Below are 54,520 nucleotides of genomic sequence, written 5' to 3'. Positions count from 1 at the left end.
AGCCAGGGAAGTGCCAAGCACGCCCTGCGGATGCCAGTCTAGGTCGAACAGCTTGAGATAGTCCGCGCCCAGCTCGTCGCGGATATGGGTCATCAGCGGTTCGGTGCGCAGGGCCGCGGCGAAGCTGTAGGCCATGTAACCGGCGACGCTGAGCGTATCGGCTGCGGTGAACGGGCGTGGCTCGATACCCAGCAGGTCGAACTCTAGTGGCCGTGGGCGGTTGGCCTGGTACTGGTTGACCCCTTCCAGATAGTGATTCAGCGCCTGGGTGGACGGGCTGTTGGGATCCAGCCGAGCGGCATAGGCGTCGGCATGACGGCCGATTTCCAAAGTGCGGAACAGACGGTCAGTGGGCACCAGCTTTTCGCCGAGCACTTCGGCCAGTTCACCGCGCGCCAGACGCCGCAGCAGCTCCATCTGGAACAGACGATCCTGGGCGTGCACGAAACCCAGAGCGCGGTACATGTCCGCCTCGCTCTCGGCGCGGATGTGCGGCACGCCGCGTTCGTCGTAGTCGACCGTGACCGGCGCCTGCAGGGCGGCGAGCACCAACTCGCCATCGCGCTGCGGTTGCTTGTCGTGCAGGTACCAGGTCAGGCCGCCTGCTGCGGCGGCAACCAGCAGGGCAAGGGCGGTCAGGGAGCGTTTCATCCGGCGATCCTTATTGTTGTGGGGCAAGCGTGCGAGCATTTTGCGCGGGCGTCCTGGCGTCGGCATTGACCATATGCCTCGATGCTGAAAGTCTATGGTCAAAGATCGCTGGAATCCCCATGCCCGATAACGCCTTCGTCGCCCTCACGCATTCTTCGACCTTGCGCCGCCTGCTCTACGAGGCGTTGGCCGCGTTGGGGTTCGACCCGACCGACACCTACCGCCGCGCCTACGCCGGCGTGGCGCTGGCGGCACCGCTGCTGGAGGCGCGAGAGGAGCACGACAACGCGCCGCGCTTCTGGCAGGCGCTGGAGGGTATCAGCGGGGATGTCGACATCGGCCTGCACCTGGGTGAGGTGATGCAGCCACGGCCGATGGACGTGGTCAGCTACCTGCTGTTGGCGGCGCGTGATCTGCGCCAGGGCCTGCAGGCTTTCGTGCGCTTCCAGCACATCCTCTCAGGCGGTTTTGCCGCACGGCTGGAGGAGCAGGGCGATGAAGCGCGGCTGGTGATCGACCTCAACTACCGCGAGGTTGGCTCGTTGCGTCAGCAGATGGAATGTCTGGCCGTGCTGCTGAGCAAGATGCTGGCGTCCGCAGGCGGCGAGCTGCCGCTGTTGGGAGTGGAGTTTCGCCATCGTGCGCCGCGCAAACTTGCCGAGCATCGTCGCCTGCTCGGTGTCGAGCCGCGTTTCTCGCGGCCTCACGACGTGCTGATCCTGCCGCGGGCGCTGCTCTCGCGGCCCTCGCGCAGTGCCAGTCCGCGGCTGTTCGAGGTGCTCAGTGAGGAAGCCGAGAAGCAGTTGGCCGGTTTGGTGGAAAACCAGTTGCTGGTGCGGGTGCGCTATTGGCTGGAGGTCAACCTGGGCACTGCTACCTGTAGCCTCGAGGCCTGTGCGCTCGCTCTGGGCAGCAATCGCAGCGCCTTGCAGCGCTCATTGAGCGAGCAGGGCAGTAGCTTCCGTGCATTGCACGATGAAGTGCGGCGTTTACGCGCCTTGCGCCTGCTGGATCAGGGACTGGGCGTACGAGAAGTGGCGCGGGCCTGCGGCTTTGCCGAACTGTCGCCGTTCTATCGAGCGTTTCGCCGCTGGCAGGGCGGCACGCCGCGCGGTCTGGTGTCGCGTCACGGATCGACTGGCGAGTGAAGAGCGTTTGTAGAGTGGGTTACGCCGCGTCAAGCAGGGCTAATCGGCCGGTAAACGCGGCAGGCGGTTAACCCAACCTACGTTGCTCGGGCCTCGTCAGTTGCTGGTCGGCGCGGCCCATTCGCAGAAGCAGCCCACCGCCAGGGTATTGCTGGCATTCACCTTGCGCCCAGCCGAGAGCGCTTCGAGTATGGGTTCGATGAAGCTGTTGCTCGAGTTGCAGACCAGGCCTTCGCTATAGGGGCCGAAGTAGGCCAGCTGGCCCTGTTTGTCCCAGATCGCCACGGCAGGACTGGCCGGCAGGTTGGCGCTGCCGGGCAGCTCGTCGATGGGCTGTAGCGCGGCCAGTTCGGCGGGCAGACGGCCCTGGCTGCCGGGCTTCTGGACGACGTGAAATTGCACGCCTTGTGGCGTGTAGTGTTCGATCAGCTCGGCCAGGTGCTGCTGGTTGCCGACATTGCATGGGCAGGCCGGGTCCCAGAAATGCACCAGGCGGATCGCACCGGGGCCGCTCAGCTCGGCGGGCAATTGCAGTTCGGCGCCGGAGAACACCGCCGCGCGTTCATCGAAGGTGCGCAGATAACGCGTTTCGAACCAGCGGTAGGCCAGCACCATGCCGGCCAGCCAGACCAGGGCGAGCAGAGTGATGAGCAGGTTCTTGCGTGACAGGCGGGGCATGGCGCGGGCCGGGGGTAAAAAGGGCGTGTAGCTTGCCACGATGCGTCGGGCAGCTGAATATCGCAGCATTCGAGACGATGGCGCCGGTATCGACCGCGCGCCTCGCGCAACTTATGGAAAGCCCTATGTCAGAGCCGTTTCAGCCCGATCAATTGCGCCCCCTGCTGCGACCCTTGGCCGCAGCGCGTCTGGACTTGCCGGCGCTGCAGGCGTACCGCAGCTTCTACGGTTTTGACCTGGCTGCGCGTTTTGCCGGGTTGGACAACCGCCTCGGCAGCTTCAATGCCGCCGGCTACCAGATCGCCGTGCAGCTGTGGGCGCCAGCCGAGCCGCGCGGCACGCTGCTGCTGTTGCACGGCTATTACGACCATATGGGCTTGTATCGGCATGTGGTCGACTGGGCGCTGAGCATGAACTTCGCCGTGCTCGCCTGCGACCTGCCGGGGCACGGACTGTCCAGCGGCGCGCGCGCCAGCATCGGTGACTTTGCCGAATATCAGCAGGTGCTGGGCGGCTTGTTCGAGCAGGCCAGCGAGCTGGGGCTGCCGCAGCCCTGGCACCTGTGCGGGCAGAGCACCGGCGGGGCGATCTTGCTGGATTATCTGCTCGCGGACGGCAAGCGGCCGGAGCTGGGGCAGAGCATTCTCCTGGCGCCGCTGGTGCGACCGCGTGCCTGGGGCTGGTCGAAACTCAGCTATCGGGTGCTCAGCCGGTTCGTTCGGGAAATTCCACGGCGCTTCAGCGATAACTCCAGCGATGCCACCTTCATCGATTTCGTACACAACCTCGACCCCCTGCAGCCACGCAGTTTGCCCACGGCCTGGGTTGGAGCGTTGGCCAAGTGGGTGCCACATATCGAGGCGGCCGGGCGCAGCGCGCACAGCCCGTTGATCATTCAGGGTGAGGCGGACATGACGGTGGACTGGCGCTACAACCTTGAGGTGCTGCAGAGCAAGTTCAATCAGCCGCAGATCTTGCGCCTGACAGAGGCACGTCACCATCTGGCCAATGAGAACGAGGGGCTGCGCCAGCAGTACTTCGATTTCCTGCGCGAGCGCCTGGCTTAGATGCCCTGCGGCGCTGGCGCAAGCTCGTTGGTACTCATGCCCACGGCGAGGCCGGCCCGCAGCGCCTGCAGGGCCGCCTGGTAATAGGCTTTGCCCGCATCCGACTGGGCGAATTCGACGAACTGCTCCAGCTCGGGGTCGCTCAATTCGCGGTAGACATGCAGCAGGGTGTTGTCGAGGTCCTGTTCGATCTGCGTCATCAGGCGTTCGCGCTGGCCATTGAGCAGCCCCTGGGCCTGGCCGCCACCAAGCAGGCCGGGAAGCATCTGGCTGAGGCTGTCGGCCGCCACGCCGGCCAGCGCCAGGCTGACTTCGGCGCCGGCTTCCTTGGCTGGCAGTGCCTGCGCCAGATGGCGAATCAGCAGGCGTCGGGTGGCATCCGCGTCGGTGCGCGGCAGGCCATTCTCGTACTTGGCCAACTGGTCGCGACGCGTGGCCAGCGTTTCGGCGGCGACGATCTTGCGCCCCAGTTCGGATTCGAAGAAGGCCAGCGCCGGCTGCGGGTCGGCCAGTTCCATGCCCAGGCTGTGCTGCGCGCGTTGGTCGATGGCGGCAGCGGCGAAGCGACGATTGCTGTTATCCACCAGGGCCTGGAACACCGCCGGTGGCAGGGTGCTGCGGTAGCGCTGCTGAGCGGCATCGAGTGCCTGGTTGAAATGTTCGCGCTGTTGCGGCCAACCGGCAGCCTGATACAGGCGCAGGTGGTCGTCTGCCAGGGCCGGCAAGGTCAGGCCAATCAGCAACAGGGCAAACAGAACGCGCATCGAGAACTCCTTGGCAAACTTTCCTGGCCGGCCGCAGGGTGCTGCGGCCCGCTATTTTCGGTGGCTGAAAGGGGCTTGTCGAGCTATGTCTAGCGGCTAGCCGGCGCTGTACAATCGCCGCCATGACCGAACCCCGCCCGCAAGACCTCTTCTCCGGCCTTATCGACGACCTTGCCAGCCAGGGCTGGTCGCAACGGGCGCTGTTCGCCCCAGAAGTTCTGACCCGCGAACTGGCCGCCGAGTGCCGCACACGTGCGCGCAATGGCGAACTCAATGCCGCCAGCGTTGGTCGTGGGGGTGCGCAGCAGATACAGGAAGGGATTCGCGGTGATCGCATTCAATGGCTGGAGCCTGGTCAGAACCAGGCCTGTGACCAGTACCTGCAACTGATGGATGGCCTGCGGCAGGCCCTGAACCAGGAGCTGTTTCTGGGACTGGAGGACTACGAGTGCCATTTCGCCTGCTACGAGCCAGGGGCATTCTACCGACGCCATCTCGACCGCTTTCGCGATGACGATCGCCGCGCGGTGTCGGCGGTGCTCTATCTGAACGACAGCTGGCAGGCCGAGCAGGGTGGTGCATTGCGCCTGTATCTCAATGACGGCCGCGAGCATGACGTGTTGCCCCTGGCGGGCACGCTGGCACTGTTTCTGTCCGGGGACATGCCTCACGAAGTGCTGCCGGCCACCCGCGAACGGCTGTCGTTGACCGGCTGGTTTCGGCGTCGAGGTGACGCGCTACTCTGAGTCCTGCGCGCGGTCATGGAGAGAGCTGATGCATAAGATACTGGTCAGCCGCTGCCTGCTCGGGCATCGGGTGCGTTATGACGGTGGTGCTCACGGTCCCTTCGATCAGCTTCAGCAGTGGCTGGACGAGGGGCGGGTGGTGGCGCTGTGCCCGGAGGTGGCGGGCGGCCTGCCGACGCCACGTGCGCCTGCGGAGATAAGCGGTGGTCAGGGCAGTGCGGTGCTGGACGGGCGACTACCGGTGCTGACGATCGAGGGCGAAGACGTCACCGCCGCGTTCGTCGATGGCGCCGAACAGGCGCTGGTGCTGGTACGTGAGCACGGTATCCAGATCGCCCTGCTCAAGGCGCGCAGCCCTTCGTGCGGCAATCTGGAAAACTACGACGGCAGCTTCAGTGGTGTGCGGGTGTCGGGCGAGGGCGTGACAGCAGCCCTGCTGAAGCGAGCTGGGGTGAAGGTGTACAACGAAATGCAGTTGGACGAAGCGGCCGCCGAGTTGGCGCGGTTGGAGCGGGATTGAGGTAGCCCGGATGCAATCCGGGGCACGGTGGTGCGCGCGGCGCACCCTACGGAATGAGAAAGGGAGGCCGAAGCCTCCCTTTGTTCATTTCTGCATGCCGCCGACGCGCAGCAGCTCCGGCTTAGAACAGAACGCGGCTGCGGATCGTGCCATTGACGTGCTGCAGTTTCTCCAGAGCTAGGTCGGAGTACTCGGCGTCGACGTCGATCACCACGTAGCCGACCTTGTCGTTGGTCTGCAGGAACTGGCCGGAGATGTTGATGCCGTTGTCGGCGAACACCTTGTTGATCTCGCTCATCACGCCCGGCACGTTCTCGTGGATATGCAGCAGGCGGTGCTTGCCCGGGTGCGCCGGTAGGGCCACTTCCGGGAAGTTGACCGAGGACACCGAGGTACCGTTGTCGCTGTACTTGACCAGCTTCTCGGCCACTTCCAGGCCGATATTGGCCTGAGCTTCGGCGGTGGAACCACCGATGTGCGGGGTCAGGATCACGCGATCCAGGCCACGCAGCGGGCTCTCGAACTCTTCGTCGTTGGACTTGGGCTCGACCGGGAACACGTCGATGGCCGCGCCGATCAGGTGTTCGTCCTTGATCGCATTGGCCAGGTGGTCCAGCTCGACCACGGTGCCGCGTGCGGCGTTGATCAGGATGCCGCCCTTCTTCATTGCACGGATTTCCTTCTCGCCGATCATCCACTGGGTGGATGGCAGCTCAGGCACGTGCAGGGAGACGATGTCGCACAGACCCAGCAGATCGTACAGGTCGCCGATCTGCGTGGCGTTACCCAGCGGCAGCTTGGTCACAGTGTCGTAGAAGAACACTTGCATGCCGAGGGCCTCGGCCAGTACCGAGAGCTGGGTGCCGATGGAGCCGTAGCCGACGATACCCAGCTTCTTGCCGCGGATCTCGAAGGAGTTGGCCGCCGACTTGATCCAGCCGCCGCGGTGGCAGGAGGCGTTTTTCTCGGGAATGCCGCGCAGCAGCAGGATGGCCTGGGCCAGTACCAGCTCGGCCACCGAGCGTGTGTTGGAGTAGGGCGCGTTGAATACGGCGATACCGCGCTCGCGGGCGGCGTCCAGGTCGACCTGGTTGGTACCGATGCAGAAGCAACCGACGGCGACCAGCTTCTTCGCACAGTCGAAGACCTCGGCGGTCAGCTGGGTGCGCGAGCGAATACCAATGAAGTGCGCATCGGCGATCTTTTCTTTCAGCTCTTCGCCTGACAGCGCGCCCTTGAGGTACTCGATGTTGCTGTAGCCGGCGGCCTTCAGAGTGTCCACGGCATTCTGGTGGACGCCTTCGAGAAGAAGGAACTTGATCTTGCTCTTGTCGAGAGAGGTCTTGCTCATCGGAGTACCTGTTGTCCCAGGGATGTTTTCAGGGAAGGGCTGAGAAGCTCAGCCAGCGCCCGTAGATCACCGCATAGCTCGATTCACGGGGTGCGTATGCTAGCATGTTCGCCTTTTTCAATGCTCGGTTGCGACCTGAATGGTTCTCAGGGCGACCATGAATCCTTTGAGAGTTCAGTAGATGACCACCCCTGCCCAGATCGAAGAGCTGAAGACCCTGGTTGAACCCGGCAAGGTATCGACCGACGCCGATTCCCTGGAAACCTACGGCAAGGATTGGACCAAGCAGTTCGCTCCGGCACCTTCGGCCATCGTCTTCCCCAAGACCACCGAGCAGGTGCAGGCCATCGTGCGCTGGGCCAATCAGCACAAGATCGCCCTGGTGCCGTCGGGCGGCCGCACGGGTCTGTCCGCCGCTGCTGTGGCCGCCAATGGCGAGGTGGTGGTGTCGTTCGACTACATGAACCGCATCGTCGAGTTCAACGAGTACGACCGCACCGTCGTCTGCCAGCCGGGCGTGGTAACCAAGCAGCTGCAACTGTTCGCTGAAGAGAAGGGCCTTTATTACCCGGTGGATTTCGCCTCAAGCGGTTCCAGCCAGATTGGTGGCAACATCGGCACCAATGCCGGTGGAATCAAGGTGATTCGCTACGGCATGACCCGTAACTGGGTCGCCGGCCTGAAAGTGGTCACCGGCACCGGCGAACTGCTTGAGCTGAACCGCGACCTGATCAAGAACGCCACCGGCTACGACCTGCGCCAGCTGTTCATCGGCGCCGAAGGCACGCTGGGCTTCGTCGTCGAGGCCACCATGCGCCTGGAGCGTGCGCCGAAGAACCTCACCGCGATGGTGCTCGGCACGCCGGATTTCGATTCGATCATGCCGGTGCTGCACGCCTTCCAGGGCAAGCTCGACCTGACCGCCTTCGAGTTCTTCTCCGACCGCTGCCTGGAGAAAATCCTCGGCCGTGGTGACGTGCCGGCGCCGTTCGAGAGCCGCACGCCGTTCTATGCCCTGCTGGAGTTCGAGGCGCTGAACGAGGATGTGGCCAACGAAGCGTTGGCGACCTTCGAGCACTGCGTCGAGCAGGGCTGGGTGCTCGACGGCGTGATGAGCCAGAGTGAGCAGCAACTGCAGAACCTGTGGAAGCTGCGCGAGTACATCTCCGAGACCATCAGCCACTGGGTTCCCTACAAGAACGACATCTCTGTAACCGTCGGCCAGGTACCGGCCTTCCTCAAGGACATCGACGATATCGTTTCGGCCAACTATCCAGATTTCGACGTGCTCTGGTACGGCCATATCGGTGACGGCAACCTGCACCTGAACATCCTCAAGCCCGAAGCGCTGGCCAAGGAAGACTTCTTCGCCAAGTGCGCGGTGGTCAACAAGTGGGTGTTCGAGATCGTCGAGAAATACAACGGCTCGATCAGCGCCGAACACGGTGTTGGCATGACCAAGCGCGATTACCTGCAATACAGCCGCTCGGCGGCCGAGATTGCGTATATGAAGGCGATCAAGGCGGTGTTCGATCCCAACGGGATCATGAACCCCGGCAAGATCTTCGCCTGATCGCAGACGCCCGCCTGATAGCGGGCGTTTTCGTATCCGGCCCCGCGTCGGTTAAGGTACGGCACCGGCCACAAGCCGCCATGCCCACAATATAAACAACACAGGAGTCGGTGATGAGCTATCAGCACCAGTACGTCGACGGAACCACCGTCCACTTTCCCCTTGGCAAGGTCGTGTGCATCGGCCGTAACTACGCCGAGCACGCCAAGGAACTGAACAACCCGGTGCCCAGCGAACCCTTGCTGTTCATCAAACCGGGCTCCTGTGTGGTGCCGCTCGATGGCGGTTTCGCCATTCCCGATGATCGCGGTTCCGTGCATTACGAGGCGGAGATCGCGGTACTGATCGGCAAGCCGCTGTCGAAGAAGCCGGATGCCGAGGAGGTGCGAGACGCCATCAGCGGCTTCGCCTCCGCGCTGGATCTGACCCTGCGCGATGTGCAGGCCAAGCTCAAGGAGAAGGGCTATCCCTGGGAAATCGCCAAGAGCTTCGACGGTGCCTGCGTGCTGGCGCCTTTCGTGCCGGGTGATGCCATCGAAGACCTGGCCGATATCGGCATTCGCCTGGTGATCAACGGGGAAACCCGCCAGGACGGCAATAGCCGCGACATGCTCAACCCCATCGTGTCGATGATCCAGCACATGGCCGGGCACTTTGCCCTGCAGCCGGGCGACGTCATCCTCACCGGTACGCCGGTCGGCGTGGGTGCGCTGAACAAGGGCGACGAGCTGGTTTTGGAGCTGGTCGGTCACAGTCGCTTCACCAGCCGCGTGCTATAAGAGGCGCTCAGCGCCTGAACGCTGAAGTCGTCCGCCGTCCACCTCTCTGGCCGGCGGAACTCCTCTCGACAACGGATGTCGGATTGCCATCATGCAGCCGAGCCGTAGCCGATGTCCGCTCTCCTTCGTAAGATTCGCCGCCCCCGCTACTGGCTTTCAGGCCTGGCAGTCGTCGCCTTGGGTGCACTGGCGCAGACCCAGCACTGGGATGATCGCGCCCAGTTATGGCTGCAGGAACGCTCGACGCCATTGGTTGATCGCCTGGCCAGTGTCTGGTTACCCGGTTACCGCGCGGTGATCCAGGCCAAGGCGCTGGCCGGCCTGGAAAAGGACGAGACCTCGGGGCTGACCTATAACCCGCAGACCGGCACCTTGTTCACCGTAACCGGCAAGAATCCTCTGCTGGTGGAGCTGTCGCGTGAGGGTGAAGTCCTACGGCGCATCGAGCTCAAGGGTTTCGCTGACCCTGAGGGCGTGGAGATGATGGACAACGGTCGGATGGCCATCGTCGATGAGCGGCGTCGTCAGCTCACCACGTTCACCCTGGGTGACGATGATCTCGAATTGAATGCGGCCGATTTTCCCGGCTTCGACCTGGGTTTCGCCGAGTCAGGCAACAAGGGTTTCGAAGGGCTGGGCTGGGACTCACGTAGCCACAGCCTGCTGCTTGGCAAGGAGCGCAGTCCGCTGGGGTTGTTCAGCATGCCGTTCCCGGGAGCTGACGATGACGTTGGGGTCTTGCACCCGTTGGCATCCGTTAACCTCGGGCTACGCGACATTTCCTCGTTGAGCGTCGATGAGCGTACGGGCCACGTGCTGGTGCTCTCCGATGAGTCGCGCATGTTGCTGGAGATCGACCGCTCTGGTCAGCCGGTCAGCTTCCTCAGCCTCAATGCGGGCTTCAATGGTCTGGAGCAAGGCATCAAGCAGGCCGAGGGGGTGGCTATGGATGAAGAGGGCAACATCTATATCGTCGCCGAGCCCAACCTGTTCTATGTCTTCAGTAAACCGGCGCCGGATGCCGGATGAGCGCCCGTGACGGATTCAGTTTCGCTTAAGCGTCGATTCAGTCTGGCTTCAGCTAGCGACACTAATCTGACCCCGTCACTTACGAACAACGAGGTTCACACCATGAAACGTACCGCTCTCGCTCTGATGGTTCTGCCGCTGCTCAGCACCGCTGCTTTCGCCACCGGTTACACCGGCCCTGGCGCCACCCCGCAGGTCACCACCGTGGCTGCTGCGCTGGAAGCTGCTGACGACACCCATGTTGTTCTCGAGGGTCAGATCGTCAAGCGTCTGCAAGATGAGCTCTACGAGTTCAAGGACGCCACCGGCACCATCCAGGTTGAAATCGACGACGAAGACTGGCCGGGCCAGAAGGTCTCGGAAACCGCCAAGGTGCGCCTGACCGGTGAAGTCGACAAGGACTTCAACAGCCGCGAAATCGATGTCGATCGCGTCGAGCTGATCAACTGATCGCGATATCCCGCCCGCCCGCCACGTTAAGCCCGTGGCGGGCTTTTCCGTGGTAGTCAGAGAAACTCATCATGCGTCGTCTGCTCTCCATCAATCCCTGGCTTTATCTGCTTTTGTTCGTGCTGTTGATTGGAGCCGTGCTGGGCCAGCAGTATCGATTGTTCGAGCGAGCCTGGTTCTCCGTGCAAGAGTGGCAGCACAGTGCGCAGTGGCGCGAGCACTCATTGTGGCTGGGCGACTATCGCGTGGTGATCGAGGCCAAGCCTATTGTCGATATCAGTGATGTCTCGGCACTGACTTACGATCCAGATCGACGCAGCCTGTTCAGTGTCACCAATAAGCCGGCCAAGGTGATCGAGATGAGCCTGGACGGTGAGCTCAAGCGCACTATCGACCTTGAGGGTTTTGGTGATCCTGAGGCTATCGAGTACGTGGCGCCCGGTGTCTACGTGATCGCCGACGAGCGCGAGCAGCGCCTGGTCAAGGTGCGTATCGACGATAACAGTCGTGTACTGAATGCCGCCGACTTCCAGCAGCTATCTCTGGGTATCGGCCTCAATGGCAACAAGGGCTTCGAGGGGTTGGCCTACGATGCGAAGAATCAGCGTCTGCTGGTGGCCAAGGAGCGCGATCCGGTACGTATCTTCGAGGTGCTTGGTTTCCCCCATGTCGATGAGAGCAAGCCGTTGGCGCTGCAGGTCAATACCGACCCGAAGCGTGATGCCCGCTTGTTCGTGCGCGATCTTTCCAGCCTTGATTTCGATGCGGCGACGGGCCACATGCTGGCGCTGTCGGATGAATCTCGCCTGGTGATCGAACTAAACGCCGACGGCAAGCCTGTCAGCACCCTGTCGCTGCTGCGTGGGCAACATGGCCTGCAGCGCAGTGTGCCGCAGGCCGAGGGCGTGGCAACGGACGACGATGGCAACCTGTACCTGATCAGCGAGCCGAATCTGTTCTACGTGTTCAGGAAGCAGGGCGACTAATTCGTCTGGTCGTCGGTCGGCGCGCCCGGTGCATTGTTTTGCACCGACTCGATGCCATTCTTGCAACTGGCGGTACTGGCGTACATCTGACTTTGCCCGACCACTTGGCCGTTGGTGGCCATGAGTAGGAAGTAGTGTTTGTCGTTGCTCGAGGTTTTGCTCTCGAAGGCGCCGTCGCGTTGTGAGTTCTTCTTCACCGACTCGATGCCGTTGAGCGCTGAATCCTTGGCCTTGTACATCTCACTGCTGAGGATGACCTGGCCATTGCTCGCCAGCAGGTTGAAGTGGAACTGGCCGTCTTTGGCCTTCTTCAATTCGAATTTTCCAGCCATTTTCGTTTCTCCCTGAGCGTCCGGTGAGATACCGGAGCGGTGCTCAGCAAGCGTAGTTCATCAATGCGAGTGGCTCTTGCCGACATGGGTATGGCCGTCGTCCGGCAGCGGTTGCACGCCGCCGCTGACGTTGAGCTGGCGCAGGATGCCGCAGTCTTCCGCCTCCTTGGGGCCGTTGCAGCGGTCGCGCAACTCGGTGAGTTGGCCGCGTAGCGCCTGCAGGCTGTCGATTCGCGCCTGAACATGTTCGATATGCTCGTCCACCAGGCTGTTGATGCCGGCGCAGCTCTCATGCGGCAGGTCGCGCAGGGCCAGCAGCCGCTGGATCTCTTCCAGGGTCATGTCCAGCGTCCGACAGTTGCGGATGAACACCAGACGCTCCAGGTGCGGGGCGCCATACAGGCGGTAGTTGCCTTCGCTGCGTGCGGGCGCCGGGAGTAATCCTTCGCGCTCGTAATAGCGCACGGTTTCCACCTGGCAGCCGGCCTTTTTTGCCAATTCTCCGATTTTCATGGGTTCGCCTCCGCGAGTGCTTGACCCTATAGTGACTACAGGGTGTGTACTCGGCAACAGATACCTGACGGAGACTTGCCATGAGCCGTTGCTGCGACCACTCGCACGAACAGCCGCCTGCCCACCACGAACATGCCCACGGCCACGCCGGGTATGATCACGATGCTCATCAGCAGTCCGTTGACGAGCCGCTGAGTGGCCCGCTGAACACCCGCATTCGTATCGAGCAGATGGACTGTCCCACGGAAGAACGCCTGATCCGTGATGCACTGGGTCGGCTACCGGGCGTGGCGGGCCTGCAATTCAACCTGCTGCAGCGCGTGCTTACCGTCAGTCACGACGAGGGGGCGCTGGCCCAGGTTCTGCCTGCCATCGAGGCTCTGGGCTTCACGCCGCAGTTGCAGGATGAGAACACCGCTCAGCAGCCGGTCGCCGCTCCCGTGCAAAAGCCCTGGTGGCCGCTGGCGTTGGCCGGGGTGGTGGCGACCGCTTCCGAGGTCGTGCATTTTGCCGAGCTCGGTCCGGACTGGCTGGTGGCACTGCTGGCGGTGGCCGCCATCCTGGTGTGCGGGCTGAACACCTACAAGAAGGGCTGGATCGCCCTGAAGAATCGCAACCTCAACATCAATGCGCTGATGAGCATCGCCGTGACCGGCGCCGTGCTGATCGGCCAGTGGCCGGAAGCAGCGATGGTGATGGTGCTGTTCACCCTGGCCGAACTGATCGAGGCGCGTTCGCTGGACCGGGCGCGCAATGCGATTCGTGGGCTGATGGATCTAGCGCCACCTCGCGCGACGGTAAAGCAGGCCGATGGTGCCTGGCAGGAAGTTGACGTGCAGTCCATCGGCCTGGGCGCGTTGGTGCGTGTACGCCCCGGTGAACGCATCAGTCTCGATGGCGAGGTAGTTGGCGGCTCGTCGACGGTCAACCAGGCACCGATCACCGGGGAAAGCCTGCCGGTAGAGAAGGGTGTGGGCGATCCGGTGTTCGCGGGCACCATCAACGAGGCCGGCTCGCTGGAGTTCCGCGTAACGGCGGTGGCACGCGACACCACCCTGGCGCGCATCATCCATGCGGTCGAAGAGGCGCAGGGTTCGCGCGCACCGACCCAGCGCTTCGTCGATCAGTTCTCGCGCATCTATACCCCGGCGGTGTTCGCCTTCGCCCTGGCGGTTGCCGTGCTGCCACCGTTGCTGATGGGCGGTGCCTGGCTCGACTGGGTCTATCGTGCCCTGGTGCTGCTGGTGGTGGCGTGCCCCTGCGCGCTGGTGATCTCCACGCCGGTGACCATCGTCAGCGGCCTGGCAGCCGCCGCGCGCAAGGGCATCCTGATCAAGGGCGGCGTGTACCTGGAGAATGGTCGGCATCTGGCGCTGCTGGCGTTGGACAAGACCGGCACTTTGACTCACGGCAAGCCGGTGCAAACCGACAGCCTCCATCTGCTGGAAGTGGATGAGCCGCTGCACGCCGCCTGGGCAGCGAGCCTGGCCGCGCGCTCCGACCATCCGGTTTCCCGGGCATTGGCTCAGCACGCCGCAGAGCAAGGGCAGGCGCTGCATGAGGTCGAGGACTTCGAGGCGCTGCCAGGGCGCGGTACCAAGGGCGTGGTCCATGGCACGCTGCTTTATATAGGCAACCATCGCCTGGTCGAAGACCTCGGGCTCTGCTCTGTGCAGCTGGAAGAGCGTCTGGAGGCGCTGGAGCGTCAGGGCAAGAGCGTGGTGGTGTTGTGCGACGAACAGCGCGCGCTGATGCTTTTCGCCGTCGCTGACACGGTGCGTCAGACCAGCCGCGAGGCGGTCGCCGAACTGCACGAACTGGGCGTACGCACCTGCATGCTCACCGGTGACAACGCCCATACCGCGGCGGCCATCGCTGAACAGGTGGGTGTCGACGAGGCGCGTGGTGACCTGCTGCCTGCGGACAAACTGGCCTGGGTCGAGGCGCGCCAGGCGCAGGGCAAGGTGGTGAGCATGGTTGGCGATGGCATCAACGATGCGCCGGCGCTGGCCAAGGCCGAGATCGGTTTCGCCATGGGCGCCGCCGGGACCGATACCGCCATCGAGACCGCCGACGTGGCATTGATGGACGACGATCTGCGCAAGATTCCGGCCTTCGTGCGCCTGTCGCGGCAGACCCACGCCATCCTGCTGCAGAACATCGTCCTGGCGCTGGGGATCAAGGCTGTTTTCCTGGCCATGACGCTGACCGGTGAAGCGACCATGTGGATGGCCGTGTTCGCCGACATGGGCGTGAGTCTGATGGTGGTGTTCAACGGCCTGCGCTTGTTGCGCAAATGAAGGGGGCGCTATGAACATGGGACTGCAAGTCGCCATCGACGAGGCTTTCGCTAAGGCGCAACACGAACTTCGGGCTCGCCACAGTGCTGCGGCACTGGTCTGGCTGGAACGTGCACACATCCTCACTCAGCGGCGCCCGTGGCTGCACGCGCGTTCGCACTGGCTGATGCTGCAGGCAGGCTGGCAACAAGGGGATATGCGTGAGGTGCTGGGGCAAATGCCGCGCATCCTAGCGGCGCTGTTGTTCTCGCGCATCTGGGTGCCCATCGGCAACACCGGGCGGGCGCGGGTCAGTGCGTTTCAACCCATGCCGATGAGTGAGGAGCTGCGCCGCCTGTTGGAGTAGGCGGCGCATTGGCAGGCTCCATAGCCCGAATGCGATCCGGGCTACGATTGACGCGACTGCTGGCGTCTCAGCGCTTGAGCGTCTTCACGCCTTCGGCGGTGCCGAGCAGCAGCAGATCGGCCGGGCGGGCGGCGAACAGGCCATTGGTGACCACGCCGACGATGGCGTTGATATCCGCTTCCAGCTTGACCGGGTCGGTGATCGACAGGTTGTGCACGTCGAGGATGACGTTGCCGTTATCGGTCAGCACGCCTTCGCGGTATACCGGGTCGCCGCCCAGCTTCACCAGCTCGCGCGCCACATGGCTGCGGGCCATGGGAATGACTTCGACCGGCAGCGGGAAGTTGCCCAGCACCGGCACCAGCTTGCTGGCGTCGGCGATGCAGATGAAGGTCTTGGCCACGGCGGCGACGATCTTCTCGCGGGTCAGCGCTGCGCCGCCGCCCTTGATCAGGTGCAGGCGCTCGTCGCTCTCGTCGGCGCCGTCGACATAGAACTCCAGTTCGGCGGTGCTGTTGAGATCGTAGACCGGGATGCCATGGCCCTTCAGGCGTGCGGCGGTGGCTTCGGAGCTGGCAACGGCGCCATCGAAGTCCATCTTGTGCTTGGCCAGCGCGTCGATGAAGAAGTTGGCGGTGGAGCCGGTGCCGACGCCGACGATGCTCTTGCTGTCGAGGCGCGGGAGAATGTGGTCGACGGCGGCCTGGGCCACGGCCTGTTTCAACTGATCCTGGTTCATCGCGGGGGAATGCCTGGGAAGGTAGAGAGTTAAGCCGCGAATTATAGCCGCAAGTGGTGTGCTGACGGGGTAGAACCCGCGCCTTTCGTATGGTCGTCCGGCGCGGCGCTGGGGTAGACTCGGCAGTCCTCTCAAAGCCCGAACGCCTGCGAAATCGCCATGCTCGAACAGTACGTGAAGAAGATCCTCACCTCGCGCGTTTATGACGTCGCGGTGGAAACCCCGTTGCAACCCGCCCGTCAGCTCAGTGAGCGGCTGGGTAGCCAGATTTTGCTCAAGCGCGAAGATCTGCAGCCGGTGTACTCGTTCAAGATTCGCGGTGCCTACAACAAGCTGGCGCAACTGTCCCCGGAAGAGCTGGCGCGTGGCGTGGTCACCGCCTCGGCTGGCAATCATGCGCAGGGCCTGGCCCTGGCGGCCAAGCACCTGGGCGTGAAAGCGACCATCGTCATGCCGCGCACCACGCCGGAGCTGAAGGTGCAGGGCGTGCGCTCGCGCGGTGGCAAGGTGGTGCTGCACGGCGACGCCTTCCCCGAGGCGCTGGCGCATTCGCTGAAACTGGTGGAAGAGAAGGGCTACACCTATATCCACCCGTACGACGATCCGCTGGTGATCGCCGGGCAGGGCACCGTGGCCATGGAAGTGCTGCGCCAGCATCAGGGCCATATCGACGCCATCTTCGTCCCGGTCGGCGGCGGCGGACTGATCGCCGGCATCGCTGCGTACGTGAAATACCTGCGCCCGGAAATCAAGGTGATCGGCGTCGAGCCGGATGACTCCAACTGCCTGCAGCAGGCGATGGCGGCTGGCGAGCGCGTGGTGCTGCCGACGGTCGGGTTGTTCGCCGATGGCGTGGCAGTGGCGCAGATCGGCCAGCACACCTTCGATATCTGCAAACATCACGTCGATGAGGTGATCACCGTCAGCACCGACGAGATCTGTGCGGCGATCAAGGACATCTACGACGATACTCGCTCGATCACCGAGCCGGCCGGTGCGCTGGCCGTGGCCGGAATCAAGAAGTACGTCGAGCGCCAGGGTGCCAACGGCGAAGTGCTGGTGGGCATCGATTCCGGCGCCAATGTCAACTTCGACCGCCTGCGTCATGTGGCCGAGCGCGCCGAGCTTGGCGAGAAGCGCGAGGCGATCATCGCCGTGACCATTCCCGAGCAGCCGGGCAGTTTCAAGGCCTTCTGCGAGGCGGTTGGCAAGCGCCAGATCACCGAGTTCAACTATCGCTATCACACTGATCGCGAAGCGCACATCTTCGTCGGTGTGCAGACCCATCCGGAGAATGACCCGCGCCAGGCGCTGGTCGAAGGCCTGCGTGCGCAGGGCTTCCCGGTGCTGGACCTGACCGATAACGAACTGGCCAAGCTGCATATCCGCCACATGGTCGGTGGTCATGCTGCTGGCGTCGGTGACGAGATGGTGCTGCGCTTCGAATTCCCCGAGCGGCCGGGTGCACTGTTCAACTTCCTGCAGAAGCTGGGCGGGCGCTGGAACATCTCGATGTTCCACTACCGCAACCACGGCGCTGCCGATGGCCGCGTGCTGGCCGCGCTGCAGGTGCCAGCGGACGAACGCCATCTGGTGCCAGCGGCGCTGGACGCCATCGGGTATCCCTACTGGGATGAAAGCGAGAATCCGGCCTACAAGCTGTTTCTCGGCTGAGCACGGGTAGGGCGGGTGTAACCCGCCGCCGCGTTCTCGCGGGTTGCCCCCGCCCTACTTAATCGCCGAATAGAAGGAAACCACGATGGAACACTACCTGCTGGTTCGCATCCTCCACAGCGCCCCGGGCGTGTTGCTGCTGCTCGGCCTGATCGCCCATGGCGTCATGCTGTTCAAGGCGCAGCGCGGTGGCGATTCCGCCGTGCTGGCGCGCAAGCTGCGGGTGACTCTGCTGTTCAGCTTTCCGGCGTTCGCCGTGCTGGCGCTGAGCCTGCCGGTCACTGGCTACTGGCTGGTGGACACCGCCGGCTGGCCGCTGGGGCAGACCTGGCTGCTGCTGGGCAGCATTCTCTATGCGCTGATGATGCTGCTCGGTTTGCTGCTGGCCGGTCGCCTGGCGGTCTGGCGCGCGCTGGGTGATGCGCCAGCGCCAACAGCGTTGAAGCGTCTGTGCCTGATCTATGCCGGGCTGATTCTGGTATTGCTGATCGCCATCATGGCGTTGATGGGCGCCAAGCCGGCTTGAGCAGGTCGGCGGGCTGCTCGCTTCGCTCGCGAGACCGCCCTACGTTTTACCGGCTGCGTCTGCTTTTCGCCTGTAGGAGCGGCAGGGCGGCATTGCGCTTCAGCCGCGATTGCAGCTATGAAAGATTTCGCGGCTGAAGCCGCTCCTACAACTGCGTGTTCAGCCCGGTAGGGTGTCGCGGGGCCGCCCAGGCTGTGCGCACCGGCGGCTGACGATGGAGCTTGCGGTGCGCACGGCGCACCCTACGTTTGGCTGTGACGCTTAGCGCAGCGAGATCACCGGCCAGCCGCGTTCGGTGGCGGTGGCGCGCAGCACGTCGTCCGGGTCGACTGCCACGGGGTTGGCCACCGCTTCGAGCAGCGGCAGGTCATTGCGTGAGTCGCTATAGAAGTAGGCCCCGTCGAGGTTGTACCCCGTCTCTGCCAGCCACTCGTTCAGCCGCGTCACCTTGCCGCCCTGGTAGCACGGCGTACCGGTGATGTGCCCGGTATAGCGGCCGTCCTGCATGCCGCATTCGGTAGCGATCAGCGTGTCCACGCTCAGGCGTTCGGCGATGGGTGCGGTGACGAAACGGTTGGTGGCAGTGATGATCACCAGCTTGTCACCTGCGGCGCGGTGCTCGGCCAGCAGTGCCTCGCCCTTGGCCAGAATGATCGGCTCGATCACCTCGGCCATGAACTCGCGGTGCCACTGCGCCAGTTGCGCCATGTCGTGGCGGCCAAGAATGGCCTGACTGAAATTCTGATAGGCCACCACGTCCAGTTTGCCGGCACAGTAATCGGCATAAAAGGCATCGTTGCGCGCGAGGTACTCGGCTGCGTCGACCAGGCCGCGCTGGCAGACGAATTCGCCCCAGCTGTGGTCGCTGTCGCCAGCCAGCAGGGTGTTGTCGAGATCGAAAAGGGCCAAGCGCACGGTTCGTTACCTGTTCTATGGAAAGGGGAGGCGCGCCAGAATAGCCGCTTTGCCGGGGCTTTCAAACTGCACCTAAACCCGCGTTGCTGCTGTCGCCGGCTTTGTGGAACAATGCCGGAACTTGCGTGTACGAGGTTGCTTGCCGTGATCGATTCTGATGGTTTCCGCCCGAATGTCGGCATCATCCTGACCAATGATTTCGGCCAGGTGCTCTGGGCCAGGCGTATCAACCAGGATGCGTGGCAGTTTCCCCAGGGCGGCATTAATGATCGTGAATCGCCGGAAGAGGCGCTTTACCGTGAACTGAATGAAGAGGTCGGGCTCGAAGAGCAGGATGTGAATATCCTCGCCTGCACCCGAGGCTGGTTGCGTTATCGTTTGCCGCAGCGTCTGGTGCGCACGCACAGCCAGCCGCTGTGCATCGGACAGAAGCAGAAGTGGTTTCTGCTGCGTCTGACTGGAGCTGAAGACCGCGTACGCATGGACCTGACCGGCAAGCCCGAATTCGATGGTTGGCGCTGGGTCAGTTACTGGTACCCGCTGGGTCAGGTGGTCACATTCAAACGCGAGGTCTACCGCCGCGCGCTCAAGGAACTCGCCCCGCGCCTGATAGTGCGCGACTGATACGGACCCCAATCGAGCATGCTCAATACGCTGCGCAAGATCGTCCAGGAAGTAAACGCCGCCAAGGATCTCAAGGCGGCGCTGTCGATCATTGTGCAGCGGGTCAAGGAAGCGATGGGCAGCCAGGTCTGCTCGGTCTACCTGCTCGATGCGGAAACCAACCGTTTCGTATTGATGGCCACCAACGGCCTCAACAAGCGCTCCATCGGCAAGGTCAGCATGGCCCCCAGCGAGGGCCTGGTCGGCCTGGTCGGTAGCCGCGAAGAACCGCTGAACCTCGAAGACGCCGCCAGCCATCCCCGTTACCGCTATTTCGCCGAGACTGGCGAGGAGCGCTACGCCTCCTTCCTCGGCGCGCCGATCATCCACCATCGCCGGGTGATGGGCGTTCTGGTCGTGCAGCAGAAGGAGCGCCGCCAGTTCGACGAGGGCGAGGAAGCCTTCCTGGTCACCATGAGCGCGCAGCTCGCTGGCGTTATCGCCCATGCCGAGGCGACTGGCTCGATCCGCGGCTTGGGTCGCCAGGGCAAGGGCGTGCAGGAGGCCAAGTTCGTCGGCGTGCCGGGCGCACCGGGGGCAGCGGTCGGTACCGCTGTCGTGGTGCTGCCCCCGGCCGATCTCAATGTAGTTCCAGACCGCAGCGTTGATGACATCACGGCGGAGCTGGAGCTGTTCGACAAGGCGCTCGGCTGGGTACGCGAGGACATGCAGGAGCTGTCCGAGAAACTCGCCACTCAGCTGCGCAAGGAAGAGCGCGCGCTGTTCGACGTCTACCTGATGATGCTCGAGGATGCTGCGCTGGGTAACGAGGTGCGCAAGGTCATCCGTACCGGGCAGTGGGCGCAGGGCGCCTTGCGCCAGGTGGTGCTCGACCACGTCAATCGCTTCGAACTGATGGACGATGCTTACCTGCGTGAGCGCGCGAGCGATGTGCGTGACCTCGGTCGGCGCCTGCTTGCTTATCTGCAGGAAGAACGCAAAACCACGCTGGTCTACCCGGATAACACCATCCTGGTCAGCGAGGAGCTGTCGCCGGCGATGCTCGGCGAAGTGCCGGAAGGCAAACTGGTCGGTCTGATCTCGGTGACCGGTTCGGGCAACTCCCACGTGGCGATTTTCGCCCGCGCCATGGGTATTCCCACGGTGATGGGCGTGGTCGATCTGCCGTACTCGAAGATCGACGGGATCAAGCTGATCGTCGATGGCTACCATGGCGAGGTCTTCACCAACCCCAGCGAGCTGCTGAGCAAGCAGTACGCTGAGGTTGTCGAGGAGGAACGCCAGCTCACCGAAGGGCTCGATGCCCTGCGTGCGTTGCCGTGTGAGACGCTCGACGGCCATCGCATGCCGCTGTGGGTCAACACCGGTCTGCTCGCCGATGTGGCGCGCGCCCAGCAACGCGGCGCCGAGGGCGTCGGCCTGTACCGTACCGAAGTGCCGTTCATGATCAATGAGCGCTTCCCCAGCGAGAAGGAACAACTCGCCACCTATCGTGAGCAGTTGCAGGCCTTCCATCCGCTGCCGGTGACCATGCGCACCCTGGATATCGGTGGCGACAAGTCGCTGTCCTACTTCCCGATCAAGGAAGAGAACCCCTTCCTTGGCTGGCGCGGCATCCGCGTGACCCTCGATCACCCGGAAATCTTCCTGGTACAGACCCGCGCCATGCTCAAGGCCAGTGAGGGGCTGAACAATCTGCGCATCCTGCTGCCGATGATTTCCGGCACGCAGGAGCTGGAGGAGGCGCTGCACCTGATTCACCGTGCCTGGGGCGAGGTACGTGACGAGGGCACCGATGTGCCGTTGCCGCCTATCGGCGTGATGATCGAGATCCCGGCAGCCGTTTACCAGACCCGCGAACTGGCGCGCCAGGTGGACTTCCTTTCGGTCGGCTCCAACGACCTGACCCAATATCTGCTGGCCGTAGACCGCAACAACCCGCGTGTAGCCGATCTCTACGACTTCCTCCATCCGGCGGTGCTGCAGGCGTTGCAGAAGGTGGTCAACGACGCGCACATCGAAGGCAAGCCGGTGAGCATCTGCGGCGAGATGGCGGGTGATCCGGCGGCGGCCGTGTTGCTGCTGGCGATGGGCTTCGATTCGCTGTCGATGAACGCCACCAACCTGCCCAAGGTGAAATGGCTGCTGCGCCAGGTGACCCAGAGCAAGGCCAAGGAGCTGCTCGGCCAGGTGATGACCATGGACAACCCGCACCTGATCTACAGCACCCTGCATCTGGCGTTGCGCAATCTGGGCCTGGGTCGGGTGATCAATCCAGCGTCCAATATCCAGGCCTGATCGCTTGTACGAGCGAGCTCTGCTCGCGAAGCTTTTGTGCCCCAGGATTCGCGAGCAGAGCTCGCTCCCACCGCGCGGCTTACCCGCTTAAGGCGACCTCGCCTAGCGCGGCGCCATGCGGGCCGAAACTGCGCTCGATGATGCTCCAGCCGCCATTGCGCTCAAGGCTCAGCACCGTGCTGGCGCGGGTGCCATAGGCGGCGCTGGCGATGAAGACGCTCGACAGCAGCCGCTCCGTCGCCAACCCCACTCCCGTATCCGGAAGCAGCTGATCGTCCGGCTGGTTACTGTCGCTCAGCAGCCCCAATAGCGCTTCATCCCCGCTCTCGACTTGATCGCTCAAGGCATTCTTGGCACGCAGCAGCTTCGGCCAGGGCGTGTCGAGGGTGGCGTTGGACAGGCCATAAATGCCGCTCTGCAGTTGCCGGGGCCGGCCTTCCGCAGAGTTGAAGTGCCAGAGCTGTTGGCGGTCGCCAATCAGCAGGTTGAACCCGGCATGGGCTGCCGAGTCACGCATGATTCTGTCGAGATAGGCCGGTGCCGACTCCTGGCCCAGCAGGTAGTCAGCCGTCAGCGCGCCGCGTGAGCGCGGCCCGGCTTTCTGCCTGGGGTCGCGGATGTTGGTCAGCGCCGCGAAGCGACCTTGCGCGGTAACGCCGAGCCAGGTGCCGCCGGCCTGCAGGTCGCGGCCAGCGAATACGCCAGGGGAGTCCTGCCATTCACCCAGTGCGGCGCTGGGGCGCTCGTAGAATTCATCGCGATTGGCTGCAAGGCGCAGCACCGTCTGGTTTTCGGGCTGCCAGGCAAAGACGATCAGGCACATGCGGATTCCTCCGGTGGCGGAGTCTGGCAGGCTAGCGAGCTCAGCCAGGGGCGGCAACCGTTCCGTCGACCCGTATGCCGTTGAGTGGGCATTTCCGCTACCATGCCGCTTTGTTTTTGGGGGTGTCGATGGAACTGCTGCTCTACCTGGTGCTGGGTTCGGCCGCCGGTGTGCTGGCTGGCCTGTTCGGCGTGGGTGGCGGCCTGATCATCGTGCCGGTGCTGGTGTTGAGCTTCACCTCCCAGGGAATGGCAACGGAAATCCTCACCCATCTGGCAGTGGGCACGTCCCTGGCGACCATCGTCTTCACCTCGATCAATTCGTTGCTCGAGCATCATCGCAATGGCGCGGTGCGTTGGCCGCTGTTTCGTTGGCTGGCTGCCGGTATCCTGCTCGGTGCTGCGCTGGGAGCTGTGACAGCGGCGTTGATCCAGGGGCCTTTGTTGCAGAAGATCATCGGTACGTTCGCCATCGTCGTGGCAGTGCAGATGGCGCTGGACCTGAAACCCAAGGCCAGCCGCGATGTCCCAGGCAAGCCGGCGCTGACGGTGGCCGGCGGAGTGATTGGCTGGGCCTCGGCAATTTTCGGGATCGGTGGTGGTTCGTTGACCGTGCCCTTTCTGGTCTGGCGCAGCGTGCCGATCCAGCAGGCGGTGGCAACCTCGGCGGCTTGTGGATTGCCGATCGCCATCGCCGGTGCGCTGAGTTTCATGTTCACTGGCTGGGGGAATGCGCATCTGCCGCCATGGAGCGTCGGTTTCGTCTACCTCCCGGCGTTGCTGGGTATTGCCGTGACCAGCATGTTCTTTGCCCGTTTTGGTGCGCGCCTGGCCCATCGCCTGTCGCCACTGTTGCTCAAGCGTCTGTTCGCCCTGCTGCTGTTTAGTGTGGGTCTGAGTTTTTTCATCTAAGGAGTCCTGGATGCTGCCTTATCCGCAGATCGACCCGGTGGCCATTGCCCTCGGCCCCCTGAAAATCCATTGGTACGGCCTGATGTACCTGGTCGGCATCGGTGGTGCCTGGCTACTGGCATCGCGCCGGTTGGAGCGTTTCGATGCGACCTGGACCAAGGACAAGCTGTCCGACCTGGTGTTCTGGGTGGCCATGGGGGTGATTCTCGGTGGGCGTCTGGGCTACGTATTTTTCTATGATTTTGCGGCCTATATCGCCGAACCGGCGAAGATCCTGCGAGTTTGGGAGGGCGGTATGTCCTTCCATGGCGGCCTGATCGGGGTGATGCTGGCGACCTGGTGGTTCGGCAAGCGCAACGGCAAGAGCTTCTTCGAGCTGATGGACTTCATCGCACCGCTGGTGCCGATCGGTCTGGGTGCTGGGCGCATCGGTAACTTCATCAACGCCGAGTTGTGGGGCAAGGCCAGCGACGTGCCGTGGGCGATGATCTTCCCTACCGACCCGCAGCAGTTGGCGCGTCATCCGTCGCAGCTGTATCAATTCGCCCTGGAAGGCGTGGCGCTGTTCACCATCCTTTGGTTCTACTCGCGCAAACCGCGCCCGACCATGGCCGTTTCCGGCATGTTCGCCGCCTGCTACGGGGTGTTCCGCTTCATCGTCGAGTTCGTCCGCGTGCCCGATGCTCAGCTCGGCTACCTGGCCTGGGGCTGGCTGACCATGGGTCAGATTCTCTGCCTGCCAATGATCCTCGGCGGTATCGGCCTGATTGTCTACGCCTACAAGCGCCAGCCCGTACAAGGAGCCGTCTGATGAAACAGTACCTCGACCTGATGCGCCACGTGCGTGAGCACGGCACCTTCAAGGAAGACCGTACCGGTACCGGCACCTACAGCGTGTTCGGCTACCAGATGCGCTTCGACCTGGCAGATGGCTTCCCCATCGTCACCACCAAGAAGTGCCACCTGCGCTCGATCATCCACGAGCTGCTGTGGTTCCTGCAGGGTGACACCAACATCAAGTACCTCAAAGACAACGGCGTCAGCATCTGGGATGAGTGGGCCGACGAGAATGGCAACCTTGGCCCCGTCTACGGTTACCAGTGGCGCAGCTGGCCGGCGCCTAACGGCGAGTCCATCGATCAGATCGCCAAGCTGATCGAGATGATCAAGAAGAACCCGGACTCGCGGCGCCTGATCGTCTCGGCATGGAACCCCGCGCTGGTCGAGCAGATGGCGCTGCCACCGTGTCACGCGCTGTTCCAGTTCTATGTCGCCGACGGCAAGCTCAGCTGCCAGCTCTATCAGCGTTCGGCAGACATCTTCCTCGGCGTGCCTTTCAACATCGCCAGCTATGCGCTGCTGACGCTGATGGTGGCGCAGGTCTGCGGCTTGCAACCGGGCGAATTCATCTGGACCGGCGGCGACTGCCACCTGTACGCCAACCATATCGAACAGACCGACCTGCAGCTGACCCGCCAGCCGCTGCCGCTACCGACAATGAAGCTCAATCCCGAGGTGAAGGACCTGTTGGCCTTCAAATTCGAGGACTTCGAACTGGTGGGTTACGAAGCGCACCCGCATATCAAGGCGCCGGTTGCGGTCTGAGATGGTGTGGGTGGGTGCTGGTGGGCTAAAGCCCACCCTACCGGCTAGGATGTAGGGTGGGCTTCAGCCCACCGACTCACCATGCCGCCGGCCCCGCCACTGACACCCAACAGGTAAAGGATTGCCCATGTCCAACTACCGCCGCGAACGGATTCCGGCTGCCACCTACTTCTTCACGGTCACCCTCGCGGATCGTCGATCCAGTTTGCTGACGGACGAAATCGCGTTGCTGCGCCAGGTCTACGTCGACGCCAGCAAACGTATGCCTTTGAAGACCGTCGCCATCTGCGTTCTACCTGATCATCTGCATGCCATATGGGAACTGCCTGAGGATGACCACGACTATTCCCTGCGTTGGGCATCGATCAAAAGCCAGTTTTCCCGGGGGCTACCCGCCAGGCCTAGCGTCAGCGCCAGCAAATACAGAAAGCGTGAGAAAGGCATCTGGCAAAGACGCTTCTGGGAGCACCGTATCCGTGATGAGGATGATCTTGCACGGCATGTCGATTACATCCATTTCAACCCGGTCAAGCATGGTTTGGTGAGTCAGGTTGGCGATTGGCCTTATTCGAGCTTCCATCGTTATGTCGGGCGCGGGCTCCTGTCTGCAGGTTGGGGTGGGCGGGATAATGGTGATGGCGAGTTTGGGGAGTAGCGGGGCGCCGATGTGGTGGGCTGAAGCCCACCCTACAAGCAACTATCGCCTTCCACGTAGGGTGGGCTTCAGTCCACCGTTAGCCCACCGGTTGCATGGAAAGGTCGCTGCGCAGGCGCTCTACCTGTTCGGCGCGTTCGGCCTCTTCCAGGCGCGCGCCTGGATTCAGTGACGACCATTGCGGGTGAGCGCGCGCCACGTTCAGCGGAGTGGGCAGCTTGCCCTGGCGCCACAGGGCTTCTTGCGGAGCGTTTAGGCTGATGGCGTCCATCGCGGCGTGTCCGCGCACGTCCAGTGCGGCCAGCAGTTGCTGCTGACGCAGGGCGAGCAGGCGCAGCACGGCGTCGTCGACGGTCAGTTCGCGCTGGCCCTTGAGTTTTCCCTTCAGTCTTTCTCCGTAGTTGCGCAGGGTCTGCGCGCTGCCGCCGATCACTGCGCCCAATGCGGCAGCTGCGCCCATGGTGAGGCCGCCGACCAGCAGGTCGACGCCGACGCCCGTGGCGGCGCCGGCTGCCATGCCGCCACCGACCTTGATGCCGAGCTGCTTCAGCGTTTCCGGATTGAACAGATCGTCGCCCCAGCGGCCGTCGAGCAGCGGCAGGTCAGCCGCTTTGGCGTCACTGCTGCGGAAAGCGTACAGGCGTAGCAGGGCCTCGACGCAACGCTGCTCGCGCTGGCGAATGGCCGTGCGCAGCTCGCTGATGGCGCCCTGTTCCAGCACGGGTTGGGCGGCGACGCTGCGGCGGCAGGCGGCGCAGTCGATCAGCAGCTCAGCGATCAGACGGTTGCCGGCCTGGCGCCGGGCCTGGCGCTGGGCTTCGTGATCCTCGATCAGTCGTTGCAGCTGCGGGCGCGAACGCTCCAGTAGCAGGGCCAGGCTTTCGTACAGACGTCGTTCGCCGTCTGCAGGTGGTGCCACGCTGTCGAACGCCACCAGGGCATGCAGGCCGAGGCGGGCCAGGGCTTCGCGCCACTCGCCTTCGCGGTGGCTGTCACTGGCAACGAAGTTGAGTACCGGCAGCAGCGGCCGGCCGCACATGGTCAGTACCGCCAGCTCGTCGCGGTACTTGGCCAGCACTGGCTCGCGCACGTCGATCACGTAGAGGCCGGCATCGGAGGCCTGCAACTGGCGCAGTACCTTGGCTTCCTGTTCGTAGCGCTGGCGCGCCTCGCTGCCTTCGAGAAAACGCGCCAGACGTGCCGGGCCGTCCAGCCGCTCACCAGGGCGGTCGAGACGCTCCAGGTAGTCGAGCAGGGCGATGGCGTCTTCCAGGCCTGGGGTGTCGTACAGCTCCAGCAGCGCCTGGCCATCCACCGACAGGCGCGCACCTTCGACATGGCGGGTGGTGCTGGCGCGGGGCGAGACTTCGCCGAAGTCGATGTCGCGGGTCAGGGTGCGCAACAGCGAGGTCTTGCCGACGTTGGTGTGGCCGACCAGGGCCAGTTTCAGTGGCTCAGTCATGTCCGCTCTCCAGCCAGTTCAGCGGCGCCGTATCGCCATGCTGCAGCTCCAGGCTGGCGATCGCCTGATGCCAGTCCGTCAGGCGGGCGCTGTCCAGGCTCTCACCGGGTGTCGGCGGCAGCAGCCAGATGCGCGTGGCCGAGGCCGAGCGCGCCAGTTCGCCGATCAGCGCCAAGGTGCCACGATCCGGTGAGCGGCGCGGGTCGCAGGCGATGGCCAGGCGTTCGGGCGGGAAGCGGGTCAGCTGTTCGAGTAACTGACGGCGCTGTTCGCGGCTGTCGATCACGCCTGCATCGGCCACGCCCTTGGGCAGTGACGCAGGCGGCCAGGGGCGGCGCTCGTCCAGTTCGATGCCGAGCAGCAGCGCGCCGCTGCCAGGTTGCGCGCTGGCGCCGCCTTGCGGTTGGTGCAGGGCGGCGGGCGCCAGGTCACAGATGCCCAGGCGTTCGCTGTCCGGCTGCAAGCGCTGGCGCAGCAGGCCATAGCCGGGCAGGTCGAGATCCAGGCGCAGCGCGCCTTTGCCGGACTGCCAGCGCCACAGGCACAGCAGCGCCAGCAGCAGGCGTGGCAGCAGGCCGTAGACCAGCACCACGCCGACCAGCCAGCCGGCCCAGCTCTGCCGGGCCGCTTCACTGGCGATGGCGGCATCGCCGCTGGCGCGAATGACGTCGATGTCTGGCAGGCTGAAGCCGAGCAGCGCGGGCAGGGTGCCGATGGCCTGGGTCAGGGCGATGAAGGTGTCGCCACCAAGAATGGTGGTTTCCCAGACGAAGCCGTAGCGGCGCGTGGCGAGCAGCAACAGCAGGGTGACCAATGCCGCGAGCATGGCCAGCGTCCAAAGCCCATTGACCATCAGGCCCAGGCCCCAGCGGGTCAGGCGCTGGCGTTGCAGCATCAGCAGCAGGGCCGGGGCCAACTGCGCGGCGCTGGCGTCGCGTGCCAGTTTTTCACTGAGCCATAGCCACAGGCGACCGAGCGCGCCGGGGTGGTCGCGGGTCAGCAGCAGGCCTAGCAGCCAGCCGAGCAGCATCAGCAGGTTGAGCCCAAGCAGGCTGCCCAGTGCCCAGAACACATTGACGGGTTGGCGCCCGTCACCCAACGCGGCCAGGGCCAGGCCGAAGCCGCTGAGCAGGGCCAGCAGCGCCAGTAGCCCACCGGCCAGGCGTGCGCCTTGCAGCCAGTGCAGCAACGCCTGCCACTGACCATCACGGCGGGCCAGGTGCAGGGCGCGATGCTGGATACGCTCGGCCAGTTCAACCTGTTCGGCACGGGCCAGGCGATTGGCCTCACTGTCTTCGAGCGGGCCGGCATGCTCCTCGCGCAGGCGAATGGTCTCGCTGAGCCAGAGGCGTTGGAAGGGGGTAGGGGAGGAGGCGTCTGTCACGCGGCGTCTCGTCATTCGGATCAGGGGTTGAGAATAACCCCTGATCCGTCTCGGTGCGAATCAGCGCTGCTCGCGCAAACGCACGGCGATATCCGGTTGGTCGATGAACAGGCCATCGATGCCGGTGGCGAGGAAGGCGCGCAGCTCGGCCTCGATGTCGCCACGTTCGCTCGGGTCGCTGCCACTGCGCAGGCTGGTGGGCAGGAAGGCGTTCTCCGCGCGGAAGGTATAGGGGTGCACCTTCAGTCCGGCGGCATGGGCGTCAAGTACCAGGCTGGTTGGTGCGCCCAGGTTGCCGGCGCCATCGCGTGGGATGACCATGCCTTTCTCCGGGCCGATGCCGTCGGCGTAGCTCGCGATGGTTTGCAGGCCTTCTGGCGTGATCATTTGCTGGTAGCCAAGGTCGCTGCCAAGCACCCGCTGATCGTAGGGTTGGCCTTCTACCCACAGCAGTTGCACCAGGCGGATCGGCGTTAGCGTGCTCAGCGTCTTGAGGTTTGCCACTTCGAAGGACTGGATGAAAACGGGCGCGTCGGCGCTGTCGTAGCCGTTGCGTTCGAGCACTGCCAGCAGCGGTTTCTCCATGGCCAGGTCGAGTCGCTGGAAGTGGGTGGGGTGCTTGGTTTCCGGGTACAAACCCAGGGTTCGTTGCTGAAGGGCTTCCAGACGTTTCACCAGATCGATGATCTCCTGCAGTGTGGGAATCTCAAACTGGCCATCAAAGCGGGTATTGCCCGGTCGCTGTTGCGGGATACGTTCGATCGCGCGCAGGGTTTTCAGCTCGGCCAGGGTGAAGTCCTCGCTGAACCAGCCTTCCAGGCTGCGCCCGTCGACGCTCTGGTTGCGTTTGCGGTCAGCGAATTCGGGGCGCTGCGCCACGTCGGTAGTCAGCCCCAGTTCGTTGTCGTGGCGGGCGACCAACTGGCCATCGCGCGTCATCACCAGGTCGGGCTCGATGTAGTCGGCGCCTTGCAAGGCTGCCAGCGCGTAGGCCGCCAGTGTGTGCTCGGGCGCGTAACCGCTGGCGCCCCGGTGGGCGATCACCAGGGGAGCCTTGGTTTCCCAGTTCTGGGTTTGCCTGGCGCTGGGTTGCTGCTGGGCCCAATCGATGGCGGCCTGGACTTTATCCGGAGCCGGGCTGGCGAAGACCGCCAGTGGCAGCAGAGTGACGCCCAATACCCAGGCAGAAAGTGATTTCGACATGATGCTGGCTCCTTGCTCGTAGAATCAGCCCTTAGCCTGCTACGGCGAATGTGACGATACGACGACAGCGCTGCTGCAGCCACTGATGGGCTGCGAGGCCGCTGAGGGCTCTGTTATGCTCGCGGCCATGAAAACGACTCTACCTCTTTCTCTGATCGCCGCGCTCGCGCACAACCGCGTGATTGGCCGCGACAACCAACTGCCCTGGCACCTGCCGGCGGATCTCAAGCACTTCAAAGCGATGACGCTCGGCAAGCCGATCATCATGGGGCGCAAGACCTGGGATTCGCTCGGGCGCCCGCTGCCGGGCCGGCTCAATATCGTGGTCAGCCGCCAGGCCGGCCTCACCTTGGAAGGTGCCGAGGTATTTGCGACGCTGGACGCGGCCATCGAACGAGCCGACGCCTGGGCGCGTGAAGAGAATGCCGAGGAACTGATGCTGATCGGCGGCGCGCAGCTCTATGAGCTGGGCCTGGCCCAGGCTGATCGCCTCTACCTGACACGTGTCGGCCTCGATCCCGAAGGTGATGCCTTCTTCCCCGAGGTCGACGAGGCCATATGGCGCATGACCTCCAGCGTCGAGCACCCGGCTTCGGCCGAGACACCGTCTTACGCCTTCGAAGTGTGGGAGCGCCGCGGCGCATAATCCTGCCTGGCGTTCCGGCCATTTCTGCCGCCAGATTCTCCTGCGCGGCGGGACGGCCACTGCCTTGCCTCTGCCGTAATTTTCTTTCGTGCATCCTGATGCAGGTTCTGTCATGACTGAGCAATCGCCCGTCGACGAGCGCCCGAGCGCCGTCGCTGCACTCTTCGTACGCCATCCACTCTGGGAAGATGCGCTGGCCCTGCTGTTCGGCACCGCTCTGGTGGCGCTGGGTATCGCCTTCTACACGCATGCCGGCCTGCTCACCGGTGGCACTGTCGGCATCGCCTTTCTGGCCAACTACCAGGCCGGCTGGTCGTTCGGTCTGGTGTTCTGCCTGGTCAATCTGCCGTTCTACCTGCTCGGTATCTGGCGCATGGGCTGGGCTTTCACCTTGCGTACGGGCTGCGCGGTGATGCTGGTTTCGCTACTGGCCGAGCTGACGCCGCACTGGGTCGCCTTCGCTCATCTAAGCGCCGTGTATGCCGCGCTGTTCGGCGGCGCTGCGATGGGGCTGGGTTTGCTCATGCTGTTCCGCCACCGCGCCAGCCTGGGCGGGGTTAACATTCTCGCGCTGTATATGCAGGAGCGCTTCGGTTTCCGCGCGGGCGCCGTGCAGATGGCCATCGACGCGAGCATCGTGCTGGCGGCGATTTTCGTGGTGTCGCCAGACAAGGTGCTGCTCTCGGTGCTGGGGGCGGTAGTGCTCAATCTGGTGCTGGCGATCAATCACCGGGCGGACCGCTACGTCGGCGTCAGTTGAACCCGGCAACGAACGTGGGGCTGCTTCGCTGGAGGCAGCCCCTCGTTGGTTTTCGCGGAGGCGAAAATCAGCTCACTTCGGTGAACTGGATGATCTCGACCCAGTAACCGTCCGGGTCCTTGATGAAGGCGATATCGCGCATGCGGCCGTCGGTCAGGCGTTTCTGGAAGTCCACGCCGAGGTCTTCGAAGCGCAGGCAGGCGGCCTTGATGTCCGGCACCGACACGCACAGGTGACCGAAGCCGCGTGGGTCGCTGTTGCCGCTGTGGTAGGAGAATTCCGGGTCTTTCTCGGTGCCGTAGTTGTAGGTCAGCTCCAGCACGCCGGGGATCGACTTGCGCCACTGATGGCGGGCAGCCGGGTCGGCTGGGATCTGCGACTTGTCATTGATCAGCGCGAGGAAGTACAGGCTGAACTCGGCGTCGGGGAAGTCCTTCTTCTCCAGCAGGGTGAAGCCCAGCACGCGGGTGTAGAAATCCAGGGATTTTTGCAGATCCTTCACGCGGATCATTGTGTGGTTGTAGACGAAGTCGGCGGTAGCGACGTCAGGCTTGGCGGTCACGCCAGCAATGGCGTTGAGCTCGTCGAGGGTCATGGGGTTCTCCATCAGGCGGGAAAAGGCTGTATCTACCTAGATGGACGCGGTGGCCACGTTTTTCAAGGTCGTAGGGTGGACAACGCTGTTTTTGTCCACCATGGGTTGGTAGGCGGTGGACGGGTGAAGCGTTGTCCACCCTGCGATGGTCATCAGACCTGCAGCGTGATCAGCTCGGCCCGTGCCCGCCCATCCTCGATATGCAGGATGCCCACGCTGATGGGCAGCTTGAAGCGTCGCTGCCCGGCGCTGCCAGGGTTTAGGTAGAGCACGCCGTTGCGGGTTTCCTGCAGGGGTTTGTGCGAGTGCCCGGCGATTACTACATCGATTCCAAGCGCTCTGGGGTCGATGTTCAGTTGCTTCAGGTCGTGCAGGACATAGAGCGTGGTGTCTGCGAAGCGCAGCGTCAGCGTCTCGGGAATGTCATCGGCCCAAGCCTCCTGGTCGTTATTGCCGCGCACCACCGACAGCGGCGCGATGCGTTCCAGTTCGGCCAGGATGTGCGGCCCGCCGATATCGCCGGCATGGATCAGGTGATCGACGCCTTGCAGCGCTACCAGCGCTTCGGGGCGCAGCAGGTTGTGGGTGTCGGCGATCAGACCAATGCGCATGATGGGTTCCTGAACATTGAAGTAGGCGCCAGCTTGCTGGCGATCAGCGTCAGGTGCAAACCCTCCGACAACAAAAAGCCCGGCAAACCAGGCCGGGCTTTTCGCTGCAGCAACGCTGACGAATCAGTCGTCGAGCATCGCCTTGTTGCGCACCGCACCCTTGTCGGCGCTGGTGGCGAGCAGGGCGTAGGCCTTGAGTGCCGTGGTCACCTTACGGGTGCGCGGTGCGGCCGGCTTCCAGCCTTTCTTGTCCTGATCGGCGCGGCGGGCGGCCAGCTCTTCATCGCTGACCAGCAGGTTGATGCTGCGGTTGGGGATGTCGATCAGTACCTTGTCACCGTCCTGCACCAGGCCGATGGCGCCGCCTGCTGCAGCTTCCGGCGAGGCGTGGCCGATGGACAGGCCGCTGGTGCCGCCGGAAAAACGACCGTCGGTGAGCAGGGCGCAGGCCTTGCCCAGGCCCTTGGACTTCAGGTAGCTGGTCGGATAGAGCATTTCCTGCATGCCCGGGCCGCCTTTCGGGCCTTCGTAGCGGATGATGACGATGTCACCTTCCTTCACTTCGTCGGCAAGGATGCCTTTGACCGCGCTGTCCTGGCTCTCGAAGACCTTGGCGTTGCCTTCGAAGACGTGGATGGACTCATCGACACCGGCGGTCTTCACCACGCAGCCGTCGAGGGCGATATTGCCGTAGAGCACGGCCAGGCCGCCTTCTTTGGAGTAGGCGTGCTCGACGCTGCGGATGCAGCCGTTCTCGCGGTCGTCGTCGAGGGTCTCCCAACGGGTCGACTGGCTGAACGCGGTCTGGGTCGGGATGCCGGCAGGGCCTGCCTTGAAGAAGTGATGCACCGCTTCATCGTTGGTCTGGGTGATATCCCATTGGGCGATGGCTTCGGCCATGTTCGGCGTGTGCACGGTGTGTGCGTCGGTGTGCAGCAGGCCGCCACGGGCCAGTTCGCCGAGGATGGAGAAGATGCCGCCAGCGCGGTGTACGTCTTCCATGTGGTACTTCTGGATGTTCGGCGCGACCTTGCACAGCTGCGGCACCTTGCGCGACAGGCGATCGATGTCGCGCAGGTCGAAGGCGATCTCGGCTTCCTGGGCTGCAGCCAGCAGGTGCAGGATGGTGTTGGTCGAGCCGCCCATGGCGATGTCCAGGGTCATGGCGTTTTCGAATGCCTTGAAGTTGGCAACGTTGCGCGGCAATACCGACTCGTCGCCTTCGCCGTAGTAGCGTTGGCAGAGTTCGACGGCCAGGCGACCGGCACGCAGGAACAGTTGTTCACGGTCGCTGTGGGTGGCCAGGGTCGAACCGTTGCCAGGCAGCGCCAGGCCCAGGGCTTCGACCAGGCAGTTCATCGAGTTGGCGGTGAACATGCCGGAGCAGCTGCCGCAAGTCGGGCAGGCGCTGCGCTCGTACTCCGCGACCTTTTCGTCGGAGGCGCTGGAGTCGGCGGCGATCACCATGGCGTCGACCAGGTCCAGGCCGTGGCTGGCCAGTTTGGTCTTGCCGGCTTCCATCGGCCCGCCGGAAACGAACACCACCGGGATATTCAGGCGCAGGGCAGCCATCAGCATGCCGGGGGTGATCTTGTCGCAGTTGCTGATACAGACGATGGCGTCGGCGCAGTGGGCGTTGACCATGTACTCCACGGAGTCGGCGATGATCTCGCGGCTCGGCAGCGAATAGAGCATGCCGTCGTGGCCCATGGCGATGCCGTCATCGACGGCGATGGTGTTGAATTCCTTGGCCACGCCGCCGTGCTTCTCGATCTCGCGGGCGACCAGCTGACCCAGGTCCTTCAGGTGCACGTGGCCTGGCACGAACTGGGTGAAGGAGTTGGCGATGGCGATGATCGGTTTCTTGAAGTCTTCGTCCTTCATCCCGGTGGCGCGCCACAGGGCGCGGGCGCCGGCCATGTTGCGGCCGTGGGTGGAGGTCTTCGAGCGGTAATCGGGCATGACGGTATTCCTGCGACTAATTCGGTTGTGTGTGCGGTGAGCATCGTCGAGCGGCAGATCGCCGCGGTGTCAGGGGGCTGCATGACGAAACGGGATCACCGTTCGTACGGCCGGGGCTCACGGGCCCGCCGGAGGATTTCTGGCGAGGAATGCGCTGATTCTACGCCCGCCGAGGCGGGCGGGGAAAGGCTGCCGGTCAGGCACGCTCGGCGCGCAGGATCTGCGCGGGAATTTGCTCCAGCGCAATCTCGCGCCCGACCGCGCCAAGTTTCTTGGCTTCCTTGGGCATGCCGTAGACCACGCAGCTGGCTTCGTCCTGGCCGAAGGTCTGCGCACCAGCCTCGAACATCTCGCGCAGGCCACGAGCACCGTCGTCGCCCATGCCGGTCATGATGATGCCGGTGGCGTTGGCCCCGGCAGCGCGGGCGGTGGAGCGAAACAGCACGTCCACCGAGGGTTTGTGGCGGCTCACGGGCGGGCCGTCGACCACTTCGACCAAGTACTGCGCGCCGCTGCGCTTGAGCAGCATATGGCGACCACCGGGAGCGATCAGGGCGCGGCCGGGGATAACCCGGTCACCATGACGCGCTTCCAGTACCTCGATCTGGCACAGGCCGTTGAGGCGCTCGGCGAAGGCGGCGGTAAAACGCTCCGGCATGTGCTGGACGATGACGATGCCAGGGCAGACGCGTGGCAGAGCGGTGAGGATGTACTCCAGCGCCTGGGTGCCGCCGGTGGAGGTGCCGATGGCCACCACGCGCTCGGTGGTGCGGGCCATGGCCGGTTGTCCGGCCGGGATCACGGCATCTGCGCCCAGTTTGGGCTGCACCGGTGTTTTGCTCTTGGCCAGTTGGCGCATGTTGGCGCGTGCGGCCGCTTTCACAGCGCCGAGCAGATCATCGCTGGCATTGACCAGAAATTTGCTCAGGTTGACCTGGGGCTTGGTGACGATGCTGACCGCGCCAGCGGCGAGGGCCTGCATGGTGGTGCTGGCGCCTTTCTCGGTGAGGGTCGAGCAGATCACCACCGGCGTCGGGCGCTCGGCCATGAGTTTCTTGAGGAAGGTGATGCCATCCATGCGCGGCATTTCCACGTCGAGGACGATCACATCGGGCCACTCGCGCTCCATCTTGCTCAGGGCGAACAGCGGGTCGGCAGCGGTGCCCAGCACTTCGATGGCTGGGTCGGCGGCAAGTACAGATGCCAGGACCTGGCGCACGACGGCAGAGTCGTCGACGATCATGACTTTGATGGGTTTCATGCGGGTTGTACTCCAGTGGGACATCCACTGTCAGCGACTAGGGGGGATTGCTTCAGGGCCAATTGGCCACTCCAGATATCGAAGATCAGGTGTCGGTGCCCCGTGCCCCCTACGTGTTCGCCATGACTGACAAGGCCGTGCCTGGCGATCAGTTCGTGTGCCATATCGATGTTTTGCTGGCCGACGTGGCGCGTGGCTCGCGCGCCGAGGTGGGGGAACATGTTGCCACCTCCGAAAATACGCAGGTGATACTCACCGGCCCGGGTGCCCCGAGCTTTGATGGCTTCCAGGAGCAGGAGCATGGCCTCATCGCCATAGCGGCCATCGAGCTTTAGAGAGTGCATGCCACGGGTTGGCAGCATGTAGTGGCACATGCCGCCCAATCGATGGCGCGGATGCCAGAACACCAGCGAGACGCAAGAGCCGAGTAGCGTGCGGATGCGCGTGCCGACGCCTGCGAAGTGCAGATCGCCGGGTTGCAGATAGACGTCACGTGGTGCAGCGGGCCTAGGCATCGGGTTTGCGGTAGATCGACGGTTTCACGACCTTGAGCGTCTCATCGATGCCGTTGAGGCTTTCCGAATGGCTGATCAGAAAGTAACCGCCTGGGCGCAGGCGACTCAGCAGGCGCTTCACGACCTGACGCTTGGTTTCACCATCGAAGTAGATCATGACGTTACGCAGGAAAATCACATCGAACTGACCGATTTCCGGCAATGAGTTGTTCAGGTTGATCTGCTCGAAGCGCACGCGGCGACGCAGTGCCGGGTCGATGAGCAGATTGCCCTCGTTGGCGCCTACACCGCGAAAACAGTGGCTGACCAGCATCCGGCGCGGGATATCTTCGCTGTCCTGCACACGATAGACCCCGGCCCGAGCACGATCCAGCACCCGCTGGCTGATATCCGACGCAAGGATCTCCCAGGGTTTGTCGCCGAGTACGTCGGCCAGCAGCAGTGCAATGCTGTAGGGCTCCTCGCCGCTGGAGCAGGCGCCACTCCAGATGCGCAGGGGCCGTCCGCTGGGAATCAGTCCGGGCTGGCCCAGACGCTCACGCAGGAAGTCGAAATGCTTGGGTTCGCGAAAGAAGTAGGTTTCGTTGGTGGTCAGCAGATCGACACAAGTCTGCAGCTCTGCCGGGCTCTGGCTCAGGCGGCGGAAGTACTCGCCGTAGCTGTCGAGTTCGAACTCGCGCAGGCGTTTGCTCAGCCGCCCGGCGACCAGCGGTTTCTTTGCATCGGAAAGGCTGATACCGGCGATCTCGTAGATCAACTGGCGAAACTTGGAAAACTCCAGGTCACTCAGGGCGATGGCGGTGTTGCTGCTCATGGGTTGTCCTGCATCGTCCCGCGGTGAGCGCTGGCTTGCTCCAGCAGCGCTATTTCATCATCCGATAGCACCCGGCCGACATCGAGCAGCACGACAAGCCGATCATCCAGCTTGCCCATGCCGCGAATGAAGTCAGCGCGGATGTGATTACCGAAGCTAGGCGCGGGTTCGATCTGTCCGCTACCCAGCTCCAGCACTTCGTTGACCGCGTCGACCACCATGCCGATGACGCGTAGCCCGTCATTCGAGGCGATTTCCAGTATGACGATGCAGGTGCGTGGCCCAATCACCGTGGCACTACCGCCGAAGCGCAGGCCGAGATCGATGACCGGCACGACGGCCCCGCGCAGGTTGATGACGCCGAGGATGCTCGGCGGCATCATCGGTACGCTGGTCAGCCTGCCGTACTCGATGATCTCGCGTACGGCATGGATATCGACGGCGAACAGCTCCTGAGCCAGGGTGAACGTCAGGTACTGGCCGGCGGCGTTGCTGATTGCGGCAGCCATTGGCTACTCCTGGAAGCGCACGTAACCGGCCGGAAGACCACCTGCCATGGGCATCGCGGCGTCATCGTCGATGTGTTGTGCACGCGACGAATGGCTCGGGCGCTGCTGCTGAACCTGGCGTTGCTGGCTGCGCCCGGTGCCCATGCTGTTGAGCTTGAAGAAGTCCATCAGCTGTTGCAGTTGCTCTGCCTGGCCGCTCATTTCCTCTGCAGTGGCTGCAAGCTCTTCGGAGGAAGAGGCGTTCTGCTGGGTGATCTCGTTGAGCTGGTTCATCGCCGTGCTGATCTGGCCGACGCCGGAGCTCTGCTCCTCGGAGGCCGCAGAAATTTCCTGCACCAGATCGGAAGTCTTGGCGATGGACGGTACGATCTCGTCGAGCAGGGTGCCAGCGCGTTCGGCCAGTTGCACACTGGACTTGGCCACTTCGCCGATTTCCTGCGCGGCCACCTGGCTGCGCTCGGCCAGCTTGCGAACTTCGGCAGCGACCACGGCGAAGCCTTTGCCGTGCTCGCCCGCACGTGCAGCTTCGATGGCGGCGTTGAGCGCGAGCAGGTTGGTTTGGTAGGCGATGTCGTCGACGATACCGATCTTGTCGGCGATGGTTTTCATGGCGCGCACGGTTTCCTTGACCGCCTGGCCACCTTCACCGGCTTCGCCGCTGGCCTTGCTGGCCATGCCGTCGGTGATGCGCGCGTTCTCGGTATTCTGTGCGATGGACGCCGACATCTGCTCCATCGAAGCGCTGGTTTCCTCGACCGAGGCAGCCTGTTCGGAAGCGGCCTGACTCATACTCTGAGCCGTGGCGGAAATCTCCTCGGAGGCGCTGGTCAGCGAATCGGCGGAGCTACGCACTTCGGTGATGATCTGGGCCAGGCGCTGCGACATGCTCTTGATGGCGGCGAGCATGCTGGTGGTATCGCCGGCGCGGGTATTGACCTCTACTCGGAGGTCGCCTTCGGCGATGCGGGTTACCACTTCAGCCGCGTAGCCCGGCTCACCACCCAGTTGGCGCAGCAGGCTGTGAGTAATCAGCCACGCGAGCAAAATGGAGATCAACACCGCAACGCCACCAATGACCGTCAGCTGCATGCGCGACTCTTCATAGAGCTCCGTTGCTTCGACTGCGCTCTTGTCCATCAGGCCGCTCTGGAAGTCCACCATGGCCAGCGAGGCTGCCAGCAGTTCGTTGTTGGCCGGCACCACCTGGTCGTAGAGATAGGCCAGCGCGCGGTCGGTGTCGTCAACGAAGGTGAACAGCTCTTCATAGCGCTGGCCTACCAACACGCGAGCAGCATTGATGCGTGCCAGCAGGTCACGACCTTGCGGCGTATTCACAGTTTTCTGCAGCTCTTCGAAGGCGCTGGCCCGACGCTCACGGCTGACGGTGATCGCTTCCATGTTCTTTGCATCGATCGCCGGATCATCACGAATGATCAGGTCGCGCACCAGTCGGGCCTGGTTGAGGGTCTCTTCCTTGATGGTGTTGGACTGGACGATCTTGGGGTAGCGATCAGACACGATGAAGTCGTTGGCCGCATTGATCGCGCTCATGCGCATGATCCCGAGCACGGTCGCCAGCACCAGCAGGGCTACGACCGAGCCAAAGCCCAGGCCAAGCTTGGTCGCCACTCTCATATTCTTGAACATGGTTACTCTCTCCGTATTACCTAGCCGGGCGCTCAAGCGCTTGTCGTGCGTGCGTGGTGCTGCCGGAAGCCGCGATTTCGGCAACCGCCAGGGTGTTTTCGATGGTCAGCAAAACGATGAATTCGTCACCCTGGCGAACCATGCCGTGGATGAAGTCGGCGCGAACGGGGTTGCCGAAGGTTGGTGCAGGACGCACTTGGTTGGCGGCCACTTCGAGGACTTCGCTGACGGCGTCAACGATGATCCCCAGCACGTGGGCGTCCGCGTCGTCCGTGATCTCGACGATGATGATGCAGGTGCGTTTGTCTATACGGCTGGCGCCCTGGCCGAAACGCAGGCTCAGGTCGATGACCGGTACCACGGCTCCGCGCAGATTGATGACGCCATGAATGCAGGTGGCAGCCATGGGCACGCGTGTCAGTTGCGGGTACTCGATGATTTCGCGCACGCACAGACCATCCAGCGCGTAGCGGCGTTCGTTGAGCTCGAACGTCAGGTACTGCTGCGGCAGGCTCTGCTCTTGCGCAGATGTACTGCTCACCAGCGGATGTTGCTCGAGGCTGGCTGGGCTGCTGGGAAGGCTCATGGTGATAGGGCTCTGTCGTTGGGTTCAGGCTTCGATGGCAGCGGGTGCGGCGTTGGCCGCCGGGTGGGCGAGGTCGGTCAAAAGGCTGGGTATGTCGAGGATCAGCGCGACGGCGCCACTGCCCAGGATGGTGAAGCCACCAATGCCCCGGCAGGTGCCAAACAGCTTGCCCAGCGGCTTGATCACGGTCTGGAATTCGCCCATCAGGTGGTCGACGACCAATCCGGCGCGCTGGCCTGCGTAGCTGACGACCACCACGTTTTCGCGCCTTGGCGGTTGGCCTTCCTCATCGAACAGCTCGCGCATGCGGATGAATGGCAATACCTCTCCGCGTAGCGAGATGTGGCCGCGGTCATTGCATGCGCCAGGCTCGAGCTCGATGCATTCCTCGACCAGATCCAGCGGGATCACGTAACCCGCCGGGCCTACACCGACCAGGAAACCGTCGATGATGGCCAGGGTCAGCGGCAGGCGGATGCGTACGCAGGTGCCTTCACCCAGGCGGCTGTCCAGTTCGATGTTGCCGCGCAGGGCGGAAATGTTGCGCTTGACCACATCCATGCCGACGCCGCGCCCCGAGAGATTGCTGACCTGGTCTGCGGTGGAGAAGCCGGGTTCGAAGATAAGGTTGAATGTTTCCTTTTCGGTCAGCACCTGCCCGTCGCTGATCAGCCCGCGCTCACGGGCCTTGGCGAGGATCCGCTGAGGGTCAAGACCACCACCGTCGTCCGTCACTTCCAGCACGATGCTGCCTGCGTCGTGGTAGGCGTTCAGGTGCACGTTGCCTTGCGCTTGCTTGCCTCGTGCCTGGCGCACTGCCAAGGGTTCGATGCCATGATCCATGGCATTGCGCACCAGGTGAGTAAGCGGGTCGGTGATACGCTCGACCACGGTCTTGTCCAGCTCGGTTTCGCCACCGCTGATGGAAAGCGTGATGTCCTTGCCGATCTCGCGTGAAACGTCGCGTACCACACGCTGGAAGCGGTTGAAGGTGGCGCCGATCTGCACCATGCGCAGGGTCAATGCCGAGTCGCGCACTTCTTCCACGAGGCGCGAAAGTTGTTCGGTGGACTCCAGCATTTCGGCATGACCACATTGCTGGGCGGTCATGCGTGCACCGGCACCTGCGATGATCAGTTCGCCGACCAGGTTGATCAGTTGGTCGAGCTTGCCGGCGTCAACGCGGATCAGGTTGTTCTCGCTGTTACGGCTTTCCTTGACCTGCTGCTGCTTCTGCAGTGCCGCTGCGATCACCGGCGGCTGCACCAGGCTTTCTTCCATCAACACCTGGCCGATAGGGCGAGTTTCAGCTTCTTGCTGTCCCTGAACCTGGGCGTGGAGTACATCCTGCAGTTCGGCGGCGGTGAGGGTGCCGCAACGCATGAGGATTTCACCCAGGCGCATGTCTTCTTCGGGAAGGGCGCGGATCAGTTCGAGGTATTCGTTGGACTTGCTGTGCGGGGGCAGAATGCGGATCAGGCTGTCTTCACGGACGAACTCGAAGGCGCCCTCGATGGTGGCCTTGTCGGCGTCGCTGGCGAAGGCAACTTCGAAACTGAGATAGCACGTCTCTGGGTCCATCTCAGCGGCTGGCGGTACGCGATCGAGCAACGGCACGATGTTGACGATGCGGCCAAAGGTGTTGAGATAGCGCAGCAAGGACAGCGGGTCCATGCCATTGCGCAGGGTGTCGGGGCCGAAACGCAGTGACAGGTGCCAGTGGTCGGCGCTGAGGCCGTCCTGGGTGCTGCGCTCAATCCGCTCATGGTTGACAGGCAGTCCGCCGGGATTTCTGGGTGGCGCCATATAGGCGCTCAGGCGCTCCCCGAGCAGGCGGTTCTGCTCCAGGCTGTCGGCATCCAGTTGTTCGAGATCGTGGCCTTCGTCTAGGTGGGTGATGAGTTTGCCGAGGTGATCGCCAACCTGCAGGAACAGTGCGGTAAGGGTTTCATCGAAGTGCAGCTCGCCGTTGCGGATACGGTCGAGCACGCTTTCGGCGATATGGGTGAAGTCGACGATCAGATCGAGGCCGAACAGCCCGGCCGAACCCTTGATCGTGTGGGCGGCACGAAAGATCGCATTGATGGTGTCGGCGTCTTCGGGAGCACTCTCCAGCAGGAGCAATGCTTCCTCCATCAGTTCGAGCAGTTCTCGGCTTTCAGCGATGAAGATCTTGAGTACTTCGTCCATATCCATACTGCGTCACTCGTCGCTGGGTTTGATCAGAATGGGATCGCCGAAGAAGGAGGCGAGCCCGCTGAGTTCGAACGCCTCGATCACTGCCAGGCTGTGGTGGCTAAGGCGCAGCTGACAGCCTTGGCGGCTGGCTTCTTGCTTGGTCAGAACCAGTAGCTGGATACCTGCACAGTCGAGTTCGTCGAGGGCCGAGAGATCCAGTTCGACTTCAGCGCCGGGCGCCAGGGCGCGCAGCAGCAGCTCCATGTGTTCGCTGACGCTGTAGATGGTCAGCCCGCCTTCCAGCGGGAGGATGCGATACAGATTCTCGCCCGACGCTTCTGTCATGGCGTTGGCCTCAAGGCAGGATCAGCTTGGAGACGGCATTGAGCATCTGCGCCGGCTGGAAAGGCTTGACCACCCAGGCCTTGGCACCGGCTGCGCGGCCTTCGTCTTTCTTCGCTTCGCCGGCTTCGGTGGTGAGCATGATCACCGGGGTGAACTTGTAGGCGGGCAGTTGCTTGACGTTCTTGAGGAAGGTGATGCCGTCCATGTTCGGCATATTCACGTCGCTGATGATCAGGTGTACCTTGCGCCCGTCCAGCTTACCCAGTGCGTCCTTGCCGTCGCAGCCTTCGATCACGTCGTAGCCAGCGCCCTTGAGCGTGATGCTGACGACCTGTCGGATGGAGGCGGAGTCGTCGACGATGAGTACGGTCTTGCCCATGGGGAACCTCAGAAGAAAGTGATTTCGGAATCGTTACGCTTGGCGGGTGCTGCGCCCCGGTGAATGTCATGCTGCTCGGGCATGGTGTAGGTCTGGGACAGCTCATCCAGCCAGCGCGGGATGTCCAGGGGAGCAGGTTGATTGCCGAGGCGGCGGTGTTCGTTGCGCGAGAGGATCTGTTCGAGCAGCTTGTCGATGTCACCGCTGACATGCCCGAGCATCTGGCTGATGCGATCCTGGAATTGCAGTGAGACCAATACTTCGGCGATGTCCTGGGCGACGATTTCGCTCTGGCTGCGCATCGCTTCGTTGTGGCTGACGATACCGCTGGCGCTGTGGTGAAAACGGGTGATTACGCCTTTGATGACGTCGCTGGCATTGTTCAGGGTGACGGCGTCGGTCTTGGCGTATTCGCGGGAGATGTTCAGCGTCTTGTGAATCGCGCTGTTGACGATGGTTACCGTTTCTCCGATGCGCTGCCCCGTGCTACCGGACATGGTGGACAGCTTGCGTACTTCGTCGGCGACCACGGCAAAGCCTCGGCCGCTCTCGCCCGCACGTGCGGCCTCGATAGCGGCGTTGAGTGCCAGGAGGTTGGTCTGTTTGGCGATATCGGCGACGTCCTGCGCCATGTCCTGCAACTGGTCGGTGAAGCTCGACAGCTCCATGACTTCCTTGAGCAGCGACTCCTTGCTGGCCAGCGCTTCGCGCAGGGCCATGATGATCATGTCCAGCTCGTGCTGGCTGGTGGACAGCAGTGCGACCAGACGATTGCCAGCCTCGCGTTCGGGGCCGTTGCCCAGGCTCTGCTGAATGCGTACAGCGAGGTTGGCGAAGCGCTCGCTCAGTGCGCTGATGGCTTCTTCGGTATGGTTGCGAGCGGAGTGAATCTGTTGCGACCAGAGTGGCAGCGTCTGTTCGCAAAGCTCTTCTATATCGTGAGATACAGGTTGCTCGTCACTGCTCTGGACTGCAACGGGCTGCTGCGATGGGCCGAGCCGTTTCTGCTGGAACAGCAGGGCACCACCAGTCACCAGCAGGCCAGCCAGCGCGACAAGGGTATTCAGCCAGCCAAGGCCGACCAGAACGACCGCCACGGTGCCTGCCAGCAGCGTTAGCGATGGGATAACCAGGGGGAGGTTCTGCTCGCGCACGTCTTGGCTCCGCGACTGCTGGGGTCAGGTGATCGCGGAACAGTTGCCAGGCTAGAAGGGGGAGGTTCCTGCAGGGTGCCTGTCATCGTTCCGTCGACATCTGGAGGATGCATTAGGCACTTGGGTGGGGGCATCGGAATGCGCTGGATTTGCGCGTGGATTTGTCCCGCTTTGGGCTAGGGAAATCCTCAGTCAGACTCGGAAATGCTGAGTCTGCTGGCGAACTTGATCATGTCGGCGTTGTTGGAAAAGCCCATCTTCTCCATCAGATTTATCTTATGGGTACTGACGGTCTTGTTGCTGATCATCAGTTGTTCGGCGATCTGATTGACGCTAAGGCCATCTGCCAGTAGTCGCATGATCTGGAACTCTCGATTGGTCAAGCTGTCGAGGCCGCACGGTGGGTTCTGCTTGAGGCTGTTGAGGGCTATCTGTTCGAGCAGCTCGGGGTCGATGTAGCGCGCGCCAGTGCTGACTTTTTTCACGGCCGCGATCAGCGTCTCGGGCGACTGGGTTTTGGTCATGTAGCCGGTGGCACCCGAGCGCAGCACGCGCATGGCGACATGGGGGTCGTTGTGCATGCTGAGCACCAGAATCGGCAGTTGCGGATGCTGATGGACGACGCGTGATATCAACGCCTCACCACTGAGGCCGGGCATGCTGATATCCAGCAGGAGAAGATCGATATCCTTCATTCTCAGGCGCTCCAATGCCTGTAGACCGTTGGCCGCCTCGCCGGCTATGCAGATGTCCTTGTCCAGTTCGAGTAGCCGTTTCAGGCCTTCTCGCATCATCGTGTGATCGTCGACGATCATCAGGTTGATCATAGGCTTTCCTTCATCGATTGATTTTCACGGGGAATATTGCCTGGACGATGGTGCCCTGGCCGGGGTGGCTGAAAATGATCACGGGGCCACCCAGTTGCCTGCCGCGCTCGCGCATGCCGGACAGTCCGGTGGAGTCGGGCAGTATGTCGCTGAGGATGAAGCCCTGTCCGTCATCGAATATCTCCAGCACGTAGTCATTCTCGCGCCGCTCCAGGCTCACTTCTGCCCGGGTGGCATTGGCATGGCGCAGGATGTTGGTCAGCGACTCCTGGACTATTCGATATAGGTGAGCGGCGCGTCCCGGCTCCAGGTCCAGGTTCTGCTTGGGCAAGTTGTAGCGGCAGTCGACCTCGGAGAGCTGGCGGAATTCATCGATCAAGCCTTCGAGGGTGCTGCTCAGGTTGTGCTGCAGTTTCTTGATGGGTGCCCCATTGCTGATTTCACGGATGACTTCGATGGCACCGAGGGAAATGGCAGTCAGGCGTTCGATGTGGCCGAGCAGATCAGGGCGATCCTGGCCGAGATGGATGCGCAACACGCCCAGCCCTTGTTGCAATGCAGTTAGTTGCTGCCCTAGCTCGTCGTGCAGCTCGCGCGCGATACGTTTGCGCTCCTGGGTGCGGGCGAGAGTGCAGAGCTTGGCCAGTTGCGGCTGGCAGCTCGAGCAGACGGCTTCGGTATCTGGTGTTTGCTGTTTGCGAGGAAGGGGGGCGTAGCGCGAGAGCGTCGTTGTTATGTTCACCTTAGCTCTATCTCTTCTTGGCGCGGGGCGGGCAATCCACCGCTGGGCTGGCACAGAGTTGGACGTTCTTCTTGCCTGGCGTACGGGTCGCAGGTGAGGAGGGACGCCCAACATCGATAGAAGAAGTGACGGAAGCTGAGGGCTTCACTCGCCGGAGGCGGGTGAGATGAGATGTGCGTTCCCCTGTTTCCAGTCACTTGGACGAGAGGCCGGTACCGTTCAGAGGCAGTCGGTGCAGCTCAGCGGTTTAGCTGCGCCTGTGTTTATCCGTCTCCATATATGGGGCAGCGGCCGGTTGTGGCGGGGGAGGGGGCGGAGCGAGTGCATCGGCCACCAGGTGGCTGATGCCTTCGTGGGAGGGCGTGATCATGGTACGAGCTCTGCTTGTCTGATGACCTAGCATATCGCCCGTGTAGCGTGTGAGGACAGCAAGAAATTAGCCTGACGCTGGAATACTGGCGTGGTCGACGATCCTATGTCGCCCATGGGTATGTATCAGGGTTTTCATTGGGCAGCGGTGATCGGTTGGTGTGCCTTAATGCGGTATTTCGATCCCGCGCATGCGCTCCGCGCGGCGGCGCAACAGTTCGATGGTCACCAGCAAGGCGATGGACACCAGAATCAGTAGGGTGGCGATGGCCAGGATGCTCGGGTTGATCTGCTCGCGCAGGCCCGAGAACATCTGCCGTGGAATGGTGCGTTGTTGTGGGCCGGCCATGAACAGGATCACCACCACTTCGTCGAACGAGGTGATGAAGGCGAACAGCGCGCCGGAAATCACCCCTGGGCGGATCAGCGGCATGATCACATCGAAGAACACGCGAATCGGCGTAGCGCCGAGGTTCAGCGCTGCGCGTGCCAGGCTGTAGTCGAAGCCGGTCAGTGTGGCGGTGACGGTGATGATGACGAAGGGCGTGCCCAGCGCCGCATGCGCCAGGATCACCCCGAGGTAGCCACCGGCCAGGCCAAGGTTGGAGTAGAAGAAGAACATCCCGGCGGCGGTGATGATCAGCGGCACGATCATCGGCGACAGCAGCAGGGCGGTGATGAAGCGGCGAAACGGCATCTCATCGCGGGCCAGGCCTATGGCGGCGCAGGTGCCCAGAATGGTGGCGAGGATGGTCGAGAGGATGCCGATGAAGAAGCTGTTCTTGATCGCCAGTATCCATTTAGGATCGTTGAATATCTCCCGGTACCAGCGCAGCGAATAGGCCTCGGGGTCGAGGGTGAGCATGCCTTCGGTGAAGCTGAAGAACGGCTCGGCGTTGAACGACAGCGGCACGATCACCAGGATCGGCAGGATCAGGAACAGCAGCACCAACCAAGAGCTGGCCTTGAGCAGCCAGTGTCCGAGGTGGTGCCAGAAGCCGTAGTAGGCGGGGATCTTCATCGTCTCATCATCCCAACTTGATGTTGCTGGCGCCGACGAAACGGTCGTACACCCAGTACAGCAGCAGGATCAGCCCGAGCAGCAGCGAGCCCAGCGCGGCGGCCAGCTCCCAGTTGTTCGAACGCTGCATATGGAAGGCGATGATGTTGCTGATCATCTGCCCGTCGGTGCCGCCGACAAGTGCCGGGGTGATGTAGTAGCCGACCGAGATGATGAACACCAGCAACGCTCCGGCGCTGAGCCCTGGCAAGGTCATCGGGAAGTAGATGCGGGCGAACGCAGGGATCGGTTTTTCGCCCAGGCTGAGCGCGGCGCGCATGTAGCTGGGGTCGATGCCGCGCATCACGCTGTACAGCGGCAGGATCATGAACGGCAGCAGGATGTGGGTCATCGCCACCACGGTGGCGAATGAGGTGTAGAGCATTTCGAAGGGCTGACTGATCAGGCCGATGCCCATGAGGAAGGAGTTGATCACGCCGTTGGTCTGCAGCAGCGCGATCCACGAGGTGGTGCGCACCAGCAGCGAGGTCCAGAACGGCAGCAGCACCAGCACCAGTAGCAGGTTGGCGCGGTTCGACGGCAGGCCGGCGAGGTAGTAGGCCAGCGGGTAGCCGAGCAGGGCGCAGAGCAGGGTGATGACCAGCGCCATGTTCAGGGTCTTGGTATACAGCTGCAGGTAGATCTGCGTGTCCTGGCGCACCTGGATGCCGTCGTCGGGGTGCAGTTCCAGGTCCAGGGCCGTCAGGTAGTAATCGTAGGTGTAGACCTTGCCGGAACGCTCGATGGCGTACCACAGCTCGGGTTTGCTCCAGTTGCGATGGGCATCGAGCAGGGTTTGCACACCCTGGGCCTGCAGCGCTTGTGCATCCAGCCTGCCGATACGCCGCGCGGTAGATTTGACCACGCTGGACATGCCGGTATAGGCGCGGTTGAACTCCTCGGACAGCTTGCCTGACAGTCGCTGCTCGTTGAGCGCGTGCAGTTCGCTGACGAATACCTGCAGGGTCTTCTCGTCTGGCAGTTGCTTGTGATCTTCCCAGCGTTCGAGCTCGGCCAGGGTCTGCGGAATCAGTTCGGCCACGGTCGGGTGATACACGCTGCGCCACAGCATGGTGCCGATCGGGGCGACGAAGGTGACGATGATGAACAGCAGCAGCGGCACCACGAAGAGAAAGGCGGCGAGGCGTTTCTTGCGACGGGCGCTGGCGGCTTGGCCGGCTTCGCTGGTGGTCAGGGATGACAAGGTGTTACTCCGGTGGATTCAGCCCAACTGTTCCCCCCGATTCCCGTAGGCGGTGCTTCAGCGGCGACGGTCGCGGCTAAAGCCCCTCCCACAGACCGGGGGAGACAGGATGCTGGTGCTTTACTTCAACAGCCACTCGTTGAATTTCTCACCCAACGACTCGCCATAGTCAGCCCAGAACTCGGAGCCAGCCTGGATGCCTTTATCCAGGTGAGCGGTCGGCAGGTGCGGCGTCGCTGTCTGGTCTGCCAGCGGCATGGACGACTTGCGGGTCGGGCCGTAGGCGACGTCCGGCATGCCCGCCAGCGGCTTGGAACCGGTGGCGTACTTGATGAACTCCATGGCCAGCTCTTTCTTCTTGGTGCCCTTGACGATGGCCCAGGCGTCGAGGTCGTAGACGTGGCCGTCCCAGACGATTTCGAAGGGCTTCTTCTCCTGCACGATGGCGTCGTAGAAGCGGCCGTTGGCCGATTGCACCAGTACCGCGCCACCGTCGTTGAGCAGTTGAGGCGCTTGCGACCAGGAGTCGAACCAGACGATGTCTTTCTTGATGCTGGCCAGCTTGTCGAAGGCGCGTTGTTGGCCTTCCGGCGTGGCCAGTACTTCGTAGACTTCCTCAGGCGCAACGCCGTCGGCCATCAGCGCCCACTCCATGTTTACCTGCGGGCGTTTGCGCATGGCGCGCTTGCCAGGGATCTTGGTGGTGTCGAAGAAGTCGCCAATGCTGGTGGCCTTGGTGCCGCCGATGGTGTTGTCGTTGAAGGCGAACACCACCGACCAGACGATGTTGCCCACCGCGCACTCACTGGCCAGTGCTTCGGGAATGAAGTCCTGTGCTGCTGCGGTGCCGTCGATGCCGGCCGGCAGCACGCTGTGGTCGAGGGTTTCCAGCAAGCCTTCGGAGCAGGCGCGCTCGAGGTCGATCACTTCGAAATCAACCACGTCCCACTGGATGTTGCCGGATTCCACCTGGGCCTTGATTTCGGCAACGCCACCCGAGTAGTCCTCGAACAGGACCTTGACGCCGGATTCCGCCTGGTACGGGTCGATGACGTGTTTCTTCTGCGCGGCGCCGTAGGACCCGCCCCAGGAAACCACGGTAAGGCTGTCCTGGGCGGTGGCGCTGCCCGTTGCCAGTCCCAGTGCCGCCACCAGGGCGAAGGTGGAAACGCTGGTAGTCAGTGATCTAGCCATTGCTGTGCTCCATTTGCTTCTACTAGTTGTGGGTGGGGACTTCCGATCGATCCAGGGCCTGGCTGTCTTCCGGCAGCCAGGCCAGGGCGACCTCTTCCTGAGTGCTGAGTTGCGGGGCTGAACTGTCGTTCAGGTTCTTCACCACCAGCTCGCTGCCGCTGGCGGTTTCGAAGTGGTAGCGGATGTATTCACCGACGTAGTGGCGGGTGACGAAGCGGGCCTTGACCTGATTGCCAGCGGCGCCAAGGCGGTCGGTGAAGTTGAGTTTTTCCGGGCGCACCGAGACGGTGGTGGCTTGGCCGATTTCCGTGCAGTTGGCCTTCAGGGTGCTGACCAGGCCGCCATCCAGCAGGCGCACTTCGACGCGCTCTTCGCTGACGCTCTCTATCACGCCGGGCAGCTTGTTGCTTTCACCGATGAAGTCGGCGACGAACATGTTGGCCGGGCGTTCGTAAAGTACGTGGGGCGGCGCGCATTGCTGCACTACGCCGTTGTTGAATACGGCGATGCGGTCGCTCATGGTCAGCGCTTCGGTCTGGTCGTGGGTCACATAGATCACAGTGAAACCGAGCTGCTCGTGCAGGCGCTTGATCTCGAACTGCATCTGCTCGCGCAGCTTCTTGTCCAACGCACCGAGCGGCTCGTCCATCAGCACGATATCCGGGGCGAAGATCAGCGCGCGGGCCAGGGCCACACGCTGGCGCTGGCCACCGGAGAGCTGGCCGGGGTAGCGTCCGCCAAAGGCCTGCAGCTCGACCAGGGCGAGGTACTCCTCGACCTTGGCGCGAATCTCGTCCTTGGGCAGTTTGCGGATTTTCAGCGGGTAGGCCAGGTTCTCGCGGATGGTCATATGCGGGAACAGCGCGTACTGCTGGAAGACCATGCCGATGTTGCGATCGTAGGGGGCGATGCTGGTGACGTTGCGGCCGTTGATCAGGATCTCGCCGCTGGTCACGTCCTCGAAGCCGGCGAGCATCATCAGGCAGGTGGTCTTGCCGGAACCGGAGGGGCCGAGCAGGGTGATGAATTCGCCCTTGGCCACATTGAGGTTGAAGTCCTTGACCACCAGGGTCTTGTGATCGTAGGTCTTCTTGACGTTGGTGAATCGCAGGAACGCGTCGTTCCCAGCCTGCGCAGTCATAGTCCTCCCCGCTATCCGCAATGTGGAGTCAGCTCGTGGCCAAGGCTCCAACTTCTGAGTCGATTCGCCCCCTTCGTGGGAGGCGATCGTTATGTTGATAGCTAAAAGCAATAAGCAAGCCAGATGACTGATGGCCGGCTGATAGCGCTCTGCTATGCAGGTTCAAGCCTAGTCGATGCTGGGAGAGATGCGAGGCGGGTGTGGGGGGAGGTAACAGCGCGGGAAGAGAGGGGGCACCTGCCGAAACGCACTCGGCAGGTGCAGGCTGCTCAACTGTTGGGCAGCAGGCGAACGGTGAGACTCTTGATGTAGCGAGTTTCAGCGATGGCCGGGTGTACCGGATGATCCGGGCCCTGGGCGCCGCGCTCGAGCAGCTGGATGTTGCGGTCCAGGTGGCGGGCGCTGGTCAGCAGGATGTTCTGCAGGTTGTCTTCCTCCAGGTGCATGGAGCAGCTGGCGCTGACCAGGATGCCGTCCTTGTTGAGCAGACGCATGGCTGTTTCGTTGAGGCGGCGGTAGGCGGCCTCGCCGTTCTTGATGTCCTTCTTGCGCTTGATGAAGGCGGGTGGGTCGGCGATCACCACATCGAAGCGCTCTTCTGCGGATTTCAGTTCGCGTAGCGCGGCGAATACATCACCCTCGACGCAGGTGACCTTCTCGGCGAAACCGTTGAGCGTGGCATTACGTTCCACGCCGTCGAGGGCGAAGGCCGAGGCATCTACGCAGAACACTTCGCTGGCGCCGAACGCCGCGGCCTGCACGCCCCAGCCGCCGATGTAGCTGAACAGGTCGAGCACGCGCTTGCCTTTGACGTAGGGCGCCAGGCGCGCGCGGTTCATGCGGTGATCGTAGAACCAGCCGGTCTTCTGTCCTTCGATCACCGGGGCTTCGAACTTAACGCCGTTCTCTTCCAGCGCTACCCACTCCGGCACCACGCCGAAGGCGGTGTCGACGTAGCGCTCGAGGCCTTCGGCGTCGCGTGCGGCGGAGTCGTTCTTGAACAGGATGCCGCTGGGCTTGCATACCTGGATCAGCGCGGCGAGCACGTCATCCTTGTGCGCCTCCATAGTGGCGGAAGCCAGTTGGACCACGAGGATGTCGAAGAAACGGTCGACCACCAGCCCCGGCAGCAGGTCGGAGTCGCCATACACCAGGCGGTAGCAGGGCTGGTCGAACAGGCGCTCGCGCAGGCTTAGGGCGACGTTGAGGCGATGCACCAGCAGGGACTTGTCCAGCACGTGCTTGACGTCGCGCGACAGCAGGCGGGCGCAGATCAGGTTGTTTGGACTCATGGCGACGATGCCCAGCGGCTTGCCGCCGGCCGCTTCCAGGACGGCCTGGTCGCCAGCAGCGAAACCATGCAGCGGGGTGGCAGCGACATCGATCTCGTTGCTGTATACCCACAGATGGCCGGCGCGCAGGCGTCGGTCGGCGTTGGCTTTCAGGCGCAGACTGGGCAGGGAAGACATGAGTTCGGGCTCCGCGGGGAAAAGAGCGGGATTATAGCGTTTTGCGCGCCGGGCCGGCGTTTACAAAAGTCGGCTGCGAGCAGGTCTGTGCTTTGGCTAGACTGTGTCCTACTTCTCATCCTGCACGACCGCCTTTCCATGACCTACGAACTCACCGCCGAACAGATCCAGCAAGTCCTGCAGGGGATCAGCGTACCGCCGCAGCCGCAGATCATGGTCGACCTGCAGATGGAGCAGATCATGCCTAACCCCGATCTGCGCAGTATCGCCAAGCTGATCAGCCAGGACCCGGGGCTGTCCGGTTCGTTGCTGAAAATCGTCAATTCCCCGCATTTCGGCCTGGCCAATCGCATCGCGTCGATCCAGCAGGCGGTCAACCTGCTGGGCTGCAACACCGTGATCAACCTGATCAACGCGCAGTCGATCAAGGGTGAACTGACCGACGAAGCGATCCTAGTGCTGAACCGCTTCTGGGACAGCGCTCAGGATGTGGCGATGACCTGCCTGACCCTGGCCAAGCGCCTCGGTTATCACTCGCCTGACGAAGCCTACAGCCTGGGGCTGTTCCACGATTGTGGCATTCCGCTGATGCTCAAGCGTTTCCCCAATTACATGCAGGTGTTGGAGGAGGCCTACGCCAGCGCCAGCGACGAGCGGCGCGTGGTCGATACCGAGAACCGCCTGCTGACCACTAACCACGCGGTGGTGGGGTACTTCACCGCGCGTTCCTGGCGCCTGCCGGAACACCTCTGCGAGGTCATCGCCAACCACCACAACGCGCTGTCGATCTTCAGCGACGACTCCGGGCGCGATGCGCAGCTCAAGACACTGCTGGGCATCCTGAAGATGGCCGAGCATGTCTGCGAGAGCCATCGTGTGTTGGGTGGCCAGGCCGTCGACATGGAGTGGCAGTACATTTCGCAGCCGATCCTGGAGTATGTGGGACTCTCGGAGTACGACTTCGAAAACCTGCGAGAGAGCATCCGCGATCTAGCCGTGCTCTGAGTCCTCGCGCAGTGCCAGCGTTCGCGCGGCGGCGCTCTACCGCTTTGCGGGTCGCTCCTGCTAAGGTGGCGCACCGCCGTTTTGCTGCCGTATAGCCATGCCTGAATTACCCGAAGTCGAAACTACCCGCCGCGGTATCGCCCCCTATCTGGAGGGCCAACGCGTCAGCCGCGTGATCGTGCGTGAGCGCCGTCTGCGTTGGCCGATCCCCGAAGACCTGGACGTGCGTCTGTCCGGCCAGCGGATCGAGTGCGTCGAGCGGCGTGCCAAGTACCTGCTGATCAAGGCCGAAGTCGGCAGTCTGATCAGTCACCTGGGCATGTCCGGCAGTCTGCGCCTGGTCGAATGTGGCCTGGCTGCGGCCAAGCATGAGCATGTGGATATCGAACTGGAGTCCGGCCTTGCCCTGCGTTACACCGATCCGCGACGTTTCGGTGCACTGCTGTGGAGTGAGGACCCGCTGACTCACGTATTGCTCAGCAAACTCGGGCCGGAGCCATTGGGCGGGTTGTTCGACGGTGAGCGTCTGTTCCAGATGTCGCGTGGGCGCAGCATGGCGGTCAAACCGTTCATCATGGATAACGCCGTGGTGGTGGGCGTGGGCAACATCTACGCCACCGAAGCGTTGTTCGCTGCCGGCATCGATCCACGCCGCGAGGCTGGCTCAGTCTCGCGTGCGCGTTACCTGCGCCTGGCCGAGGAGATCAAACGCATCCTCGCCCATGCCATCGAGCGTGGTGGTACTACGCTGCGCGACTTCGTCGGTGGCGATGGTCAGCCCGGATATTTCCAGCAGGAACTGTTCGCCTACGGGCGTGGCGGCGAATTCTGCAAGATCTGTGGCAGCACGCTGCGTGAGGTCAAACTGGGTCAGCGTGCGAGTGTTTACTGTCCCAAGTGCCAGCGCTGAGCAGATGACGATCTGCCAGATGGGCGAGCCGTTGGGCAGGTGAAATCCGCCGTAATTTCAATGGCGGATTGCACCCGCCCTAAGGCATAAAAATAAGAAAAACCGAAGGTGTTAGATGTCCGGCAACTATCTACCGCGCAATCCGGCTGCCGAATGGCTGGGGCGCAGCGTGCTGAAATTGATGGGCTGGCGTATCGAGGGGCAGTTGCCGCAACTCGACAAGTTCGTTGCCATCGGGGCTCATCACACGTCCAACTGGGACTTCGTGATTTTCATCGCGCTGAAATTCGTGCTGCGGCTGAATGCTCGCTGGTTCGGCAAGCACAGCATCTTCAGTTGGCCTTTCGGTAGCTTGATGCGCAGTTGGGGCGGTATCGCGATTCGTCGGGATCGCCAGTTGAATACCGTCGAACAGGCCATTCAGGCTTTTCGCGAGTATGACGAGTTCATTCTGGTGCTCTCGCCCGAGGGCACACGCAAGAAGGTCGAGCGCTGGAAGATGGGCTTCTACCATATAGCTCTGGGCGCAGGTGTGCCCATCGTGCTCGGGGCGCTGGACTACCAGAATCGTCGCGTGGTGATCGG

At 63.0% G+C, this 54,520-nt stretch carries 55 protein-coding genes and 1 pseudogene (2 of these 56 running past the window's edge); 24 read left to right on the top strand and 32 right to left on the bottom strand.

The window, feature by feature from the left end:
- Nucleotides 1–651: the 5' end (the start) of a penicillin acylase family protein gene (locus RTH74_RS13975; protein ID WP_316915052.1), read on the bottom strand. It extends 1,728 nt beyond the left edge of the window; only the first 651 of its 2,379 coding nucleotides appear in the window; the start codon lies at nt 649–651; the stop codon falls past the left edge of the window.
- Between the two features lie 119 nt (nt 652–770).
- On the opposite strand from RTH74_RS13975, the gene RTH74_RS13970 reads away from it, so the two are divergent.
- Nucleotides 771–1,799, top strand: a complete 1,029-nt coding sequence (locus RTH74_RS13970; protein WP_316915051.1) for an AraC family transcriptional regulator ligand-binding domain-containing protein — start codon at nt 771–773, stop codon at nt 1,797–1,799.
- 96 nt (nt 1,800–1,895) lie between these two features.
- Here RTH74_RS13970 and RTH74_RS13965 read toward each other — a convergent pair whose 3' ends face one another.
- A complete protein-coding gene (locus tag RTH74_RS13965; protein WP_316915050.1) occupies nt 1,896–2,477 on the bottom strand; it encodes a DUF6436 domain-containing protein in 582 nt (193 codons plus the stop codon).
- Between the two features lie 125 nt (nt 2,478–2,602).
- On the opposite strand from RTH74_RS13965, the gene RTH74_RS13960 reads away from it, so the two are divergent.
- Nucleotides 2,603–3,544: an alpha/beta hydrolase gene (locus RTH74_RS13960; protein WP_316915049.1), complete on the top strand. Its 942-nt coding sequence runs from the start codon at nt 2,603–2,605 to the stop codon at nt 3,542–3,544.
- Here RTH74_RS13960 and RTH74_RS13955 read toward each other — a convergent pair.
- Nucleotides 3,541–4,308, bottom strand: coding sequence for a hypothetical protein (locus RTH74_RS13955; RefSeq protein ID WP_099526009.1), 768 nt, complete (start codon nt 4,306–4,308; stop codon nt 3,541–3,543). The genes RTH74_RS13960 and RTH74_RS13955 overlap by 4 nt on opposite strands.
- Before the next feature lie 122 nt (nt 4,309–4,430).
- Here RTH74_RS13955 and RTH74_RS13950 point away from each other — a divergent pair, with 122 nt between their 5' ends.
- Together RTH74_RS13950 and RTH74_RS13945 are read left to right on the top strand one after the other, a co-directional pair.
- Nucleotides 4,431–5,054: a 2OG-Fe(II) oxygenase gene (locus RTH74_RS13950; RefSeq protein ID WP_316915048.1), complete on the top strand. Its 624-nt coding sequence runs from the start codon at nt 4,431–4,433 to the stop codon at nt 5,052–5,054.
- Between the two features lie 28 nt (nt 5,055–5,082).
- Nucleotides 5,083–5,574 (top strand): DUF523 domain-containing protein, encoded by a 492-nt coding sequence (locus RTH74_RS13945; protein ID WP_316915047.1) that lies wholly within the window; start codon nt 5,083–5,085, stop codon nt 5,572–5,574.
- A gap of 121 nt (nt 5,575–5,695) precedes the next feature.
- Here the strand turns inward: RTH74_RS13945 and serA are convergent, their stop codons facing one another.
- A complete protein-coding gene (gene serA / locus RTH74_RS13940) occupies nt 5,696–6,925 on the bottom strand; it encodes a phosphoglycerate dehydrogenase (RefSeq protein ID WP_099526006.1) in 1,230 nt (409 codons plus the stop codon).
- Between the two features lie 181 nt (nt 6,926–7,106).
- On the opposite strand from serA, the gene RTH74_RS13935 reads away from it, so the two are divergent.
- The 5 genes from RTH74_RS13935 (at nt 7,107) to RTH74_RS13915 (ending at nt 11,742) form a co-directional block, all read left to right on the top strand.
- Nucleotides 7,107–8,498, top strand: coding sequence for an FAD-binding oxidoreductase (locus RTH74_RS13935; protein WP_099526005.1), 1,392 nt, complete (start codon nt 7,107–7,109; stop codon nt 8,496–8,498).
- A 113-nt stretch (nt 8,499–8,611) separates the two neighbouring features.
- Entirely contained in the window at nt 8,612–9,277 is a 666-nt protein-coding gene (locus RTH74_RS13930; protein WP_316915046.1) for a fumarylacetoacetate hydrolase family protein, read from the top strand.
- Nucleotides 9,278–9,388: 111 nt separating this feature from the next.
- Nucleotides 9,389–10,306, top strand: coding sequence for an SdiA-regulated domain-containing protein (locus tag RTH74_RS13925; protein ID WP_316915045.1), 918 nt, complete (start codon nt 9,389–9,391; stop codon nt 10,304–10,306).
- A gap of 102 nt (nt 10,307–10,408) precedes the next feature.
- On the top strand, nt 10,409–10,756 hold the full coding sequence (locus tag RTH74_RS13920) for a NirD/YgiW/YdeI family stress tolerance protein (RefSeq protein ID WP_021490467.1): 348 nt from the start codon (nt 10,409–10,411) through the stop codon (nt 10,754–10,756).
- Nucleotides 10,757–10,827: 71 nt separating this feature from the next.
- Complete coding sequence (locus tag RTH74_RS13915; RefSeq protein ID WP_316915044.1) at nt 10,828–11,742, top strand: SdiA-regulated domain-containing protein; 915 nt, start codon at nt 10,828–10,830, stop codon at nt 11,740–11,742.
- On the opposite strand, the gene RTH74_RS13910 is transcribed toward RTH74_RS13915, so the two are convergent.
- Complete coding sequence (locus tag RTH74_RS13910; protein ID WP_316915043.1) at nt 11,739–12,074, bottom strand: YegP family protein; 336 nt, start codon at nt 12,072–12,074, stop codon at nt 11,739–11,741. The genes RTH74_RS13915 and RTH74_RS13910 overlap by 4 nt on opposite strands.
- Nucleotides 12,075–12,134: 60 nt before the next feature.
- Complete coding sequence (gene cadR, locus RTH74_RS13905) at nt 12,135–12,587, bottom strand: Cd(II)/Pb(II)-responsive transcriptional regulator (protein WP_316915042.1); 453 nt, start codon at nt 12,585–12,587, stop codon at nt 12,135–12,137.
- A gap of 80 nt (nt 12,588–12,667) precedes the next feature.
- On the opposite strand from cadR, the gene RTH74_RS13900 reads away from it, so the two are divergent.
- Nucleotides 12,668–14,887 (top strand): heavy metal translocating P-type ATPase, encoded by a 2,220-nt coding sequence (locus RTH74_RS13900; protein WP_316915041.1) that lies wholly within the window; start codon nt 12,668–12,670, stop codon nt 14,885–14,887.
- 10 nt (nt 14,888–14,897) lie between these two features.
- Nucleotides 14,898–15,233, top strand: a complete 336-nt coding sequence (locus RTH74_RS13895; RefSeq protein WP_316915040.1) for a DUF3703 domain-containing protein — start codon at nt 14,898–14,900, stop codon at nt 15,231–15,233.
- A 67-nt stretch (nt 15,234–15,300) separates the two neighbouring features.
- Here RTH74_RS13895 and rpiA read toward each other — a convergent pair whose 3' ends face one another.
- Nucleotides 15,301–15,972 (bottom strand): ribose-5-phosphate isomerase RpiA, encoded by a 672-nt coding sequence (gene rpiA, locus RTH74_RS13890; protein ID WP_059392378.1) that lies wholly within the window; start codon nt 15,970–15,972, stop codon nt 15,301–15,303.
- 159 nt (nt 15,973–16,131) lie between these two features.
- Between rpiA and ilvA the strand changes: the two genes are divergently transcribed.
- Together ilvA and RTH74_RS13880 are read left to right on the top strand one after the other, a co-directional pair.
- Nucleotides 16,132–17,646, top strand: a complete 1,515-nt coding sequence (gene ilvA / locus RTH74_RS13885) for a threonine ammonia-lyase, biosynthetic (protein WP_316915039.1) — start codon at nt 16,132–16,134, stop codon at nt 17,644–17,646.
- 85 nt (nt 17,647–17,731) lie between these two features.
- On the top strand, nt 17,732–18,172 hold the full coding sequence (locus tag RTH74_RS13880) for a DUF2269 family protein (RefSeq protein ID WP_316915038.1): 441 nt from the start codon (nt 17,732–17,734) through the stop codon (nt 18,170–18,172).
- Between the two features lie 261 nt (nt 18,173–18,433).
- On the opposite strand, the gene RTH74_RS13875 is transcribed toward RTH74_RS13880, so the two are convergent.
- Entirely contained in the window at nt 18,434–19,087 is a 654-nt protein-coding gene (locus tag RTH74_RS13875; RefSeq protein WP_316915037.1) for an HAD family hydrolase, read from the bottom strand.
- Between the two features lie 144 nt (nt 19,088–19,231).
- Between RTH74_RS13875 and RTH74_RS13870 the strand changes: the two genes are divergently transcribed.
- The gene (locus tag RTH74_RS13870) at nt 19,232–19,711 is read left to right on the top strand and encodes an RNA pyrophosphohydrolase (RefSeq protein ID WP_099525994.1); all 480 of its coding nucleotides are present in this window, start codon (nt 19,232–19,234) and stop codon (nt 19,709–19,711) included.
- An 18-nt stretch (nt 19,712–19,729) separates the two neighbouring features.
- On the top strand, nt 19,730–22,009 hold the full coding sequence (gene ptsP / locus RTH74_RS13865; RefSeq protein WP_099525993.1) for a phosphoenolpyruvate--protein phosphotransferase: 2,280 nt from the start codon (nt 19,730–19,732) through the stop codon (nt 22,007–22,009).
- A 79-nt stretch (nt 22,010–22,088) separates the two neighbouring features.
- Here ptsP and RTH74_RS13860 read toward each other — a convergent pair whose 3' ends face one another.
- Nucleotides 22,089–22,832: an NRDE family protein gene (locus RTH74_RS13860; protein WP_316915036.1), complete on the bottom strand. Its 744-nt coding sequence runs from the start codon at nt 22,830–22,832 to the stop codon at nt 22,089–22,091.
- 128 nt (nt 22,833–22,960) lie between these two features.
- Between RTH74_RS13860 and RTH74_RS13855 the strand changes: the two genes are divergently transcribed.
- The 4 genes from RTH74_RS13855 to RTH74_RS13840 all read left to right on the top strand — a co-directional run bounded on the left by RTH74_RS13855 (nt 22,961) and on the right by RTH74_RS13840 (nt 26,003).
- Nucleotides 22,961–23,743 (top strand): sulfite exporter TauE/SafE family protein, encoded by a 783-nt coding sequence (locus RTH74_RS13855; RefSeq protein WP_316915035.1) that lies wholly within the window; start codon nt 22,961–22,963, stop codon nt 23,741–23,743.
- A gap of 10 nt (nt 23,744–23,753) precedes the next feature.
- Nucleotides 23,754–24,554: a prolipoprotein diacylglyceryl transferase gene (gene lgt / locus RTH74_RS13850; RefSeq protein WP_316915034.1), complete on the top strand. Its 801-nt coding sequence runs from the start codon at nt 23,754–23,756 to the stop codon at nt 24,552–24,554.
- Nucleotides 24,554–25,348: a thymidylate synthase gene (locus RTH74_RS13845; protein WP_037001239.1), complete on the top strand. Its 795-nt coding sequence runs from the start codon at nt 24,554–24,556 to the stop codon at nt 25,346–25,348. The genes lgt and RTH74_RS13845 overlap by 1 nt, the downstream gene beginning before the upstream one ends.
- Nucleotides 25,349–25,475: 127 nt before the next feature.
- A complete protein-coding gene (locus RTH74_RS13840) occupies nt 25,476–26,003 on the top strand; it encodes an REP-associated tyrosine transposase (RefSeq protein ID WP_316915033.1) in 528 nt (175 codons plus the stop codon).
- Between the two features lie 79 nt (nt 26,004–26,082).
- On the opposite strand, the gene RTH74_RS13835 is transcribed toward RTH74_RS13840, so the two are convergent.
- The 3 genes from RTH74_RS13835 to RTH74_RS13825 are packed head-to-tail and all read right to left on the bottom strand — an operon-like array spanning nt 26,083 to nt 30,052.
- Nucleotides 26,083–27,465: a GTPase/DUF3482 domain-containing protein gene (locus tag RTH74_RS13835; RefSeq protein WP_316915032.1), complete on the bottom strand. Its 1,383-nt coding sequence runs from the start codon at nt 27,463–27,465 to the stop codon at nt 26,083–26,085.
- A complete protein-coding gene (locus RTH74_RS13830) occupies nt 27,458–28,864 on the bottom strand; it encodes a DUF2868 domain-containing protein (RefSeq protein ID WP_316915031.1) in 1,407 nt (468 codons plus the stop codon). Before RTH74_RS13830 ends, RTH74_RS13835 begins: the two co-directional genes overlap by 8 nt.
- 45 nt (nt 28,865–28,909) lie before the next feature.
- Nucleotides 28,910–30,052 carry a glycerophosphodiester phosphodiesterase gene (locus RTH74_RS13825; protein WP_316915030.1) on the bottom strand — a complete coding sequence of 381 codons (1,143 nt, stop codon included), beginning with the start codon at nt 30,050–30,052 and terminating at the stop codon, nt 28,910–28,912.
- A 115-nt stretch (nt 30,053–30,167) separates the two neighbouring features.
- Between RTH74_RS13825 and RTH74_RS13820 the strand changes: the two genes are divergently transcribed.
- Both RTH74_RS13820 and RTH74_RS13815 read left to right on the top strand, forming a co-directional pair.
- Nucleotides 30,168–30,698, top strand: coding sequence for a dihydrofolate reductase (locus tag RTH74_RS13820; RefSeq protein ID WP_316915029.1), 531 nt, complete (start codon nt 30,168–30,170; stop codon nt 30,696–30,698).
- Nucleotides 30,699–30,810: 112 nt separating this feature from the next.
- A complete protein-coding gene (locus RTH74_RS13815; RefSeq protein ID WP_316915028.1) occupies nt 30,811–31,458 on the top strand; it encodes a YitT family protein in 648 nt (215 codons plus the stop codon).
- A gap of 67 nt (nt 31,459–31,525) precedes the next feature.
- Here the strand turns inward: RTH74_RS13815 and gloA are convergent, their stop codons facing one another.
- The 20 genes and pseudogenes from gloA to RTH74_RS13715 form a co-directional block, all read right to left on the bottom strand.
- The gene (gloA, locus tag RTH74_RS13810; RefSeq protein WP_316915027.1) at nt 31,526–32,053 is read right to left on the bottom strand and encodes a lactoylglutathione lyase; all 528 of its coding nucleotides are present in this window, start codon (nt 32,051–32,053) and stop codon (nt 31,526–31,528) included.
- A gap of 152 nt (nt 32,054–32,205) precedes the next feature.
- Nucleotides 32,206–32,664 carry a metallophosphoesterase family protein gene (locus RTH74_RS13805; RefSeq protein WP_316915026.1) on the bottom strand — a complete coding sequence of 153 codons (459 nt, stop codon included), beginning with the start codon at nt 32,662–32,664 and terminating at the stop codon, nt 32,206–32,208.
- A gap of 123 nt (nt 32,665–32,787) precedes the next feature.
- Nucleotides 32,788–34,626 (bottom strand): dihydroxy-acid dehydratase, encoded by a 1,839-nt coding sequence (gene ilvD / locus RTH74_RS13800; RefSeq protein WP_316915025.1) that lies wholly within the window; start codon nt 34,624–34,626, stop codon nt 32,788–32,790.
- A gap of 196 nt (nt 34,627–34,822) precedes the next feature.
- The gene (locus RTH74_RS13795) at nt 34,823–35,887 is read right to left on the bottom strand and encodes a chemotaxis response regulator protein-glutamate methylesterase (protein WP_316915024.1); all 1,065 of its coding nucleotides are present in this window, start codon (nt 35,885–35,887) and stop codon (nt 34,823–34,825) included.
- A complete protein-coding gene (locus RTH74_RS13790; RefSeq protein ID WP_316915092.1) occupies nt 35,884–36,189 on the bottom strand; it encodes a chemotaxis protein CheD in 306 nt (101 codons plus the stop codon). Before RTH74_RS13790 ends, RTH74_RS13795 begins: the two co-directional genes overlap by 4 nt.
- Nucleotides 36,190–36,394: 205 nt before the next feature.
- A complete protein-coding gene (locus RTH74_RS13785; RefSeq protein WP_316915023.1) occupies nt 36,395–37,216 on the bottom strand; it encodes a protein-glutamate O-methyltransferase CheR in 822 nt (273 codons plus the stop codon).
- Complete coding sequence (locus tag RTH74_RS13780) at nt 37,213–37,725, bottom strand: chemotaxis protein CheW (protein WP_316915022.1); 513 nt, start codon at nt 37,723–37,725, stop codon at nt 37,213–37,215. The genes RTH74_RS13785 and RTH74_RS13780 overlap by 4 nt, the downstream gene beginning before the upstream one ends.
- Before the next feature lie 3 nt (nt 37,726–37,728).
- Complete coding sequence (locus RTH74_RS13775) at nt 37,729–39,372, bottom strand: methyl-accepting chemotaxis protein (protein WP_316915021.1); 1,644 nt, start codon at nt 39,370–39,372, stop codon at nt 37,729–37,731.
- A 16-nt stretch (nt 39,373–39,388) separates the two neighbouring features.
- The gene (locus tag RTH74_RS13770; protein ID WP_316915020.1) at nt 39,389–39,958 is read right to left on the bottom strand and encodes a chemotaxis protein CheW; all 570 of its coding nucleotides are present in this window, start codon (nt 39,956–39,958) and stop codon (nt 39,389–39,391) included.
- Nucleotides 39,959–39,982: 24 nt separating this feature from the next.
- A complete protein-coding gene (locus RTH74_RS13765; RefSeq protein WP_316915019.1) occupies nt 39,983–42,154 on the bottom strand; it encodes a chemotaxis protein CheA in 2,172 nt (723 codons plus the stop codon).
- A gap of 6 nt (nt 42,155–42,160) precedes the next feature.
- On the bottom strand, nt 42,161–42,481 hold the full coding sequence (locus tag RTH74_RS13760; protein WP_316915018.1) for an STAS domain-containing protein: 321 nt from the start codon (nt 42,479–42,481) through the stop codon (nt 42,161–42,163).
- A gap of 10 nt (nt 42,482–42,491) precedes the next feature.
- Nucleotides 42,492–42,860, bottom strand: a complete 369-nt coding sequence (locus RTH74_RS13755) for a response regulator (RefSeq protein ID WP_099525974.1) — start codon at nt 42,858–42,860, stop codon at nt 42,492–42,494.
- Between the two features lie 8 nt (nt 42,861–42,868).
- A pseudogene (locus tag RTH74_RS24255) lies at nt 42,869–43,486 on the bottom strand (methyl-accepting chemotaxis protein); the annotation flags it as partial.
- 716 nt (nt 43,487–44,202) lie between these two features.
- Entirely contained in the window at nt 44,203–44,841 is a 639-nt protein-coding gene (locus RTH74_RS13745) for a response regulator transcription factor (protein WP_316915016.1), read from the bottom strand.
- A gap of 10 nt (nt 44,842–44,851) precedes the next feature.
- On the bottom strand, nt 44,852–45,583 hold the full coding sequence (locus RTH74_RS13740; protein ID WP_316915015.1) for a sensor histidine kinase: 732 nt from the start codon (nt 45,581–45,583) through the stop codon (nt 44,852–44,854).
- Nucleotides 45,584–46,118: 535 nt separating this feature from the next.
- Entirely contained in the window at nt 46,119–46,973 is an 855-nt protein-coding gene (locus RTH74_RS13735; protein WP_143505185.1) for an ABC transporter permease, read from the bottom strand.
- Nucleotides 46,974–46,980: 7 nt separating this feature from the next.
- Nucleotides 46,981–48,216, bottom strand: coding sequence for an ABC transporter permease (locus RTH74_RS13730; protein ID WP_316915014.1), 1,236 nt, complete (start codon nt 48,214–48,216; stop codon nt 46,981–46,983).
- A gap of 120 nt (nt 48,217–48,336) precedes the next feature.
- Nucleotides 48,337–49,410, bottom strand: a complete 1,074-nt coding sequence (locus RTH74_RS13725; RefSeq protein ID WP_099525968.1) for an ABC transporter substrate-binding protein — start codon at nt 49,408–49,410, stop codon at nt 48,337–48,339.
- 22 nt (nt 49,411–49,432) lie between these two features.
- The gene (locus RTH74_RS13720) at nt 49,433–50,551 is read right to left on the bottom strand and encodes an ABC transporter ATP-binding protein (RefSeq protein WP_316915013.1); all 1,119 of its coding nucleotides are present in this window, start codon (nt 50,549–50,551) and stop codon (nt 49,433–49,435) included.
- Nucleotides 50,552–50,820: 269 nt separating this feature from the next.
- A complete protein-coding gene (locus tag RTH74_RS13715) occupies nt 50,821–52,020 on the bottom strand; it encodes a class I SAM-dependent rRNA methyltransferase (protein WP_179574734.1) in 1,200 nt (399 codons plus the stop codon).
- Nucleotides 52,021–52,158: 138 nt separating this feature from the next.
- Between RTH74_RS13715 and RTH74_RS13710 the strand changes: the two genes are divergently transcribed.
- The 3 genes from RTH74_RS13710 to RTH74_RS13700 form a co-directional block, all read left to right on the top strand.
- Nucleotides 52,159–53,025 (top strand): HDOD domain-containing protein, encoded by an 867-nt coding sequence (locus RTH74_RS13710; protein ID WP_099525965.1) that lies wholly within the window; start codon nt 52,159–52,161, stop codon nt 53,023–53,025.
- Nucleotides 53,026–53,122: 97 nt separating this feature from the next.
- Nucleotides 53,123–53,935, top strand: coding sequence for a bifunctional DNA-formamidopyrimidine glycosylase/DNA-(apurinic or apyrimidinic site) lyase (gene mutM / locus RTH74_RS13705; RefSeq protein WP_125835545.1), 813 nt, complete (start codon nt 53,123–53,125; stop codon nt 53,933–53,935).
- A gap of 115 nt (nt 53,936–54,050) precedes the next feature.
- Nucleotides 54,051–54,520 carry the 5' portion of a lysophospholipid acyltransferase family protein gene (locus RTH74_RS13700; RefSeq protein ID WP_316915012.1) on the top strand. The gene runs 109 nt beyond the window's last position, so 470 of the gene's 579 nt are visible here — the first part of the coding sequence; the start codon lies at nt 54,051–54,053; its stop codon lies off the right edge, out of view.

The sequence above is a fragment of the Pseudomonas sp. zfem001 genome (assembly GCF_032621725.1).
Taxonomy (GTDB): Bacteria; Pseudomonadota; Gammaproteobacteria; order Pseudomonadales; family Pseudomonadaceae; genus Aquipseudomonas; species Aquipseudomonas sediminis.
This window is presented reverse-complemented; position numbering and strand designations above follow the sequence as displayed.

What these genes read in the sequence shown, in the direction of transcription:
- RTH74_RS13970 (WP_316915051.1), top strand. Translation starts at nt 771, where the DNA reads ATGCCCGATAACGCCTTCGTCGCCCTCACGCATTCTTCGACCTTGCGC.
- RTH74_RS13965 (WP_316915050.1), bottom strand. Translation starts at nt 2,477, where the DNA reads ATGCCCCGCCTGTCACGCAAGAACCTGCTCATCACTCTGCTCGCCCTG.
- RTH74_RS13960 (WP_316915049.1), top strand. Translation starts at nt 2,603, where the DNA reads ATGTCAGAGCCGTTTCAGCCCGATCAATTGCGCCCCCTGCTGCGACCC.
- RTH74_RS13955 (WP_099526009.1), bottom strand. Translation starts at nt 4,308, where the DNA reads ATGCGCGTTCTGTTTGCCCTGTTGCTGATTGGCCTGACCTTGCCGGCC.
- RTH74_RS13950 (WP_316915048.1), top strand. Translation starts at nt 4,431, where the DNA reads ATGACCGAACCCCGCCCGCAAGACCTCTTCTCCGGCCTTATCGACGAC.
- RTH74_RS13945 (WP_316915047.1), top strand. Translation starts at nt 5,083, where the DNA reads ATGCATAAGATACTGGTCAGCCGCTGCCTGCTCGGGCATCGGGTGCGT.
- serA (WP_099526006.1), bottom strand. Translation starts at nt 6,925, where the DNA reads ATGAGCAAGACCTCTCTCGACAAGAGCAAGATCAAGTTCCTTCTTCTC.
- RTH74_RS13935 (WP_099526005.1), top strand. Translation starts at nt 7,107, where the DNA reads ATGACCACCCCTGCCCAGATCGAAGAGCTGAAGACCCTGGTTGAACCC.
- RTH74_RS13930 (WP_316915046.1), top strand. Translation starts at nt 8,612, where the DNA reads ATGAGCTATCAGCACCAGTACGTCGACGGAACCACCGTCCACTTTCCC.
- RTH74_RS13925 (WP_316915045.1), top strand. Translation starts at nt 9,389, where the DNA reads ATGTCCGCTCTCCTTCGTAAGATTCGCCGCCCCCGCTACTGGCTTTCA.
- RTH74_RS13920 (WP_021490467.1), top strand. Translation starts at nt 10,409, where the DNA reads ATGAAACGTACCGCTCTCGCTCTGATGGTTCTGCCGCTGCTCAGCACC.
- RTH74_RS13915 (WP_316915044.1), top strand. Translation starts at nt 10,828, where the DNA reads ATGCGTCGTCTGCTCTCCATCAATCCCTGGCTTTATCTGCTTTTGTTC.
- RTH74_RS13910 (WP_316915043.1), bottom strand. Translation starts at nt 12,074, where the DNA reads ATGGCTGGAAAATTCGAATTGAAGAAGGCCAAAGACGGCCAGTTCCAC.
- cadR (WP_316915042.1), bottom strand. Translation starts at nt 12,587, where the DNA reads ATGAAAATCGGAGAATTGGCAAAAAAGGCCGGCTGCCAGGTGGAAACC.
- RTH74_RS13900 (WP_316915041.1), top strand. Translation starts at nt 12,668, where the DNA reads ATGAGCCGTTGCTGCGACCACTCGCACGAACAGCCGCCTGCCCACCAC.
- RTH74_RS13895 (WP_316915040.1), top strand. Translation starts at nt 14,898, where the DNA reads ATGAACATGGGACTGCAAGTCGCCATCGACGAGGCTTTCGCTAAGGCG.
- rpiA (WP_059392378.1), bottom strand. Translation starts at nt 15,972, where the DNA reads ATGAACCAGGATCAGTTGAAACAGGCCGTGGCCCAGGCCGCCGTCGAC.
- ilvA (WP_316915039.1), top strand. Translation starts at nt 16,132, where the DNA reads ATGCTCGAACAGTACGTGAAGAAGATCCTCACCTCGCGCGTTTATGAC.
- RTH74_RS13880 (WP_316915038.1), top strand. Translation starts at nt 17,732, where the DNA reads ATGGAACACTACCTGCTGGTTCGCATCCTCCACAGCGCCCCGGGCGTG.
- ptsP (WP_099525993.1), top strand. Translation starts at nt 19,730, where the DNA reads ATGCTCAATACGCTGCGCAAGATCGTCCAGGAAGTAAACGCCGCCAAG.
- RTH74_RS13860 (WP_316915036.1), bottom strand. Translation starts at nt 22,832, where the DNA reads ATGTGCCTGATCGTCTTTGCCTGGCAGCCCGAAAACCAGACGGTGCTG.
- RTH74_RS13855 (WP_316915035.1), top strand. Translation starts at nt 22,961, where the DNA reads ATGGAACTGCTGCTCTACCTGGTGCTGGGTTCGGCCGCCGGTGTGCTG.
- lgt (WP_316915034.1), top strand. Translation starts at nt 23,754, where the DNA reads ATGCTGCCTTATCCGCAGATCGACCCGGTGGCCATTGCCCTCGGCCCC.
- RTH74_RS13845 (WP_037001239.1), top strand. Translation starts at nt 24,554, where the DNA reads ATGAAACAGTACCTCGACCTGATGCGCCACGTGCGTGAGCACGGCACC.
- RTH74_RS13840 (WP_316915033.1), top strand. Translation starts at nt 25,476, where the DNA reads ATGTCCAACTACCGCCGCGAACGGATTCCGGCTGCCACCTACTTCTTC.
- RTH74_RS13835 (WP_316915032.1), bottom strand. Translation starts at nt 27,465, where the DNA reads ATGACTGAGCCACTGAAACTGGCCCTGGTCGGCCACACCAACGTCGGC.
- RTH74_RS13830 (WP_316915031.1), bottom strand. Translation starts at nt 28,864, where the DNA reads ATGACGAGACGCCGCGTGACAGACGCCTCCTCCCCTACCCCCTTCCAA.
- RTH74_RS13825 (WP_316915030.1), bottom strand. Translation starts at nt 30,052, where the DNA reads ATGTCGAAATCACTTTCTGCCTGGGTATTGGGCGTCACTCTGCTGCCA.
- RTH74_RS13820 (WP_316915029.1), top strand. Translation starts at nt 30,168, where the DNA reads ATGCTCGCGGCCATGAAAACGACTCTACCTCTTTCTCTGATCGCCGCG.
- RTH74_RS13815 (WP_316915028.1), top strand. Translation starts at nt 30,811, where the DNA reads ATGACTGAGCAATCGCCCGTCGACGAGCGCCCGAGCGCCGTCGCTGCA.
- gloA (WP_316915027.1), bottom strand. Translation starts at nt 32,053, where the DNA reads ATGACCCTCGACGAGCTCAACGCCATTGCTGGCGTGACCGCCAAGCCT.
- RTH74_RS13805 (WP_316915026.1), bottom strand. Translation starts at nt 32,664, where the DNA reads ATGCGCATTGGTCTGATCGCCGACACCCACAACCTGCTGCGCCCCGAA.
- ilvD (WP_316915025.1), bottom strand. Translation starts at nt 34,626, where the DNA reads ATGCCCGATTACCGCTCGAAGACCTCCACCCACGGCCGCAACATGGCC.
- RTH74_RS13795 (WP_316915024.1), bottom strand. Translation starts at nt 35,887, where the DNA reads ATGAAACCCATCAAAGTCATGATCGTCGACGACTCTGCCGTCGTGCGC.
- RTH74_RS13790 (WP_316915092.1), bottom strand. Translation starts at nt 36,189, where the DNA reads ATGCTCCTGCTCCTGGAAGCCATCAAAGCTCGGGGCACCCGGGCCGGT.
- RTH74_RS13785 (WP_316915023.1), bottom strand. Translation starts at nt 37,216, where the DNA reads ATGAGCAGCAACACCGCCATCGCCCTGAGTGACCTGGAGTTTTCCAAG.
- RTH74_RS13780 (WP_316915022.1), bottom strand. Translation starts at nt 37,725, where the DNA reads ATGGCTGCCGCAATCAGCAACGCCGCCGGCCAGTACCTGACGTTCACC.
- RTH74_RS13775 (WP_316915021.1), bottom strand. Translation starts at nt 39,372, where the DNA reads ATGTTCAAGAATATGAGAGTGGCGACCAAGCTTGGCCTGGGCTTTGGC.
- RTH74_RS13770 (WP_316915020.1), bottom strand. Translation starts at nt 39,958, where the DNA reads ATGAGCCTTCCCAGCAGCCCAGCCAGCCTCGAGCAACATCCGCTGGTG.
- RTH74_RS13765 (WP_316915019.1), bottom strand. Translation starts at nt 42,154, where the DNA reads ATGGATATGGACGAAGTACTCAAGATCTTCATCGCTGAAAGCCGAGAA.
- RTH74_RS13760 (WP_316915018.1), bottom strand. Translation starts at nt 42,481, where the DNA reads ATGACAGAAGCGTCGGGCGAGAATCTGTATCGCATCCTCCCGCTGGAA.
- RTH74_RS13755 (WP_099525974.1), bottom strand. Translation starts at nt 42,860, where the DNA reads ATGGGCAAGACCGTACTCATCGTCGACGACTCCGCCTCCATCCGACAG.
- RTH74_RS13745 (WP_316915016.1), bottom strand. Translation starts at nt 44,841, where the DNA reads ATGATCAACCTGATGATCGTCGACGATCACACGATGATGCGAGAAGGC.
- RTH74_RS13735 (WP_143505185.1), bottom strand. Translation starts at nt 46,973, where the DNA reads ATGAAGATCCCCGCCTACTACGGCTTCTGGCACCACCTCGGACACTGG.
- RTH74_RS13725 (WP_099525968.1), bottom strand. Translation starts at nt 49,410, where the DNA reads ATGGCTAGATCACTGACTACCAGCGTTTCCACCTTCGCCCTGGTGGCG.
- RTH74_RS13720 (WP_316915013.1), bottom strand. Translation starts at nt 50,551, where the DNA reads ATGACTGCGCAGGCTGGGAACGACGCGTTCCTGCGATTCACCAACGTC.
- RTH74_RS13715 (WP_179574734.1), bottom strand. Translation starts at nt 52,020, where the DNA reads ATGTCTTCCCTGCCCAGTCTGCGCCTGAAAGCCAACGCCGACCGACGC.
- RTH74_RS13710 (WP_099525965.1), top strand. Translation starts at nt 52,159, where the DNA reads ATGACCTACGAACTCACCGCCGAACAGATCCAGCAAGTCCTGCAGGGG.
- mutM (WP_125835545.1), top strand. Translation starts at nt 53,123, where the DNA reads ATGCCTGAATTACCCGAAGTCGAAACTACCCGCCGCGGTATCGCCCCC.